This is a genomic window from Limnohabitans sp. 2KL-27, from assembly GCF_001269345.1.
GTDB lineage: Bacteria > Pseudomonadota > Gammaproteobacteria > Burkholderiales > Burkholderiaceae_C > Limnohabitans_A.
The window spans coordinates 1,620,779-1,677,219 of sequence record NZ_CXOP01000002.1; the positions used below are offsets into that span (position 1 = coordinate 1,620,779).

Genomic DNA, 56,441 nt, shown 5'->3' on the forward strand with positions numbered 1-56,441 from the left:
GCAGGGTGGCGCTGTCGGTTTTGCCGTCGCTGACCAGTTCCAAGCGCTCGTCTTTTTGGATCACGATCTGGATGACTTTGTCGGGCTGCTTGGCGGCTTTGCCCACGCTGGGCAGGTCCACCACGCTGGGCGTGATCATGGGGGCGGTCACCATGAAGATGATCAGCAGCACCAGCATCACGTCGATGAAGGGCACCATGTTGATTTCGGCGATGGTGCGGCGACCACGGCCCCGGGATGACACAGCGGGCATGGCGTTCCTTTCAGTGGCCCGAGGCCGAGCTGTTGGCCCCGCCCAGGCTGCGCTGCAGGATGTTGGAGAACTCTTCGATGAAGGTTTCCAGTTTGATGGCGATGCGGTCCACGTCGTGCGAGAAGCGGTTGTAGGCCAGCACCGCCGGGATGGCGGCAAACAGGCCAATGGCCGTGGCCACCAGGGCCTCTGCAATGCCGGGGGCCACGGTCGCCAAAGTCACCTGTTGCAAACTGGCCAAGCCGGTGAAGGCGTGCATGATGCCCCAGACCGTGCCAAACAGACCCACATAAGGGGAAATGGAGCCGACCGAGGCCAAGAAGGCCAATTGCGATTCGGCCACGTCCATCTCGCGCTGGAAACTGGCGCGCATGGCGCGGCGGGCGCCGTCCAGCAAGGTGCCCGCATCGCTGATTTGGCGCTCGCGCAGTTTTTGGTATTCGCGCATGCCGCTGGCAAAAATGCGTTCCATGGGGCCGGACAGTTTGGCGTTTTGGCTGGCAGCGTTGAACAACTCGTTCAGACTGGTGCCCGACCAAAACACGCGCTCAAATTCCTCATTGAGGTTTTTGATGCGCTTGATGGCCGTGAGCTTGCGCACGATGGCGGCCCAACTGGCCACCGAAATGCTGATCAGAATGAGCACCACCAATTGCACGACAAAACTGGCGTGCAAAAGCAGCGAGACGATGGACATGTCTTGGTTCATTTCAGGGCTTCCAGAACGGTGGCCGGAATCCGGCCCGGTTTCAAAGTGGTGCTGTCGACCCAGCCTAAGCGGATGGTGCCTTCGGCCAGTAAGCAGTCGGTTTGGCCTGGTGCGCGCAGGTAGGCGCGCTGGGCAATGGTCAGGCTGGCTTTGCCGCCGCTTTGCAGCTCGGCGGTGACGGCCAGGGTGTCATCAAGGCGGGCGGGCGAATGGTACTTGACCTCGGTTTCGCTGACGACGAACATGCCACCCGAGGCGTCGCGCAACACGTGTTGGCCAAAGCCCAGGGCGCGCAGCCATTCGGTGCGGGCACGTTCAAAAAATTTGAGGTAGTTGGCATAAAACACGATGCCGCCCGCGTCGGTGTCTTCCCAATAGATGCGGATGGGGTGTTCAAAAACGCGCTTGTCGCTCATGGCTGCAACCAGGCTTTCAGGCGGGCGATGGCCGTTTGCAGTTCGGTCATCGAGTTGGCGGTGGAAAAGCGCACAAAGCGGGCGGTCTGGTCGGTGCCAAAGTCGCGTCCGGGCGTGATGGCCACATGGGCGTGCTCCAAAGCGGCAAAGGCAAATTCCCAGCTGTCCTTCAGGCCCAATTTTTGGCAAGCCGCGGTGCAGTCGGCCCAGGCGTAGAACGCGCCGTCGGGCGCCACAGGCACCTGCAGACCCAGTTCATTCAGGGCTGGGATGAAGTAGTCGCGTCGGGCTTTGAATTCGGCACGGCGGCGCTCGTACTCGGCCAGGCTCTCGGGCTCAAAACAGGCCAGTGCTGCAAACTGGGCCACGGTGCTGGCGCAAATGAACAGGTTTTGCGCCAAGCGCTCCAGCACGGGCGTGAGCTGCTCGGGCACCACCAGCCAGCCCAAACGCCAGCCGGTCATGTTGAAGTATTTGCTGAAGCTGTTGATGCTGATGATGTCGTCGCCCATGGCGAGGGCGCTTTGGCCGAACTGCTCGTCGTGGCTCAGGCCCAGATAAATTTCGTCAATCAGGGTGATCCCGCCATGAGAGCGCACCACGTCAACAATGCGGGCCAATTCGGCCGGATCGATCGACGTGCCCGTGGGGTTGGAGGGCGAGGCCAGCAAGACACCGCGGGTGTGGGGTCCCCAGGCGGCGGCCACTTTGACGGCGCTCAATTGAAAACGCTCTTCAGCAGTGGTGGGCAGCAGGACCGCATGGCCCTCTGCCGCGCTCACAAAATGGCGGTTACAGGGGTAGCTCGGGTCGGGCATGAGAATTTCGTCACCCCGGTCAATCAGCGACAGACAGGCCAATTGCAATGCCGCTGAGGCACCCGCGGTGACCACGATGCGGCTGGCGGGCACTTGCACGCCAAAGCGCTCGGCGTACCAGTTGCTGATGGCCTGGCGCAGAACATCCAAGCCCAGCGCTGGGGTGTATTGGGTTTGGCCAGAGGCGACAACGGCTTGCGCAGCGGCTTGCACGCGGGGCGGAGCGGTGAAATCGGGCTCGCCAATGTTCAAGAAGACCACGGGCCGGTCGGTGTGTGCGACCTCGCGGGCTTTTTGTGAAGCGGCCTTGGCCACTTCCATGACCCAAAAGGGCTCTATCCGTTCGGCTCGCTCAGAAATGCGCATGGTGTCTGGGGTATCGGATTTATTTGGCCCGGCCGGATTGGCGGTCGGCTTGCACTTCGGCGCTGCGCAACTCAGGGGCCAAGCCGTTCAGCACGGCGTTCACGTATTTGTGACCGTCGGTGCCGCCAAAGTCCTTGGCCAGTTCGATGCACTCGTTGAGCACCACACGCCAAGGCACGTCCAGGCAGTGCTGCATTTCGTAGGCGCCGATCCACATGATGGCGTGCTCAACGGGGGAAATTTCGGCAAAGTTGCGGTCGAGCTTGGGGCCAATCAAGGCATCCAAGGTAGACGATTGTTCGATGCAACCGTAAAGCAGGGCATCGTAATGGGCCGAGTCGGCTTTGTGAAAGCCCGACAAGTCGCGGGTGAAGACGTCAATGTCCGAGGCTTCGTTGCGGCCCACAATGTGTTGGTAAAGCGCTTGCAGGGCAAATTCGCGCGAGCGGCTGCGGGCAGGCTTGGCCGAGGATTTTCGGGTGCCGGCGACAGGTTTTTTGCCTTCTTCCGTGATGAGCGTCGTGCTGTTTTGGTCGTTCATCAGGCGTTCTCTTCGTCGTCAAACTCTTCGGCCAAATCGGCCGACAGGTCGTCCATGATGCAGGCCATCTCCACCGCCACGCGCGCCGCATCGCGGCCTTTTTCGGTTTGGCGCGCAATGGCCTGATCGAGGTTTTCTGTGGTCAAGATGGCGTTGGCGATGGGCAGGTTGTAGTCGAGTGACACCCGGCTCACGCCCGCCCCCGACTCGTTGGCCACCAATTCAAAGTGGTAGGTCTCGCCGCGGATGATGCAACCCAGCGCGATCAAGGCGTCGTATTCGGCGCGCTCGGCCATGGCCTGCAGGGCCACCGGCACTTCCAGCGCGCCAGGCACCATGACGTGGTCAATGCTGGTCACCCCCAGGGCTTCGAGTTCTTCGATGCAGGCTTTGGCCAAGGCATTGGTGATGTCTTCGTTGAAACGGGCTTGGACGATGCCAATGTGCAGAAATTGGCCGTCGAGTTCATCGGCTTGGCCTTTTTGGGCTTCGAACATGGTTATTCCTTGGGGATGTAAGCGGTGATTTCGAGGCCATAACCGGTCATGCTGGGCATGCGCCTTGGCTTGCCCATGAGCTTCATTTTGTGCACGCCGCATTCACGCAGAATTTGTGCGCCCACGCCGTAGGTGCGCAAGTCCATCTTGCCGCGCTCAGGGGCTTGGGCCGAGCGGGCGCGCCCTTCAAATTGGGCCAGCAATTGGTCTGCAGACTCGCCGCAGTTGAGCAACACCGCCACGCCGCAGCCTTGGTCGTTGATGTAGCTCAGGCTGGCGTCCAGGCTCCAGGAGTGCATGGCGCGGTTGACTTCAAGGGCGTCGAGCACCGACAAGGGCTCGTGCACGCGCACGGCCACTTCAGAGTCTGCCGACCATTGGCCTTTGACAAGCGCCAGGTGCACGGTTTGGCTGGGTTGGTCGCGAAAGGCGTGGGCCGTGAACTCGCCGTGTGCGGTTTGCAGCGTGCGGCTGCCAATGCGCTCGACCAGCGATTCGTTGCGGCTGCGGTACTCGATCAGGTCGGCGATGGTGCCGATTTTCAAGCCGTGTTCGGCCGCGAAAATTTGCAGATCGGGCAGGCGGGCCATGGTGCCATCGTCTTTCATGATCTCGCAGATCACCGACGAGGGGCTGCAGCCGGCCATGGCGGCCAGGTCGCAACCGGCTTCGGTGTGGCCTGCGCGCATCAGCACGCCGCCGTCCACCGCTTGGAGCGGGAAGATGTGGCCCGGTTGCACCAAGTCGGTGGCTTGGCTGGCCTTGGCCACGGCCACTTGCACGGTCTTGGCGCGGTCGGCGGCCGAGATGCCGGTGGTCACGCCTTCCGCCGCCTCGATCGACACGGTGAAAGCGGTGCTGTAGACGGTGCCGTTGCGGGCGGCCATGGGCGGCAACTTGAGAAATTCGCAGCGCTCGCGGGTGAGCGTCAGGCAAATCAAGCCCCGGCCAAAGCGGGCCATGAAGTTGATGGCTTCGGGCGTGACGTGGTCAGACGCCAGCACCAGGTCGCCTTCGTTTTCGCGGTCCTCTTCGTCGACCAGGATCACAATGCGACCGGCTTTCATCTCGGCCACGATCTCTTCGACAGGCGAGATCGCCACAGGCGACAGTTTTTCGGGGGCGTTCATGCGGTGTCTTTCTGGATCAGGCCTGCGCTGAGCATGCGCTCCACGTAGCGGGCCACGGTGTCGATTTCGAGGTTGACCTGGTTGCCGGCTTTGAGGCTGCCAAGTGCGGTGTTGTCCACAGTGTGCGGAATGAGGTTGATGCTGATCTCGCAGCCATCGGCCAGATCGGCCACGCGGTTGACGGTGAGGCTGACCCCGTTGACGGTGATGGAGCCTTTGTAAGCGAGGTATTTGGCCAGCACTTGGGGCGCCAAAACGCGCAACTCCCAACTCTCGCCGATTTGTGCGAAATAGCTGATTTGGCCCACGCCATCGACGTGACCGGACACAATGTGCCCGCCCAGTCGGTCATGGGCACGCAGGGCTTTTTCGAGGTTGACGGTCCCTTGCTGGTCCAAGCCGCTGGTTTTGTCCAGCGATTCGGCCGAGATGTCGATGGTGAACTGGCGGTTCTCGGGGCTGAAGGTGGTGACGGTCATGCAAGCGCCGTTCAAGGCGATGCTGTCGCCCAGGCCCACATCGTCAAGGTACCCGGCAGGGGCCTCGATGGTGAGGCGCTTGCCATGGTGTAAAGAGCGACCCAGGTCGTGAATGGCGACGATGCGCCCCACGCCGGTGATGATTCCGGTGAACATAGCCGTGTATTTTCGCAGGTAAAGAGGGTGAATCGGATCGGTTGGCAACAAAAAAGCAAAGAGGCTTGCCGCCAGGCGGCCTTCGGGGGCTCAGGGTAAACCAAGGCACCAAGGGCCAGGGTGTTTGCCTAGAATGTTGCATTGCAGCAGATTTTTCAATTGCAGTGCCCCATCAGGAGTTTTCATTGCCGGTCAAGCCCCAAGCCAAGTCAGCCCCAAGCGCCGGCACAAAAGTGCCCGATGTTGTGCGCACCATCAAAAAGTACCCCAACCGGCGCTTGTATGACACGCAAACCTCCACCTATGTGACGCTGGCCGAGATCAAGAAGTTGGTCATGGCCGCATCGCCCATGGTGGTGCTGGACGCCAAAACCGGCGAAGACCTGACGCGCTCCATCTTGCTGCAGATCATTCTGGAAGAAGAGTCCGCAGGCGTGCCCATGTTCAGCGAGGCGGTCTTGTCCAACATCATCCGTTTTTATGGCCATGCCATGCAGGGCCACATGGGCTCCTATTTGGAGAGCCATGTTCAGTCCTTCATGGACTGGCAAAGCAAGCTGGGCGAGTCCAGTCCGGCCCTGAGCCCTGAAGTGTGGGCGCAGTTCATGCAGTGGCAAACACCTTTGATGCAAAACATGTTTTCCGGCCTGGCCAACCCCTCGCAAAGCGTCATGGCGCAAATGCAGGACCAGATGCAAAAGCAAATCCAGAAGAACACCGAACAACTCTTGGGTGTGATGGGTTTGAGGACTTGATCGGCGCTTCTTACCCTTTTGTCACAAGCCGATCGTTTTTGCGGGGACAATGCGGGGATGAGTGAAATGACCGCCACCGCCCCCTTGTCCGCAAGCCAGCCCGCCCCCAAAGTGGGTTTTGTCAGCCTGGGTTGCCCCAAGGCGCTGACCGATTCCGAACTGATCCTGACGCAACTGAGCGCCGAGGGCTACCAGACCTCCAAGACTTTTGAGGGCGCTGACCTGGTCATCGTCAACACCTGTGGCTTCATCGACGAAGCCATTCAGGAGAGTCTGGACACGATTGCCGAAGCCCTGAATGAGAACGGCAAAGTGATCGTGACCGGTTGCCTGGGAGCCAAAACAGGTGAGGGCGGCGGCAACATGGTGCGGGAAATGCACCCCAGCGTGCTGGCCGTGACCGGGCCACACGCCACGCAAGAGGTGATGGACGCGGTACACACGCATTTGCCCAAGCCTCACGACCCCTTTCTCGATCTGGTGCCTGGCGGCTTTGGCGAAGCCGGGCTCAAGCTCACGCCGCGCCACTATGCGTATTTGAAAATCAGCGAAGGCTGCAACCACCGCTGTACGTTTTGCATCATCCCCTCCATGCGAGGGGACCTGGTGTCTCGCCCGATTGGCGATGTGCTCAAAGAAGCCAAAGCCTTGTTTGAAGGCGGCGTGAAAGAGCTGCTGGTCATCAGCCAGGACACCTCGGCCTATGGCGTGGATGTGAAATACCGCACGGGCTTTTGGGACGGCAAGCCGGTCAAAACCCGGATGCTGGAATTGGTACAGACCTTGGGCGAGATGGCCCGAGCGCACGGTGCATGGGTGCGCTTGCACTATGTTTATCCTTACCCGAGTGTGGACGACATCATCCCCTTGATGGCCGAAGGACTGGTCTTGCCATATTTGGATGTGCCTTTTCAACACAGCCACCCCGATGTGCTCAAGCGCATGAAGCGGCCGGCCAGTGGCGAGAAAAACCTCGAGCGCATCCAGCGTTGGCGGGAACTCTGCCCTGAATTGGTGATCCGCAGCACCTTCATCGCGGGTTTCCCAGGGGAGACTGAGGAAGAGTTCGAGCACCTGCTGGGGTTTTTACGCGAAGCACAAATCGACCGTGCCGGTTGCTTTGCCTACAGCCCAGTCAAGGGCGCAGCAGCGAACGACTTGCCCGGCATGCTGCCCGAAGCGCTGCGCGAAGAGCGCCGTGCCCGCTTCATGGCGGTGGCAGAGGAGGTCTCGATTGCCCGTTTGCACCAACGCGTGGGCTCGACCATGCAGGTGCTGGTGGACAGCGCTCCGGCCATGGGCCGTCGCGGTGGTGTGGGCCGCAGCTTTGGCGACGCGCCCGAAATCGATGGTGTGGTGCGTTTGTTGCCACCCGAGAAGATGAGCAAAACCCTCAAGGTGGGCGAATTCACCCGCGCGCGCATCGTCAGCGTGGAAGGCCACGACCTGGTGGGGGTGCCGGTTTGAAGATGCATGGTGCGCTGCGGGCCGGCCCTTCAGCGGCCCGGATGCGGTGCGTTTTGCCCAACGTGGACGCCAAGCAGCGTGTTTCAGACAACAAAAAAGCCGCTGATCATGAATCAACGGCTTGTGCTGTAAATAACTTATCTGATTCGATAAGATTGGTGCCCAGAAGAGGACTCGAACCTCCACGATGTTACTCGCTAGTACCTGAAACTAGTGCGTCTACCAATTCCGCCATCTGGGCGCCTCAGGAATTAAAGGATTGTATATCAAAAAAGTAGCGCCACCCAGCGGCTTGCTGGAAGAAATAGAAGGCAGTGTTCAAGGGCACCGCGATGGTCACGGATTCTTGATCCGTGACAACGGCGAGTCGGACATTTACCTGTCGCCCAATGAAATGCGTGCCGTGTTGCACAAGGACCGCGTTAAGGTGCGCATCGTGCGCCAGGACCGCAAAGGCCGACCCGAGGGCCGCATTGTTGAAATCATCGAGCGTCCTGAGCAGCCCATCATTGGCCGCTTGCTGCATGAAGGCGGCTTGTGGCTGGTGGCGCCCGAGGACAAGCGCTATGGCCAGGATGTGATGATCCCCAAAGGTGCCACCAGCACCGCCAAGCCAGGCCAAGTGGTGGTGGTCGAGTTGACCGAGCCGCCCGCCTTGTTCGGACAGCCTGTGGGCCGGGTGAAAGAGGTGTTGGGCGAAATCGACGACCCGGGCATGGAGATCGAGATCGCTGTGCGCAAGTACAGCGTGCCGCACGAGTTCTCTGCCGAATGCATTGACCAAGCCAAAGGATTGCCCGACAAAGTGCTGCCCAAGGACCGCAAGGACCGGGTGGATTTGCGCGATGTGCCCTTGGTCACGATCGATGGCGAGGATGCACGTGATTTTGACGATGCCGTGTATTGCGAGCCAGCCAAGGTGGGGCGTGGCAAAGGCTGGCGTTTATTGGTCGCGATTGCCGACGTGAGCCACTATGTGCAAACGGGCAGCGCCATCGACATCGACGCCTACGACCGCGCTACCAGTGTGTATTTCCCGCGCCGCGTGATCCCCATGTTGCCGGAAAAGCTGTCCAACGGCCTGTGTTCGCTCAACCCGGATGTGGACCGTTTGTGCATGGTGTGCGACATGCTGGTCAACGCCAAGGGCGATGTGCATGCCTACCAGTTTTACCCCGCGGTGATGCACAGCCATGCTCGCTTTACTTACACCGAAGTCGCGGCCATTTTGGCCAACACCCGTGGACCGGAAGCAGCCAAACGCAAAGCGCGCGTGACCGACCTGATGAACCTGCAGGATGTGTACAAGGCTTTGCTGGCTTCGCGGGCTGTGCGGGGTGCGGTGGACTTTGAAACCACTGAAACGCAAATCGTGTGCGACGAGAGCGGCCGGATCGAAAAAATCGTTCCTCGCGTGCGCAACGAAGCGCACCGCCTCATTGAGGAAGCGATGCTGGCGGCCAACGTCTGCAGCGCCGACTTTATCCAGCAGGGCAAACACCCAGGCTTGTTCCGGGTGCACGAAGGCCCGACAGCCGAGAAAAAAGACATCCTGCGCAATTACCTCAAGGCCCTGGGTTTGGGCATGGGCATCAGCGATGAGCCGCACACCAGCGAGTTTCAGAAAATCGCGCTCGCGACCAAGGACCGCCCGGACGCCCAACAAATCCACACCATGCTGCTGCGCTCCATGCAGCAGGCCATTTACACGCCGGTCAACAGTGGGCACTTTGGTCTCGCTTACGAGGCCTATACCCACTTCACCAGCCCGATCCGGCGCTACCCGGATTTGCTGGTGCACCGGGTCATCAAGGCCATTTTGCTGGACCGCAAATACACGCTGCCAAGCTTGCCCCTGCCCGGCGAGGCGCATGCCAAGCTGAGCAAGCGGCTGGAGAAAAGCCGTGCAGCCAAGGGCGACGCGCCCGAGTCGTCTGCGCCACGGGTGCGCATGTCGGCGGCCGACCAGCGTGCCTGGGAGGCGGCAGGGCTGCATTGCAGCGCCAACGAACGCCGCGCCGATGAGGCCAGTCGGGACGTGGAAGCCTGGCTCAAGTGCAAGTACATGCGTGAGCACTTGGGTGAGGAATACAGCGGTGTGGTGTCGGCAGCCACCAGCTTTGGCATCTTCGTGACTTTGGACACTTTGTATGTCGAGGGGTTGGTCCACATCACCGAGCTGGGCGGTGAGTATTTCCGCTTTGACGAGTTGCGCCAAGAACTGCGTGGTGAGCGAACGGGCATCCGTTACGCCATTGGCAGCCGGGTCCAGGTGCAGGTCAGTCGGGTCGATCTGGATGGGCGAAAAATCGATTTCCGCTTGGTGACACCGGGCGAAGATTTGGTGCCACGTGCCATGCGTGACAAAGGCGTGTCAGCCCCTGCAGAAGGCGGGCGCGACAAGAAGCGTGGCGCGCAGGACCGCCGACAAGCCGACGCTGAGCGCAACCGCTCACCGATCCAAGCCCTCAAGGCTTCGGTGAAAAAAGCAGCCGCCAAGAAAAAAGGCCCGAGGACCACCAAGCCTCGGCGCTGAAGACCGTTCAGGCCAACCGCCTTGCCAGACGGTTGGCGGTGAGCGCCTTCTCTTGTGGCCAGTCATCGGCCACTTGTCCGTGTTGCGCCACGGCAGCGCAGGCTGCACCGAAAGCGCTCAGGCCTTGCGCCATGCGTGCCCCTACCAGTCCGGCCAGCACATCGCCCGTGCCGCCTGTGGCCAGTCTGCCGTTGCCCGAGGTGTTGATGCGCGGCGCATGTCCGGGCGCGGCAATCACGGTGCCCGAACCCTTGAGGATCACGCTGCATTGGAAGCGTTCGGCCAGCTCTTGTGCTGCTTTCAAGCGGTCGTTTTGGACCTGCGCCGTGTTGCAGTCCAGCAGTCGGGCCGCTTCCAATGGGTGGGGTGTGAGGACGGTAGTTAGCGAAGCCCCTTGCAGGTTGGCCCGCTGGCGCAGCGCGTTTTGCAATGGACGGTCTTGCGCCACAGCATTGAGGCCATCGGCGTCCAGCACCAGCTGGGCACTGCGCTGCAGCACTTCGAGCAAGACCGCTTGCACAGCGGTGCCGCCGCCGCAGCCGCACACCACATGCAGTTTTTCAAGCTCGAGCCGATTGAATTCGCGTTGCATCACATCGGGTGGCACGCTGTCGCTGGCCGGTCCGGACAGCAGGCTCAGCATGACGCGCCCAGCACCCGCGTGCAAGGCGGCTGTGGCCGCCAAAATGGCCGCGCCGCTCATGCCCATGCCGTGCGTGGCCAGGCCTTCACCGCCAACCACCGCCACATCGCCATGGCTGCCTTTGTGGCTAGCGTGGGTTTTGGGTGCCGATGCGTATGGGGCATTGAGCCAGGCCAAGGGCGCTAAGTGGTGCTGACTGGGCCGATAGCCCAGGTCTTCGAGCCAAATTTGTCCACTGGCGTCGCGCCCATGCCCCATGAGTAAACCGGCCTGCACCGAGATGAGGCTCAAAGTGTGGTGGGCCTGCACACACAAGCTGCCGCCGCTGTCGCCATCCAGCCACTGGCCCGATTGAGGGTTCAGACCGGTGGGCACGTCGATGGCCAGGACCGGGGCTGCGCAGATTTGCATGGCCTGCACGCAGGCCCGCAAATCGGCGCTCAAGGGCCGCGTGGCACCGATCCCCAAGAGGGCGTCGACGCACAGATCCTGCGCGGCCATGGCGCGCAGCCATTCGGTGGGCACGCCAGAGCGAATGCAGACGCCCGCTTGCTGCGCCCTTTGCAAGGCCGCTTGCGCATCTGCCGGGCTGCGCTCGGATGCTGCGAGGCTGACCACCACGTCTTTGCCCCATTGGTGCAGGTGCAAAGCAGCCTCCAGGCCGTCACCGCCGTTGTTACCCGGACCTGCGGCAACCCAGATGCGCTGGGCATGCGGCGCCACGGCCAGGGCCAGTTGGGCGCAGGCCAGACCCGCGCTTTGCATCAGGGGCGTGGGGCTGAGGGCCTGCAGCGCCGGCTCCAGCTGCCGGATCTGCGCAGGCCCTAGGATGGGCCAAGCGTGTGAGCGGCTGAGGATGCGCATGGGGTCAGTGCTGCTGCAGCAAGGGCTCGAGCAGCAAGGCCAGCTGCAAAATGGTGTCGTCGTGCATGGCTGCGTGCCAGGCCATCAAGCCCACGGGCAGCTCGCCAGGCGCGTGGCAGGGCAAAGAGATGCCGCAGCCGTCGAGAGTGTTGACTGCGCTGGTGTTGCGCAGCAGCAGGCCGTTGACCCGGAAAAACTCGGCATCGCGCTCGGCTCCCGGGGCCACGTCGCTGATGGTGGGGGCGGTGATGGGGGTGGTGGGCGATAGCACGGCGTCGTAACCCACCAGTGCGGCTTCCACGCGGCCAATCCAATGCCGACGTGCCTCAACCAAATCCATGTATTCGTGGGCTTTCATGCCCGAGCCGCGCATCAGCCGTTGCAGGACGCGGGGGTCATAGTGACCGCTTTCGCGCTCGATCAGCGCACGGTGCCAGGCAAAGCCCTCGGCCGGGCTGAAACCGCCGGTGCTCATCATCGGGGCCAACTCGTTCAGCTCAGGCAGGGCGAGTTCGTCGATGCGCGCCCCTGCAGCTTGCAGCGTATTCAGGCTGCGTTGAAAAGCCCGCGTCACGGTCGCGTCCATGCCGTCCTGCATCAGGTGCTTGACCACCGCCAGGCGGAAGCCGAACAGCGGTCGCAGCCCCCGTGGGACTTGTCTGGCCGACAGCACCTCGTGGGCCAAAATCGCGTCGCGCACGGTGCGCGTCATGGCGCAAACGGTGTCGAGCGTGGTGGACAGGGGCAGGGCGCCTTGTGTGGGCACCAGGCGTGCGGTGTTCTTGAAACCCACAATGCCGTTCAAAGCGGCGGGCACCCGGATGGAGCCGCCCGTGTCCGAGCCCAGACCCACGAAGGCGGCACCGGTGGCCACCGACACGGCCGCGCCCGAGCTGGAGCCGCCGGGCACATGGGGCTCACCGGGGGTGCCCACGGCTTGGTCGTGCAACCCGTCCCAGGCGGCAGGTGTGCCGTAGTGCGGGTTGGTGCCCACGCCAGAAAAGGCAAACTCGACCATGTTCGTGCGCCCAATCAGGGCCGCGCCTGCGGCCCGCAAACGCGCCACGGCCAGGCAGTCCGCTGGCGCCGGGGGCTGGTTTTTCAGGACGATCGAGCCCGCTTGGGTGATCTGCCCTTGGACATCAAAAAGGTCTTTGATGGATACCGCCAAACCAGCGAGCGGGGTTTGGACCACTTGGGGTTGGCTGGCCGTTCGCTGCACCGCCTCAGGTGAGAGTTGCATGAATGCGTGGGCGCAGGCTGGGCTTTGCGCCACGGCCAGGCAGGCTTGAGCGGCTTCGAGGGGATGGGTAGATCCAGCCCGGATGGCTTGCCGGGTGGCGATCAGGTCGGCTTTCATGGGGAAGGGACACTTTCGAGTGGGACAGGATGCTATAATCCTAAGGCTTTGCAAAGCCTGAGCGCTGTCTTTTGAGTGTCATGTTCTACATGTCGTCAAACAGTGACCCAGGTCAAGCGAAGTTCATCCGCGAATCCGTCCCGACAAGGTGTTGCGCGCAGTGTTTGAGATGCTGTGTGCGATCAGTGGATCGGATTTTAGACCCAACCTTTGGAGTATTTTTATGTCTGTCACCATGCGCGAAATGCTGGAAGCCGGTGTCCACTTCGGTCACCAAACCCGCTTCTGGAACCCCAAGATGGCCCCGTTCATCTTTGGTCACCGCAACAAAATCCACATCATCAACCTGGAAAAATCGCTGCCGATGTTCCAGGATGCGATCAAGTTCGCCAAGCAGTTGTCTGCCAACCGCGGCACCATCTTGATGGTCGGCACCAAGCGCCAAGCCCGTGAAACGGTTGCTGCAGAAGCCCAGCGCGCCGGCGTGCCTTTCGTCGACCAGCGTTGGTTGGGCGGCATGCTGACCAACTTCAAGACCGTCAAGACCTCGATCAAGCGTCTGAAGGACATGAAGGCTCAGCAAGAAGTTGGCTTGGACAGTCTGAGCAAAAAAGAACAACTGATGTTCAAGCGCGAGATGGAAAAGCTCGAGAAAGACATCGGCGGCATCCAAGACATGGCGGCCTTGCCCGATGCTATTTTTGTGATCGACGTCGGTTACCACAAAATTGCCATCTCGGAAGCCAAAAAATTGGGTATCCCATTGATTGGTGTGGTGGACTCCAACCACTCGCCCGAAGGCATCGACTACATCATTCCTGGTAACGACGACTCGGCCAAGGCCGTGGCTTTGTACGCCCGTGGCATCGCCGACGCGATCATCGAAGGCCGCGCCAATGCGGTCAACGATGTGATCAAGGCCGTCACCGAAGGCGCTGATGAATTCGTCGAAGAAGCCAACGCTTCTGCCTGAGTTCCCAAGACTCGATGAAAGGGGCTTTGTGGCCCCTTTTTTTTAATCTGACTTTTAGACTGAATACGGAGAAATCAAATGGCTGCAATTACCGCAAGCATGGTCGCTGAACTGCGCGCAAAAACCGACGCTCCCATGATGGAGTGCAAAAAAGCCTTGACCGAAGCCGAAGGCGACATGGCCAAAGCCGAAGAACTGCTTCGCGTCAAGCTGGGCACCAAGGCTGGCAAAGCCGCTTCCCGCGTGACCGCCGAAGGCGTGGTGACCAGCTTCGTGAGCGGCACCACTGGCGCCATGATCGAAGTCAACTGCGAAACCGACTTCGTGACCAAGAACGACAGCTTCCTGGCTTTGGCCAACGCCGCCGCCAAGTTGGTGGCCGAGCACAACCCCGCCGATATCGCTGCCTTGGGCGAGTTGCCTTACAGCCAGGACGGTTTTGGCCCTACTTTGGAAGAAGTGCGCAAGGGCCTGATCGGCAAGATCGGCGAGAACATGAGCTTCCGCCGCTTCAAGCGTGCTTCCGGTGGCGCCAAGATTGCCAACTACCTGCACGGCACCCGCATCGGCGTGTTGGTCGAATTTGAAGGCGATGAAATTGCTGCCAAAGACGTCGCCATGCACGTGGCCGCGATGAAGCCTGTGTCCTTGACCAGCGCCGAAGTGCCTGCCGAGTTGATTGAAAAAGAGCGCTCGGTTGCCGCGGCCAAGGCTGCCGAGTCCGGCAAGCCCGCTGACATCGTCACCAAAATGGTGGAGGGTTCGGTTCAGAAGTACCTCAAAGAGGTGTCGTTGTTCAACCAGTCTTTCGTCAAGAACGACAAGCAGACCGTCGAGCAGATGCTCAAGGCCGCAGGCACCACCGTCAAGGCATTCACCCTGTATGTGGTCGGCGAAGGCATTGAGAAAAAGGTGGACGACTTCGCCGCCGAAGTGGCCGCCCAAGTGGCTGCGGCCCAAGGCGCAGCCTGAGTTCACGCCCCAGCTGATTTGCCAACCCATTGTCCCCATTGAACCCCAAGGAGCACCTCATGTCTTCAGCCAAGCCAGCCTTTAAGCGAATTTTGCTCAAGCTGTCCGGCGAGGCCTTGATGGGGGACGATGCCTTTGGCATCAACCGTGCCACCATCGTGCGCATGGCCGAAGAGATCGCCGAGATCAACCGTCTGGGCGTTCAGGTCGCTGTGGTCATTGGTGGGGGCAACATCTTCCGCGGTGTGGCAGGGGGTGCTGTGGGCATGGACCGTGCCACGGCCGATTACATGGGCATGCTGGCCACCGTGATGAACTCCTTGGCCTTGGCCGACGCCTTGGACAAGGCCGGTCTGACGGCCCGTGTCATGTCGGCCATCGGCATCGACCAAGTGGTTGAGCCCTATGTGCGCCCCAAGGCTTTGCAATACCTCGAAGAGGGCAAGGTCGTGGTGTTTGCGGCGGGCACTGGCAATCCGTTTTTCACGACCGATACGGCGGCTGCTTTGCGCGGTGCCGAAATCGGTGCCGAGATGGTGCTCAAGGCCACCAAGGTCGATGGTGTTTACACGGCCGATCCTAAAAAAGACCCTTCTGCCACGCGTTACAGTGAAATCAGCTTCGACGAGGCCATTTCGCGCAATCTGGGCATCATGGACGCCACGGCTTTTGCCTTGTGCCGCGACCAGAAACTGCCGATCAAGGTGTTTTCGATCATCAAGAACGGTGCTTTGAAGCGCGTGGTGCTGGGTGAGGACGAAGGCACCCTGGTTTATGCTTGAGCCCGTTCTGACGAGGAGAACCCCCATGACCATTGCTGACATCAAGAAAACAACCGAAACCAAAATGGACCAGTCCATTGCGGCCTTCAAAAACAATTTGACCAAGATTCGCACAGGGCGTGCCAATCCGGCACTGCTCGACACCATCCATGTCGATTACTACGGCTCCCTGGTGCCTTTGTCGCAAGTGGCCAATGTGTCCTTGATGGATGCCCGTACCATCAGCGTTCAGCCTTGGGAAAAAGGCATGGGGGCCAAGATCGAGAAGGCCATTCGTGAAAGCGATTTGGGCCTGAACCCTGCTTCCATGGGCGATTTGATCCGCGTGCCGATGCCTCCCATGAGCGAAGAGCGCCGCAAGGAAATGACCAAGCTGGCCCGCACCGAAGGTGAAAACAGCAAGATCGCCATCCGCAATTTGCGCCGCGATGCCAATGAGTCGGTTAAAAAGCTGGTCAAGGACAAGGAAGTGTCCGAGGACGATCAAAAACGTGCCGAGGCCGATGTCCAGAAACTGACCGACAAACGCATGACCGAGATTGACCAGCTGGTGACAGCCAAAGAACAAGAAATCATGGCTGTGTGAGTTGGAGTCTGGCGCCGTGGCTTTGCACGGCCTGTAAGGCCGCCCCTTGGCGGCCTTTTTTATGGAGAATCTGTGCTCAAACAACGCATCATCACCGCCTTGGTCCTGTTGGCCTTGCTGCTGCCTGCTTTGTTTGCGGCCCATCCTTGGCCATTTATGGCGCTCACACTGCTCCTTATCACTGCAGGCGCTTGGGAGTGGGGGCGACTCAATGGCTTGACCGCTGCCCGGACTTGGTTGGGGGCCTTGCTTTGCCTGCTGGCATGCGGTGCGGCCATACAAATGGGCTGGGTTCAACGCACGCCGCCATGGGTGTGGCTGATGGCGGGTGCCCTGTGGGTCTTGCTGGGCAGTTGGATGATTCAGCGTGGGGTGCCCGGCTGGGCACGGTGGCCACGCTTTGTCCGCTGGCTGGGCGGGATCGCGCTGCTGACCCTGGCTTGGCTGGCGATGGCGCAAGCGCATCAAAGGGGCGTGAACTTTCTCTTGTCGGTTTTGGTTCTGGTCTGGGCAGCCGATGTTTTTGCTTATTTTTTCGGCAAGGCCCTCGGCGGCCGTTGGATCAAGACCAAGCTGGCCGCCAGCATCAGTCCCGGCAAGAGTTGGGAAGGAGCTTTCGGCGGCATATTCGGGGTCTTGTGTGTGGCCGGCCTCTGGGTCGAAGTGGACCGACGCTGGGCTTTGTCGGATCTGAGTTTTTATTCCTTGTTGTGGGCCCAAGGTTGGTGGGTGACTTTGCCGGCATTGTTCTTCATGTCCGCCATGAGTGTGGTGGGCGATTTGGTGGAGTCCTTGGTCAAGCGCAGTGCGGGCATGAAAGACAGTTCCGGCCTGCTGCCGGGCCACGGGGGTGTGCTGGACCGCGTGGACGCCTTGCTGCCAACACTGCCTTTGGCGATGATGCTGATTGATTGGATTTGAAATGAGAGTGGATCACATGCAAACCCTCCAGCGGATCACCATCCTGGGCTCTACAGGCTCCATTGGCAAGAGCACTTTGGATGTTTTGGCGCGACACCCGCAGCAGTTTGCGGTGTACGCCTTGACCGCATCGACCCAAGTGGATCTGATGCTGGCCCAGTGCGCGCAGTTCAAACCCGAAGTGGCGGTCATGGTCGATGAGGGCGCGGCAGGTGTTTTGGCAGACAAGCTCAAGGCCGAGGGCTTGCGCACCGAAGTGCGCTGGGGTGCTGCTGCGCTGGACGAGGTGGCCTGTGCCCCTCAAGTGGATGCCGTCATGGCCGCCATCGTGGGTGCCGCAGGCTTGTCCTCTTGTTTGGCTGCCGCACGTTCCGGCAAGAAGCTCCTATTGGCCAACAAAGAAGCCTTGGTGGTGGGCGGCGAGGTCTTTTTGTCGGCCGTTCGCGAGGGGGGGGCGGTATTGTTGCCGATTGACAGCGAGCATTCGGCGATTTTCCAGTCCTTGCCCGAGGACCCTGCCACCTGGCAGCGGCGTGTCCACAAAATCATCCTGACCGCTTCGGGTGGGCCATTTCGCGGGCGAGAGCCCGGGAGCCTGAAGGATGTCACGCCGGAGCAGGCATGCGCCCACCCCAATTGGGTGATGGGGCGCAAAATATCAGTGGATTCCGCGACCATGATGAACAAGGCCCTCGAAGTCATCGAGGCACGGTATTTGTTTGGATTGGCACCTGAGCAATTGGAGGTGGTGATTCACCCGCAAAGCGTGATCCATTCCATGGTCCAGTACAAAGACAACTCGGTGGTGGCCCAGTTGGGCACGCCCGACATGCGGGTACCCATCGCCTACGGCTTGAGCTGGCCGGAGCGCATGGTCTCAGGGGCTTCGGCGCTCGACTTCCATACTTTGGCCGCCATGACGTTTGAGTCCATGGATGGGCATGGTCATCCGGAGCGTTTTCCAGGCTTGAAGCTGGCTTGGGCCACCCTCCAGGGTGCCCCCGGCAGTTGTGCGGTGCTCAATGCCGCCAACGAAATCGCGGTGGACGCTTTCTTGAACCGTCGCATTCGATTTGATCAAATTCACCATGTGAACGAGGCGACCCTCAACGCTGTGCACAGCATTCCACCCGAGAATCTGGCGGACTTGCTGGCCATTGACCGCCAAAGTCGCGACGCTGCTCGGCAAGTGCTTGGCAAACTGGCGTGAGGGTTGCCATCCCTTGGGCGCTGGCCTCGCAAGCCGCTTAGCGGGGTGTATCATCAAAACTTCACGGTGCAGACCACTGTGACCGCGTTTTCAGGCGAAAATGCTGCGTTGTTCGCCCTTGGCGTGCAGATCTGCTTTTTTCAAATGGGTTAAGGCTCGGGTGGTCCACGCACCTCAGGCCGTTGATCTTTTTATGGTTGTTCCATGAATTTTTTTGACATTCGTTCACGCCTTCAACCTGCCGCATGGATGCTGGCCGCCAGTTTGATGGCTTGCATGCCCGCCTGGGCTGTTGACCCCTTCATCGTGAGAGACATCCGAGTGGAAGGTTTGCAGCGAATCGAATCCGGCACCGTATTTGCCTCATTGCCGCTGCGCGTGGGTGATCAATATTCGGACGAAAAAGGCGCAGCCGCCATTCGCGCCTTGTTTGCTTTGGGCTTGTTCAAGGACGTGCGCCTTGAAACCGAAGGCGATGTGCTGGTGGTGGTGGTGGAAGAGCGGCCTTCGGTGGCCACGGTCGAGTTCATCGGTCTCAAAGAGTTCGACAAGGATGTATTGCTCAAAGCCTTGAGGGAAGTCGGTCTGGCGGAAGGGCGTCCTTACGACAAAGCCCTGGCCGACAAGGCCGAGCAAGAACTCAAGCGACAGTACATCAACCGCAGTTTGTACGGTGCTGAAGTGGTCAGCACGACCACGCCCTTGGACCGCAATCGCGTGAATTTGAGTTTCACCATCACCGAAGGCGGCCCGGCAAAGATCAAGCAAATCCAGATTGTGGGCAACAAGGCATTCACCGAGTCTGACCTGCGCGACCAGTTCAATCTGGACACGGGCGGTTGGATGAGTTGGTACACCAAGTCAGACCGCTATGCACGCAACAAGCTCAACGCCGACCTGGAAGCGCTGCGTTCCTTTTATTTGGCCCGTGGTTTTCTGGAGTTCCGGATTGACTCCACCCAGGTGGCCATGTCGCCCGACAAGCAGGAAATGGCCATCACGATCAACGTGACCGAGGGGGAGCGCTTTGTCGTTTCGGGGGTGAAGCTCGAAGGCAACTACCTCGACAAGGACGATGAATTCAAGGCGCTGGTCAAGATTGGTGTGGGCAAGCCCTACAACGCCGAAACCGTTGCCGAGACTACCAAGGCCTTCACCGATTATTTTGGTAAGTTTGGGTTTGCCTTTGCCAAAGTCGAAGCCAAGCCGGAAATTGACCGCCAGAACAACCGTGTTCAGTTTGTGCTGCAGGCCGAGCCTTCACGACGGGCTTACATCAGGCGCATTTTGGTCTCTGGCAACAACCGTACTCGTGACGAAGTGATCCGCCGTGAGTTTCGCCAGTTCGAAGCGGCGTGGTACGACGGCGACAAAATTCGCCTGTCCCGCGATCGTGTTGACCGCTTGGGCTTTTTCACGGACGTGAACGTGGAAACCGTCGAAATCCCGGGCACCCCCGACCAAGTCGATTTGATGTTCACCGTGGCCGAAAAGCCAACCGGCAGCATTTCTTTGGGAGCGGGTTTTTCTTCGGCCGAAAAGGTGACCTTGAGTTTTGGTGTCCGCCAGGAAAACGCGTTCGGTTCGGGCAACTATTTGGCCGTTGAAGTCAACACCAGCAAATACAACCGCAACCTGGTTCTGAGCACGACGGATCCGTACTTCACGCAAAACGGTATTTCCCGCACGATCGATGTCTTTCAACGCACCACCCGCCCTTATTTGGGCGACATCAATTCCTACAGCCTGATCAACTCGGGCTTGGGCCTGCGTTTCGGGGTGCCTGTGACCGAGACCGACACGGTTTTTGTGGGTGCCAATGCTGAGCAGACCCAAATCAAGGCAGGAACAGGCTTGCCCGATCCGTACACGGAGTACGCGGATCAATTTGGCGCCACCAGCACCGCTATCCCGCTGACATTGGGGTGGGCCAGGGATGGGCGAGACAGCGCCTTGGTTCCGACCAAGGGCACATTCCAGCGCTTCAATGCGGATTTGAGCTTCGCAGGCGACGTGCGTTATTTCCGCAGCAACTACCAATACCAGCAGTATTTTCCGCTGAGCAAGAAATACACCTTGGCCTTGAATGCTGATTTGGGGTGGGGCCAAGGCCTGAGCGGTCAGCCATTCCCCATTTTCAAGAATTTCTTCGTGGGTGGTTTGGGCAGTGTGCGCGGCTTTGAGCAATCGACTTTGGGGCCTTCAAGAGCGACCAGCTCATCGAACTCGGCACTTGTTTATTTGGGAGGGCCGAAGAAAATCGTTTTGAATGCCGAATTCATGGTGCCCTTTCCCGGTGCGGGCAACGACAAAACCCTGCGTTTGTTTGGCTTCACAGACATCGGCCGAGCCTTTGGCGACAATGAAAAAATCTCGCTCGGTGATCTGCGTGCCTCTGCCGGTATCGGCCTGAGCTGGATCTCTCCCATGGGCCCTTTGCGCTTCTCTTATGCGATGCCCATTCGCCAAGAGACAAGCGATAAAATCCAGAAATTCCAATTCCAGATCGGAACCTCTTTCTAATGAAAACGATTCGCAAGAACCTTCTCGTCGCACTGCTGGTTGGTGCATCGGCTTTCACCGGCTGGGTGCAGGCGCAGGATTTCAAAATCGGTATCGTCAACACCGACCGAATTTTGCGTGATTCGAACGTGGCCAAGGCAGCTCAGGCCAAGTTGGAGTCTGAGTTTCTAAAGCGCGAAAAAGACCTCAATGACGCCATCAACTCTTTCAAGGCTGCGGCTGAAAAGTTCGAGCGCGATGCGCCCACCTTGTCCGAAGCCCAGCGGGTGGCCAAGCAAAAGCAGCTGATCGAGCAGGACCGTGACTTGAAGCGTCGTCAGCGTGAGTTCCAAGAGGATTTGGGTGCCCGCAAGAACGAAGAAAACCAGATGCTGTTCGAAAAAGCCGGACGTGCTGTCAAGCAAGTGGCCGAGTCCGAGAAGTACGACCTGGTTTTGCAGGACGCGGCCTACTTCAATCCCAAGCACGACATCACAGAAAAAGTCATCAAGGCCCTCAACGCCTCGGTGGGTAAATAACAGGCGCGCAGCCTGTTTGAAACCGTGTCGCTGTCTCTGGGCGCTATTGTTGAGACCTTGGGAGGGCGACTGTTGGGTCCGTCCGACATGCAAGTGTCGGGATTGGCGCCTTTGCTCAGTGCGCAGCCCGACCAGATCAGTTTCCTCAGCCAAGCCCGTTACCAAAGCCAACTGGCCAACAGCTTGGCAGGCTGCGTGATTGTGAGCCCGGCGTTAGAGGCCCAGGTGATCCAGCGCCCTGCGGCCATCGTGACCGATGACCCTTATGTGTACTTCGCCCGCTTGACCCGTTTGTGGAAGCGAGCGCTGCCCCAGCCTTCAGGACCCAGGATCCACCCGAGTGCGGTGATCGATCCCGAGGCCCATATCGCCGAGGATGCTGTGATTGGCCCTTTGTGCGTGGTTGAGCGCGGTGCCGTGGTGGGCCCCGGTACATGGCTGAAGTCCCGAGTCACAGTGGGTGAAGACTGCAAAATCGGGGCGCGCTGCCTGGTGCACTCGGGCGTGGTCATTGGCGCAGACGGTTTTGGGTTTGCCCCCCACCAGGGCCAGTGGGAAAAAATAGAGCAACTCGGTGCTGTGCGCATTGGCAACGATGTGGAAATCGGGGCCAACACCTGCATTGACCGAGGGGCCTTGGAGGACACGGTCATTGAAGAAGGCGTCAAACTCGACAACCTGATTCAGATTGGCCACAACGTGCACGTTGGCAAGCACACGGCCATGGCCGGGTGCGTTGGCGTGGCTGGCAGTGCCAAGATTGGTGCTCACTGCACTGTGGGCGGCGGCGCCGTGGTGCTGGGGCATCTGAGCCTGGCCGACCATGTGCACATTTCTGCGGCGTCGGTGGTCACGCGTTCCATCTCGCAACCCGGCCACTACACCGGGATGTTTCCGCTGGACAGCAATGCCAATTGGGAAAAAAACGCCGCCAGCCTCAAACAATTGTCCCGCTTGCGCGATCGCATCAAAGCCCTCGAGGCGGACATTCAAAACGACAAGGAAAATTGACCATGATGGACATTCACAAAATTCTCAAGCAGCTGCCGCACCGCTACCCGTTTTTGCTGGTGGACCGTGTGCTGGAGCTCGAAAAAGGCGTGCGCATCAAGGCTTTGAAGAACGTCACAATCAATGAGCCATTTTTCACAGGCCATTTCCCTCACCGTCCGGTCATGCCTGGCGTGCTGATGCTGGAGGCCTTGGCCCAAGCGGCCGCGTTGTTGTCTTTTGATACCTTGGACGCCGCGCCCGATGACAACACGGTCTATTATTTTGCGGGCATTGACGGCGCGCGTTTCAAGCGTCCGGTCGAGCCTGGCGATCAATTGACGCTGGATGTGCAGCTGGACCGCATGAAGGCTGGAATTTTCAAGTTCAAGGCCCAGGCCAAGGTGGGTGACGAGCTGGCCTGCGAAGCTGAATTGATGTGCACCATGCGCAAAATTGCCTGAGGACCTATGGCGACTATCCATTCCACCGCTTTGGTCGATCCGGCCGCCCAGCTGGACGCCTCCGTGACCGTTGGTCCTTACACCCTCATTGGCCCGAATGTGGTCATCGGTGCTGGCTCCACGGTGGGCTCGCATTGCACGATCGAGGGCCATACCACCATCGGACAGAACAACCACATCCACAGCTACACCTCCTTGGGCGCTGCGCCGCAGGACAAAAAATACGCGGGTGAACCCACCCGTTTGGTGATCGGCGACGGCAACACCATTCGGGAGTTTTGCACTTTCAATGCCGGCACCGTCAACGGCGGTGGCGTGACCCGGGTGGGTGATGACAACCTGTTCATGGCGTATGTCCATTTGGCGCACGATTGCCACATTGGCAGCCACACCATTTTTGCCAACAACTCGCAATTGGCGGGTCACGTGGTGGTGGGCGACTGGGTCATCCTCGGCGGCTTCACTGTGGTGCGCCAGTTTTTGCGGCTGGGGGCGCACAGCTTCACGGCCATGTGCACTTTGCTGTTTGCCGACCTCCCGCCCTATGTGACATGTCAGGGCCAGCCCGCTTCAGCCCGCACCGTGAACGCCGAAGGTTTGCGTCGCCGCGGTTATTCGCCGACCCAAATCGCTGCCGTGCGGGCCATGCACAAAGCCCTTTACCGCGAAAACCTCACTCTGGAAGCCTCCAAAGAACGCATCTTGCAAATCGCCAAGGATAAACCGGAGGTTCAGGCCGACGTCGACATGATGCTGGACTTTTTGGCGGGCGTTTCGCCCAAAGTGGGCATTGTGCGTTCGCGTCGTCGGTCGGTCGATTGAACAACCCAAGGGTCAGGACTTTCCTGGCCCGAGCATGAAAGGAGGGCCATGTGGCCCTGTTGCGTTGCGCCGTCATTGGCGTTGGTTATCTGGGCAAGTTTCATGCTCAAAAGTACGCCAAAATTCCCGAGTGTCAGCTCGTCGCGGTGGTAGACAGTCGGCAGGATCAGGCCGAGCTTGTCGCCGGCTCCTTGGGCTGTGCGGCGCTGACAGACTACAAGTCCTTGATCGGTCAGGTCGACGCGGTCTCCATCGTGGTGCCCACCCAAGGTCATTACGAAGTGTGTGCCGAGTTTCTGCGGGCCGGTGTGCATGTTTTGGTTGAAAAGCCCATGACCACCACCCTGGAGCAGGCCGATGCACTGATCCGCCTGGCGAAAGAAAACCAATGCGTGTTGGCGGTGGGGCATCTGGAGCGATTCAATCCGGCCGCCCTGGCGCTGGAGCCCTTGTTGTCCAACCCTCGATTCATTGACAGCTCGCGCTTGGCTCCGTTCAAGCCACGCGCCACCGATGTGAGTGTGCTGTTGGATTTGATGATCCACGATGTGGATTTGATCCTGTCGCTGGTCGACAGCGAGCTGGAAAGTGTGGAATGTTCTGGGGCGCGGGTGTTGACATCCGACATCGACATTGCCAATGCACGGATTCGCTTTGCCAACGGTTGCGTGGCCAATGTGACCGCCAGTCGCGTGAGCGCCAAGAGCGAGCGCAAAATGCGTGTCTTCCAACATCAGGCTTGCCATTCCTTGGACTTCCAGGCCCGGACCTTGACGACCTACCGCGGTGCCACCACGCCTCTGTCCGATCCCGAACAGGCCATTGAGCGGCACGAGCAGTCGTTTGGCGAGGCCGATCCTTTGTTTTCCGAAATCCTCGACTTTGTCGAGAGCATTCGGCAAGGCCGCCCACCCAAGGTGAGCGGTGAAGCTGGTCGCCGTGCGTTGGAGGCTGTTCAGCGCATCACCGAAGCCACCCGACTGATTTCCTGATTTTCCGAACATTTGAAAGGACCGCCATGCCCATCCCTATGGTCGATCTGGTCGCTCAGTACCGCGATCTCCAGCCTCAGTTGGAACCTGCATTTTTGAAAGCCTTAACGGCTGCGCAGTTCATTTTGGGCCCCAACGTTCAAGCTTTTGAAAAAGAGGCGGCGGACTACCTGGGTGTCGCCCACGCCATCACTTGTGCCAACGGCACCGATGCATTGCACTTGGCCTTGTTGGCTGCGGGCATTGGGCCTGGCGACGAAGTGATCACCACGCCTTTCACATTCATCGCCACCGCAGAGGCCATTGCATATGTGGGGGCCAAAGCCGTATTTGTGGACATCGATCCCTGCACCTTCAACATCGACGTGGCGCAGGCCCAGCGCGCCATCACCGCCAAGACCAAGGCCTTGTTGCCGGTGCATTTGTTTGGACAGCCCGCCAATTTGGCGCCTTTGATGGCCTTGGCCAAAGAACACCAGCTTCAATTGGTGGAAGACTGCGCACAATCTTTTGGTGCCGACATCGGTGGCATCCAGACTGGCGCAATGGGTGATGTGGCAGCTTTCAGCTTTTTCCCCAGTAAAAATTTAGGCTGCTTTGGTGACGGCGGTATGGTCACAACGCAGTCGGACGACATGGCGGAAACTCTGCGCATGCTTCGCAACCACGGCAGCAAGGTGCGCTATTACCACGACATCGTGGGTTACAACAGCCGACTTGATGAACTGCAGGCCGTGGTGCTGCGGGCCAAGCTGCCGTTGATTGACCATTACAACCAAGAGCGTCGCCGCGTTGCCCACCGGTACAACGCTGGCTTGTGTTTGCTGAACTTGCAAACGCCCTGCGAAGATGGCGTGGGCTTGCATGTGTTCCACCAGTACACCGTGTTGACCGATGACCGTGCGGCCATTCAACAGGCTTTGACTGAGCACAAAATCGCCAGCGCTGTTTATTACCCCGTGCCTTTGCACCAGCAAAAGGTGTTTGCCGGTATTTCTGCGGGGACCCATTTCCCAGTCACCGAGTCGGTGGCGCAGCGCTGCTTGTCGCTCCCGATCTATCCTGAGCTGAGCAACGAAGCCATCGACGAGGTGTGCGGCGTGATTCGCCAGGCTTTGAAGGCGTGATGCCAGACGCACGGCCTACAGCGACCCTGGTCACACCAGACTTGCGTGTGAGCATGGTGGCGGCCGAGCGTTCGGGCGACATGCTCGCGGCCTTGTTGTTGCAAGGCATGCAAAAAACCTGGCCTCTGTTGCGAGCTTCAGGCATTGGCGGGCCGCAGATGGATGCGACCGGTTTTGTGTCGCGCTGGTCATGTGACGAGCTGTCGGTGCGCGGTTTGGTGGAAGCACTTTGGCGTTACCGCCACATCAATGGTATCCGGCAGGCCTTGATCCAAAATTTGCTGTCCTCTCCCCCTGATCTGTTTGTGGGTGTGGATGCTTCCGATTTCAACTTGCCCGTGGAGCGCTTGCTGCGGCAAAAAGGCGTGCCCACTGTTCAGTTGGTGTGTCCCTCGATTTGGGCTTGGCGTCCGGAGCGTGTCCAAAAAATCCGTGACAGCGTGGACCATGTCCTGTGCATTTACCCTTTCGAGCCGGAATTGTTGGCCCAACATGGTATTGACGGCACGTTTGTCGGTCACCCGGTGGCCGATGTGATTGCAATGGAGCCCGACCGTTTGCATGCGCGTCAAACCTTGGGCTTGCCTGCAGAGGGCACCGTCGTGGCCTTGCTGCCGGGCAGTCGACCTTCAGAGGTGAAGGGTTTGGCCTTGCCCTTTTTGGAGGCGGCCCGGCTCATGCACACACAAAGACCCGATTTGCAGTTTGTGCTGCCGACCCACGGCCCATTGAAGGACCTGGTCGAGGCGGCCATCGCCCAGGCCGGCATGCAGGCGCATGTCCACTTGGTGATGGGCCGTTCGCACGACGTGCAGGCGGCTTGTGATGTGGCTTTGGTGGCCAGTGGCACGGCCACGCTGGAGACCGCTTTGCACAAACGCCCCATGGTCATCGCCTACAAAATGCAATGGCTTTCCTGGCAAATTGCCAACCGCCAGCGCTTGTTGCCTTGGGTGGGATTGCCCAATATTTTGTGCAACGAAGGCTTGGTGCCCGAGTTCTTGCAGGAGCAGGTGCAGCCCCAAGCATTGGCCCAAGCTGTTTTGCGTTGGCTGGACGATCCAGCAGCGGTGGCGAAAATCCAGCAGCGATTTAACGACCTGCACCTTCAACTGCGTTTGGACATGCCGACGCTGGCCAGCCATGCGATCCAAAAAGTCCTTGCTGCTTGAGCAAACAACCTTGAACTGGGAGACCCATGGCCTGGTGGCCGGGGTGGACGAGGCCGGGCGCGGACCCTTGGCGGGCCCCGTGGTGGCCGCCGCTGTGATCTTGGACGATTTGAACCCCATTCGCGGGTTGAACGATTCCAAAAAACTCACGGCCAAGCGCCGCGAGGCCTTGTTTGACGAGATCCGGGCGCGAGCCCTGTGTTTTGCGATTGCGGAGGCGAGCGTGCAGGAAATTGACCAAATCAACATCCTGCAAGCCACACTGCTGGCCATGAAACGGGCGGTAGAGGCTTTGCGTTTGCCGCCCAAGTTGGTCAGGGTCGATGGCAACCGCTTGCCCACCTTGTCCATTCGTGCCGAAGCCATCGTTCAAGGCGATGCTTTGGTGCCTGCCATCTCGGCGGCTTCCATTTTGGCCAAGGTACACCGTGACCGCTTGTGCGACGCGATGCACGAGCGGTACCCTTTGTACGGTTTTGACCAGCATAAGGGCTATGGCACAGCGCAGCATTTGGCCGCATTGCGAGCGCATGGCCCGGCCGCCTGTCACCGCATGACATTTGCCCCGGTGGCCAGGAGTGTGCGATGAAATCGATCAGCTCGCGGGACAATCCGCAGCTCAAAATTTGGCGGCGTTTGGCTCAGGACAGCACGGCTTACCGCAAGTCGGGGCAGTTCTGGTTGGAAGGCGATCACCTGTGCCGAGCTGCCTTGGAGCGTGGTGTGCATCCGCTGCAGGTGGTATTGAGCGAGTCATTTCAAGCCGAGCAGGGTGGCCAATGGCTGGGGCTGACCGATCAGGTGTTTGTGGTGCCCGATGCCTTGTTTGCCAGCCTCAGTGGCTTGGAGTCTCCGGCCCGCATGGGTTTTGTGGTGCCGTGGCAGGCTGCCCATCAGGTGCTGCCCGATGCGGCCACCGTGGTGCTGGACCGTTTGCAGGACGCGGGCAATGTCGGTGCCATCTTGCGCTGTGCGTCGGCTTTCGGTTACCGCCAGGTGCTGGCCATCAAGGGCACAGCAGCCTTGTGGTCACCGAAGGTGCTGCGAGCGGGCATGGGGGCGCATTGGGGTCTGCACCTGGTCGAAGCGCTCAGCGAGGCCGATGTGGCTGCTTTGCAGGTGCCCTTGCTCACCACCAGCTCCCACGAGGGGCCTTTTTTGCATGCCTTGTTGCAAGCGCGGGAGTTGCCCCAAATTTGTGCATGGGTCTTCGGGCACGAAGGGCAGGGGGTTAGCCCTGGCTTGATGGCCATGGCTCAGTATCCGGTTCGCATTGCCCAGCCTGGCGGTGAAGAATCCCTCAATGTGGCCACGGCAGCGGCCATTTGCCTGCACGCCAGCGCCACCGCAGGACCTTGAACCCATGGGCGCTCAGGGTCAGGGTCAGCGCGCGTGATTTGTCAGGGTTTACTAGCGGTCCTCAGCTATAATGAGAGGCTTTCCCGCATCAACCTGTACGCCACAGTCCATCCCAGGCCCAATCCTCGAACAAGCAGCCAAAAAGAGATCCCATCTCTGGTGAGTGCTGAGGCGTACCCGAACTATTCCGGAGAACCCAGTGCTTTTGTCTCTTCAGGGAACCTTCCCGCCCGCCATTTTGGCGCTTGCAGACGGCACGGTCTTTATCGGCAATTCGATCGGAGCCACCGGCTCTACCGTCGGCGAAGTGGTGTTCAACACCTCGCTCACCGGTTACCAAGAAATCCTCACCGACCCCAGTTATTGCCAGCAGATCGTCACTTTGACGTACCCGCACATCGGCAACTACGGCGTCAACGTGGAAGACATCGAATCCGACAAAGTCCATGCCGCTGGTCTGATCATCAAAGACTTGCCTTTGGTGGCGAGCAATTTCCGCTCCAGCCAAAATCTGTCGTCCTACCTTGTTGAAGCCGGCACCGTTGCCATCGCCAACATCGACACCCGCCAACTCACCCGCATCTTGCGCACCCAGGGTGCCCAAAACGGTGCCATTGTGGGTTTGGCCAAAGGCCAAGTTGTTACCCAAGCGCTCATTGACCAAGCAATTGCCGCAGCAAAGTCGGCCCCCCGCATGGCGGGCCTCGATTTGGCGCAGAAAGTCACTGTGGCCCGTCCTTACGACTGGACCCAAACCGAGTGGCAACTGGGTAATGGCTATGGCACCCTGACAAGCCCCAAGTTCCATGTGGTGGCCTATGACTTTGGCGTGAAGAAAAACATCTTGCGCATGCTGGCTGAACGCGGCTGCAAAGTCACGGTGGTCCCCGCCAAAACTTCTGCTGCGGATGTCCTCAAACACCAGCCCGATGGCATCTTTTTGTCGAACGGCCCTGGCGACCCACAGCCTTGCGACTACGCCATTGCGGCGGCAGCCGAGTTGATCGAGACGGGTATCCCCACTTTTGGAATTTGCCTGGGTCACCAGATCATGGCCCTGGCCAGCGGTGCCAAAACCTTCAAGATGAAGTTTGGCCACCATGGCGCGAACCATCCCGTGAAAGACCTCGACTCCGGTCGCGTGTCCATCACCAGCCAGAACCACGGTTTTGCGGTGGACGAAAAGTCCTTGCCCGCCAACTTGCGTGCCACGCACGTGTCCTTGTTTGACGGCACCTTGCAGGGGCTGGCCCGCACCGACAAGCCCGCGTTTTGCTTCCAGGGACACCCTGAAGCGTCGCCCGGCCCACACGACATTGCTTACCTCTTTGACCGCTTCATCAACTTGATGGAGACAAAATAATGCCTAAGCGCACCGACCTCAAAAGCATCCTCATCATTGGCGCGGGCCCGATCATCATTGGTCAGGCTTGCGAGTTCGACTACTCTGGCGTGCAGGCTTGCAAAGCCTTGCGCGAAGAGGGCTACAAAGTCATCCTGATCAACAGCAACCCTGCCACGATCATGACCGACCCGGCCACGGCCGATGTGACCTACATTGAGCCCATCACCTGGCAGACGGTCGAGAAGATCATCGCCAAGGAGCGCCCCGATGCCATCTTGCCCACCATGGGCGGACAGACCGCACTCAATTGCGCTTTGGACCTCTGGCACAACGGTGTGCTCGAAAAATACAAGGTGGAACTGATTGGCGCGACACCCGAAGCCATCGACAAAGCCGAAGACCGTCTGAAGTTCAAGGACGCCATGACCAAGATCGGCCTGGGTTCGGCCCGCTCGGGCATTGCCCACAGCATGGAAGAAGCCTGGGACGTGCAAAAGACCCTGGGTTTTCCCACCGTCATTCGCCCCAGCTTCACCTTGGGCGGTACAGGCGGCGGCATTGCCTACAACCCCGAAGAATTTGAAGTCATTTGCAAGCGCGGTTTGGAGGCTTCTCCCACCACCGAGCTGTTGATTGAAGAATCCTTGCTCGGCTGGAAAGAGTACGAGATGGAAGTGGTGCGCGACAAAGCGGACAACTGCATCATCGTGTGCTCCATCGAAAACTTGGACCCCATGGGCGTGCACACGGGCGACTCGATCACCGTGGCTCCAGCCCAGACCTTGACCGACAAGGAATACCAGATCTTACGCAATGCCTCTTTGGCCGTCTTGCGTGAAATCGGTGTCGATACCGGTGGATCGAACGTGCAGTTCTCCATCAACCCCAAAGACGGCCGCATGGTCGTGATCGAGATGAACCCCCGCGTCTCGCGCTCGTCGGCCTTGGCTTCCAAAGCCACAGGTTTCCCGATCGCCAAGGTGGCCGCCAAGTTGGCTGTGGGTTACACGCTCGATGAGTTGCGCAACGACATCACGGGCGGCGCTACGCCTGCCTCCTTCGAGCCATCGATCGACTACGTGGTCACCAAGATCCCGCGTTTTGCGTTCGAGAAATTCCCGACAGCCGACAGCCGTTTGACCACCCAGATGAAGTCGGTGGGCGAGGTGATGGCCATGGGCCGCACCTTCCAGGAATCCTTCCAGAAAGCCCTGCGCGGCTTGGAAGTGGGCGTGGACGGCATGAACGAAAAAACCCAAGACCGCGAAGTGCTGGAAAAAGAGCTGGGCGAGCCCGGCCCTGAGCGCATCTGGTATGTGGGCGATGCCTTTGCCATGGGCCTGAGAGTGGACGAGGTGTTCGCCTTGACCAAAATCGACCCTTGGTTCTTGGTGCAGATCGAAGAAATCGTCAAGATCGAGCTGGAACTGGAAACCACCACGCTGGAAGCCATCACGGCCGAAGAGTTGCGCGCGCTCAAGAAAAAGGGCTTCTCTGACCGCCGCTTGGCCAAGCTGCTCAAGACCACCGAGCATGTGGTGCGTGCCCGTCGTCATGCCCTGAACATCCGCCCCGTCTACAAGCGCGTGGACACTTGCGCGGCCGAGTTCTCGACCGACACCGCCTACATGTACTCGTGCTACGAAGGGAATGGCGACGCCTTTGGCGTGGGAGCCGGCGAGTGCGAAGCCGAACCCACCAACAACAAAAAGATCATGGTGCTGGGCGGTGGTCCGAACCGCATTGGCCAAGGTATTGAGTTCGATTACTGCTGCGTGCATGCGGCACTTGCCATGCGCGAGGATGGTTATGAAACCATCATGGTCAACTGCAACCCCGAGACCGTGTCGACCGATTACGACACTTCGGACCGTTTGTACTTTGAGCCGGTAACCCTTGAGGACGTGCTCGAAATCGTGGACAAAGAAAAGCCGACGGGCGTCATCGTGCAATACGGCGGTCAAACGCCTTTGAAATTGGCGCTGGACCTGGAAGCTGCGGGCGTGCCCATCATCGGCACCAGCCCCGACATGATCGACGCGGCCGAAGACCGCGAGCGTTTCCAGAAGCTGCTGCAAAATTTGGGTCTGCGGCAGCCACCGAACGCCACGGCGCGCACCGAGTCCGAAGCCTTGGAAAAAGCCGCCGCCTTGGGTTACCCCTTGGTGGTGCGCCCCAGTTATGTGCTGGGTGGCCGCGCCATGGAAATCGTGCACGAGCAACGCGACCTGGAGCGCTACATGCGTGAAGCGGTCAAGGTGTCGCACGACTCGCCTGTGCTGTTGGACCGCTTCTTGAACGATGCGATCGAATGCGATGTGGATTGCCTGCGTGACCCCGAAGGCAAGACCTTCATCGGTGGCGTGATGGAGCACATCGAGCAAGCTGGCGTGCACAGCGGCGACTCGGCTTGCTCGCTGCCACCCTACTCTTTGTCGCCTGCGACCGTGGGCGAACTCAAGCGCCAATCGGCCGCGATGGCGGGTGCTTTGAATGTGGTCGGCTTGATGAACGTGCAGTTCGCCATCCAGCATGTGGATGGCCAAGACGTGATCTACGTGCTGGAAGTCAACCCCCGCGCTTCACGCACCGTGCCTTATGTCTCCAAAGCCACGGGCATCCAGTTGGCCAAGGTGGCGGCGCGTTGCATGGCGGGCCAGACTCTGGCGTCGCAAGGCATCACCCATGAGGTCACGCCCCCTTATTTCAGCGTGAAAGAAGCCGTCTTCCCCTTTGTGAAGTTCCCCGGTGTGGACACCATCCTCGGCCCCGAGATGAAATCCACGGGCGAAGTCATGGGCGTTGGCAAGACCTTTGGCGAGGCTTTTGTGAAGAGCCAAATGGGCGCGGGCACCAAGCTGCCACGTCCCACCAAAGCCGATGGCACGTCTGCGGACAAGGTATTCATCTCGGTGAAAAACAACGACAAGGCGCGTGCCATCGAAGTGGCTCGCCAGTTGGTGGCCCAAGGCTTTGAGCTGGTGGCGACCAAGGGGACAGCTGTTGCGATCCAGGCCGCAGGCGTGGCCTGTGCCACGGTGAACAAAGTGACCGAAGGCCGCCCGCACATCGTGGACATGATCAAGAACAACGAAGTGGTGCTGGTCATCAACACGGTCGAAGAGCGCCGCAATGCGATCGCCGATTCGCGCCACATCCGCACCTCGGCCTTGCTCAACCGCGTCACCACCTTCACAACCATCGCAGGCGCAGAAGCGGCTGTGGAAGGCATGAAGTACATGGACCAGCTGGACGTGATTTCCATTCAGGAAATGCACGCGCAACTGGCGGCCTGAACCCTGGCCTGTAGCTCTGTGCCCCTGTCAGGGTGCAGGGCATAATGCTGTCAATGACCGCCGAGTTTCAAAACTCGGCGGTTTGCTTTTGGAGAACAGAACATGTCAACCATCCCGATCACCAAACGTGGTGCTGAAAAACTCAAGGACGAGTTGCACCGCCTCAAAACGGTGGACCGCCCCGGCGTGATCCAGGCCATTGCTGAAGCGCGTGCCCAAGGCGACCTGAGTGAGAACGCCGAATACGATGCGGCCAAAGACCGTCAGGGCTTCATTGAAGGCCGGATTCAGGAAATCGAAGGCAAACTCTCCGCCGCGCAGATCATCGACCCGGTATCGGTGGATGCGGGCGGGCGTGTGGTGTTTGGCACCACCGTCGAGTTGGAAGACGAGAGTTCGGGTGAGGCTGTGACCTACCAGATCGTGGGCGAGGACGAGGCCGATTTGAAACTGGGCCTGATCAACATCAGCAGCCCGATTGCACGCGCCTTGATCGGCAAGGAAGAGGGCGATGTGGCCGAAGTTCAGGCACCAGGTGGCGTGCGCCGCTACGAGATCGTGGGCGTGTCTTACGTTTGAGTCTAAACAAAGGCCGCTGTTGGGCGGCCTTTGTGGGTGTTGTCAGCCCGATGCGGGCGGTTCGCTGTCAGTCGTGGCGACCTTTTTTGACCGATTTTTGCTTGGGCTTGGCCCGCTTGATCTGTCCGCCTGCGGCCAGGCGCTGGTTGCCCAGCACACGAACGGTTTTGACTTCTGGTCGTTGGCCGCCGCGTGAGCTGTATTTGAGGATCTTGAAGTCGCGTGGTCCGGCTTTGCGGTCTTCGTCGTGTTCTTTGACTTTTTCAGGCTGTGGCCGCCAAAGGATCAGCAGTTTGCCAATGTGCTGAATGGGCGCGGCGCTGAGTTGATCGGCCAATTGGGTGAACATGGCTTCACGTGCGGCACGGTCATCGCCCAGGACGCGGATCTTGATCAGGCCGTGGGCGTTCAGGGCCGCTTCGGTTTCCTTGATGACGGCTGGGGTCAGACCATCACCGCCGATCATGACGACCGGGTCGAGGTGGTGGGCATCGGCGCGAAAAACTTTGCGCTCGGCAGGTGTGAGTTGTATTTGGGGCATCCCCGTATTATCCCCGCAAGGACGCAAAAGAATGAAAGTCAAAACCAAAAGTAAAAAGGTCAACAAAGCGTGGTTGAACGACCATGTGAATGACACCTATGTGAAGCTGGCCCTCAAAGAGGGTTACCGGGCGCGGGCAGCTTACAAACTCAAGGAAATCGACGAAACACTCGGCTTGATTCACCCTGGCGATCTGGTGGTGGACCTGGGCTCGGCCCCGGGGGCTTGGAGCCAGTACCTGCGCCGACGTTTGTCACCGGATGGCGCGGCGGTGGGCGAGCTCAATGGCTGCATCATCGCTCTGGACATCTTGCCCATGGCCCCGGTGGAGGGGGTGCAGTTCATTCAGGGAGATTTTCGTGAAAACGAGGTGGCGACCCTGCTTGAGGTCGCATTGCAAGGGCGGCAGGCCGACGTGGTGGTGTCCGACATGGCCCCCAATCTGTCGGGCATCGAGTCGTCGGATGCGGCGCGGATCATGCACCTGATCGAGTTGGCCGTGGAATTTGCCCAAAATCACATGAAGCCGCAGGGCGCTTTGGTGGTCAAGGTCTTTCACGGCAGCGGTTACAGCCAAATCGTCAAGATGTTCAAGGAGACTTTCAAGGTGGTCAAGCCGATCAAGCCCAAATCCTCCCGGGACAAATCTTCGGAGACTTTTTTGGTGGGCATGGGCCTGATTCACGGGGCTTGATGCCTTAATTCCCAGCTTTTAGAGGGCCAAAACCCCCTGAATCTCTTGTTTGGGCTTCTGGCAGGCCTAGAATGGTGACAGTCATTTATTTCGATTGGAGTCTCTCTTGAATAACCCTTGGTTTTCCAAAATTGCCGTCTGGATGGTGATTGCCATGGTGCTGTTCACCTTGTTCAAGCAATTTGACAACCGTGGTGTCGCTGGTGCGAATGCCATTGGCTATTCAGATTTCCTCGAAGAGGTTCGCGGTAACCGGATCAAGAGCGCCACCATTTCCGAGAGCCCTGGTGGCACAGAGATTGTTGCCATCACCAACGACGACCGCCGCATCAAAACGACGGCCACTTACCTGGACCGTGGTCTGGTGGGCGACCTGATCAACAGTGGCGTGAAGTTCGACGTCAAGCCCCGTGAGGAGGGTTCCTTGCTCATGACCTTGCTGGTCAGCTGGGGTCCGATGCTGCTCCTGATTGGCGTGTGGGTGTATTTCATGCGCCAGATGCAAGGCGGCGGCAAGGGTGGAGCGTTCAGTTTTGGCAAGTCCAAGGCCCGCATGATGGACGAAAACAACAACAACACCACTTTTGCGGATGTGGCCGGTTGTGACGAAGCCAAAGAAGAAGTCAAAGAGGTGGTGGATTTCCTGAAGGATCCTCAACGCTTTCAGAAATTGGGCGGTCGCATTCCCCGCGGTTTGCTGTTGGTGGGGCCCCCCGGAACCGGTAAGACCCTGCTGGCCAAAAGCATCGCCGGTGAAGCCAAAGTGCCATTTTTCAGCATCTCGGGTTCTGATTTTGTTGAAATGTTTGTGGGTGTGGGTGCATCCCGCGTTCGCGACATGTTTGAAAACGCCAAAAAGAACGCACCTTGCATCATTTTCATTGACGAAATCGATGCGGTCGGCCGCCAGCGTGGCGCAGGCCTGGGCGGCGGCAACGACGAACGCGAGCAAACCCTCAACCAGATGCTCGTCGAGATGGATGGCTTTGAAACCAATCTGGGGGTGATCGTTGTGGCGGCCACCAACCGGCCAGACATTCTGGACGCAGCCTTGCTGCGCCCCGGCCGTTTTGACCGTCAGGTTTATGTGACCTTGCCCGACATCCGGGGTCGCGAGCAAATCCTGAACGTGCACATGCGCAAAGTCCCGATCGGACAGGACGTGAATGCGGCCGTGATCGCACGTGGTACGCCCGGCATGAGCGGCGCCGATCTGGCCAACCTGTGCAACGAAGCGGCCTTGATGGCGGCACGTCGCAACGCCCGCGTGGTGGAGATGGTCGACTTTGAAAAGGCCAAAGACAAGATCCTGATGGGCCCCGAGCGCAAGAGCATGGTCATGCCCGAGGAAGAGCGCCGCAACACGGCCTACCACGAAGCAGGGCACGCCCTCATCGGCAATTTGCTGCCCAAGTGCGATCCTGTGCACAAGGTCACCATCATTCCCCGTGGCCGCGCCTTGGGCGTGACCATGAGCTTGCCCGAGAAGGACCGCTACAGCTACGACAAGGAGTTCATGCTCAACCAGATCAGCATGCTGTTTGGTGGGCGCATTGCCGAGGAAGTGTTCATGCACCAGATGACCACGGGCGCGAGCAACGACTTCGAGCGTGCCACCTCCATTGCCCGTGACATGGTCATGCGTTACGGCATGACCGATGCCCTGGGTCCGATGGTGTATGCCGAAAACGAAGGCGAAGTGTTTCTGGGCCGCTCGGTCACCAAGACCACCAACATGAGCGAGTCCACCATGCAAAAGGTGGATCTCGAGGTGCGCCGCATCATCGACGAGCAGTACAGCTTGGCACGCCGTTTGATTGAGGAACACAGCGCCCAGATGCACGCCATGGCCAAGGCCTTGCTCGAGTGGGAAACCATCGACAAAGACCAGATCGCTGACATCATGGCGGGCCGTGATCCTTTGCCTCCCAAGGACTGGACACCCCGCACGCCGCCATCGGGTGGCGGCAACGGCGGCGGGACCCCCGCGGTTCAGCCAGAGCCAGCCACCACGGCGGCTTGATTCTTCAAGATCCGCCATCAAGAGCGGGGCCTTCGGGCCCCGTTTTTCATGGAATCACCTTGATGGACGCTTCCAACGCCCCCCCCATGACAGCCATGCGCTGGCAAACCACCCGCTTTGATCTCGAGCTGTCGCAGCCTCAGGTCATGGGCATTGTCAACCTCACGCCCGACTCTTTCTCGGACGGTGGACAAAATGCCGACCTGGCCCAAGCCTTGCGCCATGCCGAGCAACTGTTGAGCCACGGCGCTGACATATTGGACATCGGTGCCGAGTCCACCCGTCCGGGCGCTGCGGTGGTGCCTTGGGCGCAGGAATTGGCGCGCCTTGAACCTTTTTTGCGTGAGGTTGTACGCTGGCAGGTTCCCATTTCTGTGGACACCAGCAAACCCCAAGTGATGCAGGCGGTGCTCGATTGGGGCGTCGACATCATCAACGACATCTGGGCTTTGCGACAGCCGGGTGCCGAGCAGGTGGTGGTGGCACACCCGAGCTGCGGCGTGTGTTTGATGCACATGCACCGAGACCCCCAAACCATGCAAATTGAACCGATGACGGGCGATGCGCCGAAACAGGTCGAAATTTTTTTGCAAGAACGTGTGGCCACTCTTTTGCATGCAGGAGTGTCCGCGTCCAGACTGGTGCTCGACCCCGGCATCGGCTTTGGCAAAACGGTGGCGCAAAATTTCCAACTGCTGGCCAGGCAGGCGGATTTGTTGCGCTTGGGACGACCTGTGTTGGCGGGGTGGTCCAGGAAATCGGCTTTGGGTGCGGCGCTGACCCAAGATGGGCAAGTGCCGCAACCGGCCCAAAGGCAGGTGGCCAGTGTGGCTGCAGCTTTGCTCGCGGTGGAGCGGGGCGCCTCTGTGGTTCGGGTGCACGATGTCAAGGAAACGGCGGACGCTCTCAAGATCTGGCGTGCCATGCGCCAGAGCGGTACTGCGTCTTGACGCACGGAAAACGATGGCTCGTCAGTTTTCGGACGTGATGCGCCAGCTAAAATTCTTTTATTCATAAAAACAATCAGGATGTCACACATGGCACGTCAATATTTCGGGACGGACGGCATTCGCGGCACGGTGGGACACCGCCCCATCACGCCCGATTTCATTTTGCGATTGGCGCATGCCGTGGGCCGTGTCTTGAAGTCTCAGGAAGCGCACCCCACGGTGCTGATTGGCAAAGACACGCGGATTTCTGGCTACATGCTGGAAAGCGCCCTGGAGTCGGGCTTCAACTCGGCGGGGGTGGATGTGGTTTTGCTGGGACCTGTGCCCACGCCTGCGGTTGCCTATTTGACCCGTGCACAGCGCGCCTCTTTGGGGGTGGTGATCAGTGCCAGCCACAACCCGTTTGCGGACAACGGGATCAAGTTTTTCAGTGCCCAAGGCCAGAAATTGTCTGACAGCTGGGAAGAAACGGTGGAGGCCACCTTGCTCGAAGACCCGGTTTGGGTGGATTCAGCCGCTTTGGGCAAAACCCGGCGTCTGGACGATGCCGCAGGTCGCTACATCGAGTTTTGCAAGAGTACTTTTTCGAACGATTTGACGCTCAAGGGGCTGAAAATCGTGGTGGACGCGGCCCACGGAGCCGCCTACCAAATCGCGCCCAAAGTGTTCCATGAACTGGGCGCCGAAGTGATCGCCATCGGCTGTTCGCCCGACGGGCTGAACATCAACAAAGGTGTGGGCGCGACCCACCCTCAGGCCTTGGTGCAGGCGGTCAAGGACCACCGGGCGCACTACGGGATTGCGCTCGATGGCGATGCCGACCGCCTTCAATTCGTGGATGCGAGCGGTCGACTCTTCAACGGGGATGAGCTCTTGTATTTGATGGTTGTGGACCGGCTGGCCCGGGACGAAGCCGTGCCGGGTGCGGTGGGCACCCTGATGACCAACCTGGCGGTGGAAGTGGCCCTCCAACAGCGTGGCGTGCAATTTGTGCGCGCCAAGGTGGGGGATCGGTATGTGCTGGAGGTCTTGCACGAGAAGGGCTGGCTGTTGGGCGGCGAGGGTTCCGGCCATTTGCTGGCCTTGGACAAGCACACCACCGGGGACGGTTTGGTGAGCGCTTTGCAGGTGCTGCAAGCTTGCATGGGCAGCGGCCAGACCATGGCCCAATTGCTGGAAGGCATCACATTGTTTCCGCAGACACTGATCAATGTGCGTTTGAAGCCTGGTTTTGACTGGGAAGGCCATCAGCCTTTGTGGGACGCCACACGCGAGGCAGAGGCGCAATTGGGCGAGTCGGGGCGGGTCTTGATCCGTGCCAGCGGGACAGAGCCCTTGGTGCGCGTCATGGTCGAGGCGCGGGATGCCGATCAGGCCAGACAATGCGCCGAACGCATCGCCGCCACCCTGGCTTGAAGCGCGCACTCAGTAAATCAACCGCTCCGGCTTGATTTCCTGCAAGATGGTAGTAGCAATCTCTTCGATCGACTTGGTCGTGGTGGACAGCCAACGGATGCCTGAGCGGCGCATCATGGCCTCGCCTTCTGAGACTTCCATGCGGCAGTTCTCCAAGCTCGCGTAGCGTGAATTGGGTCTGCGTTCGGCGCGGATCTCAGCCAAGCGGTCCGGGTGGATGCTCAGGCCGAAGATTTTTTGGCGGTGCGGCACCAAGGCTGGGGGCAGTTGCCTGCGGTCAAAATCTTCCGGAATCAGGGGGTAATTGGCCGCTTTGAGACCGTGCTGCATGGCCAGGTACAAGCTGGTGGGGGTTTTGCCACTGCGGCTCACACCCACCAAAATCACATCGGCCGATTCCAAATCCCGGTTGGACTGGCCATCGTCGTGGGCCAAGGAAAAGTTGATGGCCTCGATCCGGTCGTGGTATTCCTGGCTTTTGCTGACATCTGAAAAGCGGCCCACCCGGTGGTGTGACTTGATGCCCAGTTCGGTTTCGAGCGGATTGACAAAGGTGCCGAACATGTCCAGCAGCATGCCTTGGCAGTGTTCCTGCAGCACCTTGAGCACATCCATGTTGACCAAGGTGGTGAACACAATGGGCTTGTTGCCTTCGGTCTCAGCGGTGTGGTTGATTTGCCGCACCGCTTGGTGCGCTTTGTCGATGGTGTCGGTAAAGGGCAGTCGCACATGCCGCGTTTTCATGTCGAACTGGGCCAAGATGGCGTTGCCAAAAGTCTCGGCGGTGATGCCGGTGCCGTCAGACACGAAAAAAACAGTGCGTTTTGACATGCTTGCAAAGATTTCAAATGCCGAGGTCAACAAGACCCCTAAAATCAGTCGATTATCTACCACGGTCGGCTCGGGGTTCCATTCGAAGAACAAGCAAAACCCCGAACAGCGCCTGGAAGCCCGGTTTTAACTTTGGAGCTTTAGTATGTCTGATCTGTTCAGTGAGACCGCCCTGGTCGTTCCCTTTGAGTTGTTGCGCATGACCGATGTCGAGTCGGTCGGTGGCAAAAACGCCAGTTTGGGGGAGATGATTTCCCAGTTGCCTTCGGGGGTGCGCGTGCCCACGGGCTTTGCCACCACCGCCCATGCCTTCCGCCAGTTTTTGGCTTTTGGTGGCTTGACCGAGCGCATCAACGCCCGCTTGGATGCCTTGGATACCGACGATGTGCGAGCCTTGGCGGCTGCAGGCGCCGAAATCCGTGCCATGGTCGAAGCCCAACCTTTTCCAGCCGATCTGGCGCAAGCCATTCGCGAAGCGTTTGTACGCCTGCAAGGCAGCAATCCTGAGGCTTCATTTGCGGTGCGCTCTTCAGCCACGGCCGAAGACTTGCCCGACGCCTCCTTTGCAGGCCAGCAGGAAACTTTCCTGAATGTGGTCGGCATCGAGGACGTGCTGCACAAGATGAAAGAGGTGTTTGCGTCCCTGTACAACGACCGCGCCATCAGCTACCGCGTGCACAAGGGCTTTGCCCATGCTGACGTGGCCTTGTCGGCCGGCGTGCAGCGCATGGTGCGATCGGACTTGGGCGCTGCGGGTGTCATGTTCACCATTGACACCGAGTCTGGCTTTGAAGATGTGGTGTTCATCACCTCCAGCTACGGATTGGGTGAGACGGTGGTGCAAGGTGCGGTGAATCCGGACGAGTTCTACGTGCACAAACCCATGCTGGCCGCGGGCAAGCGCAGCGTGATCCGCCGAAACCTGGGCTCCAAGCTCATCGAGATGGTGTTTGCCACCCCTGAAGAAAAGGCCGCATCGGGCAAGCTGGTCAAAACCACCGATGTGCCCACCGAACTGCGCAACCGTTACAGCCTGACCGACGATGAGGTCGAGCAATTGGCCCGTTATGCGGTGGTGATCGAGCAGCATTACGGTCGCCCCATGGACATCGAGTGGGGCAAAGATGGCACCGACGGATTGCTCTACATCCTGCAAGCGCGCCCCGAGACGGTGAAAAGCCAGGCCAAAGGCACGCCCGAGTTGCGTTACAAGCTCAAGGGCAAAAGTGCCATCTTGGCCGAGGGTCGGGCCATTGGCCAAAAGATCGGTACAGGACCCGTGCGCTTGGTGCACAACATCAGCGAGATGGACAAGGTCCAACCCGGCGATGTGCTGGTGACCGACATGACCGACCCCAACTGGGAGCCCGTGATGAAACGCGCCAGCGCCATCGTCACCAACCGGGGCGGACGCACTTGCCACGCCGCCATCATTGCCCGTGAGCTGGGCATCCCGGCGGTGGTGGGTTGCGGCAATGCCACCGAGCAACTGAGCGAAGGCACTTTGGTCACCGTCAGCTGCGCCGAGGGGGATACCGGTCACATTTACGATGGCTTGCTGGAAACCGAAATCAGCGAAATCCAACGCGGCGTTCTGCCCGAAATCAAGACCAAGATCATGATGAACGTGGGCAACCCCCAGCTGGCCTTTGATTTTGCCCAACTGCCCAATGCCGGCGTGGGCCTGGCGCGGTTGGAGTTCATCATCAACAACAACATTGGTGTGCACCCCAAGGCCATCTTGGATTACCCCGCCATCGATGCCGATTTGAAAAAAGCCGTCGAATCGGTGGCCCGTGGTCACGCTTCCCCGCGCGCTTTTTATGTGGACAAAGTGACCGAAGGCGTGGCCAGCATCGCCGCCGCTTTCTGGCCCAAGCCAGTGATCGTGCGTTTGTCGGATTTCAAGAGCAACGAGTACCGCAAACTCATTGGCGGCAGCCGCTACGAGCCGGAAGAAGAAAACCCGATGCTCGGCTTTCGCGGTGCTGCACGTTACATCAGCCGGGATTTTGGCGAAGCCTTTGCCATGGAATGCGAGGCCCTCAAGCGGGTGCGCGGCGAAATGGGCCTGACCAATGTGCAGATCATGGTGCCCTTTGTGCGCACCTTGGGCCAAGCCGAAAAAGTCACGCAGCTGCTGGCCAGTCAAGGCTTGCGTCGTGGCGAAGATGGCCTCAAGGTCATCATGATGTGCGAAGTGCCCAGCAACGCCATCCTGGCCGAGCAATTTTTGGCGTTCTTTGATGGCTTCTCCATCGGCTCGAACGACCTGACCCAGTTGACTTTGGGGCTGGACCGTGACTCGGGTATGGAGTTGCTGGCCGCTGATTTTGACGAACGCGATCCGGCGGTCACAGCCTTGATCTCGCAGGCCATCCAAGCCTGTTTGGCACAGGGCAAGTACATCGGTATTTGTGGCCAAGGCCCCTCCGACCATCCGGACTTCGCGCATTGGCTCATGGACCAGGGCATCAGCTCGATTTCCTTGAATCCGGACACCGTCATCGAGACCTGGACCCAGCTGGGTCGTTGATGCCGGCGCTTCAGACTGTGAGATGAAACCCGCCATGGCAGACCGTTCCACTGCCGCCTACCACTGGCGGCTTCATCGCAATGTGCTGGTTTATGTCGCCATTCTGGGCGCCCTGATTGGCGCCATGGCCTGGGCTGAACAATGGGGCTTGTCGCGCAACCTGATTGGCCCCATCTTTTTGTTCACCACGGTGATGATGTATGCCTTGATTGGCATTTCGAGCCGGACCACCGACGAAGATGAGTATTACGTGGCCGGGCGGCGCATCCCTGCGATGTACAACGGCATGGCCACAGCGGCGGACTGGATGAGCGCGGCTTCTTTCATCAGCCTGGCAGGAGCGCTTTACCTGCAGGGTTTTTCTGGCAGTGGCCAACAGCCCGGTGGTCTGGCCTACGTGTTGGGTTGGACGGGCGGTTTTTGTCTGGTGGCCTTGCTGATCGCGCCACAGTTGCGGGCGATGGAGCTCTACACCTTGCCTGATTATTTCCACCACCGCTATGGAGGGCGATGGCCGCGCATCATTGCCGCACTCGCTTCTGTGCTTTGCTCTTTCACTTACGTGGTGGCCCAGATCTACGGCATCGGGCTGATCGCTTCACGCCTGACGGGTGTTCAGTTCGAAATTGGCATTTTGCTCGGGCTGGGCGGCGTCTTGCTGTGTTCTTTTCTGGGGGGCATGCGTGCCATCACCTGGACCCAGGTGGCCCAGTACATCATGTTGTTGCTGGCGTTCATGATCCCTGTGTCCTGGCTGGCCTACAAGCAACTCGGAAGCCCTTTGGCCCCTTTGGTGTACGGGCAGCAGTTGGCACAGATCGAGGCCATTGAGAAAAAGTTGATCAACGACCCTGGTGAAATCGAAGTGCGCGAGGAGTTTGCTCGTCGCGCCCAGGTTTACGAGGCCCGTTTGCAACATGTTGAAAGTGCCCTGTTGGCGCTGCGCCAGGAGCTGGAAGACAAAATCCGGGTGCTGAAGGACCAATCGGCCGATTACACGGCCATCACACACGCCAGGCGCGAGTTGTTGGCGGTGCCTCGTGATGCCGCCTCTGCCCGTGAGCAATGGACCCGTGCCATGCATGAAAACCGCGAACGGGCCAAGCCGTTGGGGGGTATGCCTGCACACACGCAGGCTTTTGCAGGCAACCCCCAAGGCAGTCCCCAAGAGGTCCAAGTATTTGAGGCGTCGCGTCTCAATTTCATGGCCTTGGTGTTTTGCCTGATGGTGGGCACGGCGGGCTTGCCGCATTTGCTGACCCGTTTTTACACCGTCCCTTCGGTGGCACAGGCGCGCAGTTCGGTAGCCTGGTCGCTCTTTTTCATTGGCTTGCTGTATTGGAGCGTGCCGGCCTTGGCGGTGCTGGTGAAGTTTGAGGTCATGAACAACTTGGTGGGCAGCAGTTTTGAAGATTTGCCCAGCTGGATGGCCCAATGGGCACGTCTGGATTCTGCGCTGCTGGAGTTCTCCGATGTCAACGGTGACCGCGTGCTGCAATTGGGGGAGCTCAAGTTGGGGGCCGACATGGTCATGCTGGCCACACCCGAGATGGGCGGTATGCCCTTTGTGGTGTCGGGTTTGGTGGCCGCTGGGGGTTTGGCCGCGGCCTTGTCGACGGCCGATGGCTTGCTTTTGACCATCAGCAATGCCCTGGTGCACGACATCGGGCCCGGGCGGGAACGCAAGCCCAAATCAGCCGAAGGGCGTGTCATCCTGTCCAAGTTCGCCCTTTTGGCGGTCGCCATGCTGGCGGCTGTGGTGGCTGCTTTCAAGCCGGCCGAAATCCTAGCCTTGGTCTCGACCTCTTTTTCGCTGGCAGCGGCCGCGTTTTTCCCGGGCATGGTTCTGGGCATGATTTGGCCCAAAGTCCATCGACCCGCTGCGGTGGCTGGCATGTTGGCAGGTTTGGGGGTGACGCTGTATTACATGGTGGTCAATGCGCCTGGGTTTCGACACTTTTGGGGTTTGGAGCCCAGTGCTGGCTTGTGGTTTGGCATTCAGCCGCTGTCTGCGGGCGTTTTTGGTGTTCCCACAGGCTTTGGGGTGATGGTTTTGTTGACTTTGTTGCTGCCTGAGCGCTGGGCCAAGCCCCGCAATCCCTTGGAACCCCCTTCGGGAGACGCCTCGCGTGGCTATCCCGGGCTTTGATTTCAAGCTATAATCGCAGGCTTCGCCTTGCCGCACCCCGACAGACGCTGGGGGCGGCTTTTCCAACCTTTTGGGTTAACCGCAAGGAGTCTCAATGCGTCATTACGAAATCATTTTGCTGATCCATCCCGATCAGTCCGAACAAGTTCCAGCCATGCTGGAGCGTTACAAAGGCATGATCACTGCCGGCGGTGGCAGCATCCACCGTGTTGAAGACTGGGGCCGCCGTCAACTGGCATACCAGATCAACAAGCTGGGCAAAGCCCACTACCTGTGCGTGAACATCGAAGCCGACCAAGCGGTCATGGCTGAACTCGAGCACGCCTTCAAGTTCAACGACGCCGTGTTGCGTCACTTGACGGTGCTGAAGAAAAAAGCCGAGACAGGCCCTTCGTCCATGATGAAGACCGTCGAGCGCGAAGAAGCCCGCAAGTCCCAACAAGCCGAATTCGCCGCTTGACACGTGCCTGTTGAGGAGTGAACCGTACCGAACTGACCGCCTGTATTGCCGAGCAAGCCGCTTTGCGATACACCCCCGCCGGTTTGCCCGCTCTGGATTTGATTCTCGAGCATGCCTCTGAACTACAAGAGGCCGGGCAAATGCGCAAAGTCCAGTTGAAGCTTCGTGCCTTGGCCTTCGGGTCTCAGGCTGAAACCCTGGTCAAGCAAGCGGTAGGCAGTGTTTGGACGTTTCGGGGCTTTTTGGCCACCCCTCGACAAGGCAAAAGTGTCGTGTTGCACATTCAAGAGTTTCAGCAAGATTAATTTCAGGAGGCCCCATGGCCACGTTCAAAAAATTCAACAAAGACAAGCGCCCCAAGCGCAACACCCAGTCACTGCTGTTCAAGCGCAAGCGCTTTTGCCGCTTCACCGTGACTGGTGTCGAAGAAATCGACTACAAAGATGTGGACACCCTGCGTGACTTCATCGCCGAAAACGGCAAGATCATTCCCGCACGCTTGACGGGCACCCGTGCCATCTTCCAGCGCCAGCTCAACACCGCCATCAAGCGCGCACGCTTTTTGGCCATGTTGCCCTACACCGATCAGCACAAAGTCTAAGGAGTCCAACCATGCAAATCATCCTGCTCGAAAAGGTTGTGAACCTGGGTAATCTGGGCGATATCGTCAAAGTCAAAGACGGCTACGCTCGCAACTTCCTGATCCCACAAGGTCGCGCTCGCCGCGCCACCGAGACCAACAAGGCCGAGTTCGAAGCTCGCCGCGTTGAGTTGGAGAAAGCGGCTGCTGCCAAACTGGCCCAAGCCCAAGCCGAAGGCGAGAAATTGTCTGGCCTGGTGGTCAAGTTGTCGCAAAAAGCCGGCGTCGATGGCCGTTTGTTTGGTTCTGTGACCAACCACGACATCGCCGAAGAGCTGAACAAACAAGGCTACAAGCTGGTGAAGTCGCAGATCCGCATGCCGCATGGCCCCATCAAAACCGTGAGCGAATCCACCGTGGCGGTGGCTTTGCACACCGACGTGGTGGTGGACCTGACCGTGACCGTGTTGGGCGAAACAGCCTGAACGTCGTCAGACCCTCTGCGAAAAACCGCCGTGTGTCACACGGCGGTTTTTTTTCGTCTGTGATCAGCGGCGACGGCTGGAACCCAGCAATCCGCCGAGCACGCCGCGCACGATTTCCCGCCCGATGGCCGAGCCCACGGTGCGCACGGCACTTTTGACCACCAACTGGGCCACGCCATCGCGTTGCCCACCGCGAGGGCCGCTGCTGCCAAAGAGCATGTCAGACAGGCCGCCCATCAAGCCGCCGCTGGCAGGCTCGTTCCCAGCCGGTGTCTGTCCCGACAGAGGGGGCGTTGCGCTGGCTTGGGCGGATGCCGTGCCCTGGCCCTTGATGCGTTCATAAGCCGACTCGCGGTCCAGGGCTTGCTCGTACACCCCGGCCACCAAGGAGCCTTCTATGAGCGTTTGGCGCTGGGCGGGTGTGATGGGGCCCAGTTGGCTGCCTGGGGGCAGCACAAACACCCGCTCGGTCTCGCAGGGGCGGCCTTTGGCGTCCAAAAAGCTCACCAAAGCCTCGCCCACGGCCAACTCGGTGATGGCCGCTTCGATGTCCAAGCCTGCCTTGGGGCGCATGGTTTGCGCGGTCGATTTCACGGCTTTTTGATCGCGCGGTGTGTAGGCGCGAAGGGCGTGCTGCACCCGGTTGCCCAGCTGGCCCAGCACACTGTCGGGAATGTCCAGCGGGTTTTGCGTGACGAAGTACACCCCTACGCCTTTGGAGCGCACCAAGCGCACCACCAGCTCGATGCGCTCGATGAGTGCCGCGGGCGCATCCTTGAACAGCAAGTGCGCCTCGTCGAAAAAGAAGACCAGCTTGGGTTTTTCCGGGTCGCCGATTTCGGGCAACACCTCGAACAATTCAGACAGCAGCCACAGCAAGAAAGTGGCGTACAGGCGCGGCGAATTCATGAGCTTGTCGGCCGCCAGGATGTTCACCACCCCCAGGCCTTGCGCGTCGGTCTGCATGAAGTCTTCGATGTTGAGCATGGGCTCGCCAAAGAACCGGTCGCCGCCCTGTGTCTCGATCTGCACCAAGCCGCGCTGGATGGCCCCGATGCTGGCCGCGCTGATGTTGCCGTACTCGGTGGTGAACTGTTTGGCGTTGTCGCCCACGTACTGCAGCATGGCCCGCAGGTCTTTCATGTCCAGCAGCAGCAAGCCGTTGTCGTCGGCGATCTTGAACACCAGGTTGAGTACCCCAGCTTGGGTGTCGTTCAGACCCAGCATGCGCGTGAGCAGCAAAGGACCCATGTCAGAGATGGTGGCGCGCACCGGGTGGCCTTGCTCGCCAAACACGTCCCACACGGTGGTGGGGCAGGCCAGTGACTCGGGCAGTGCCAGTCCGCGGTCTTTCAACACGGCGGCCAGTTTGTCGCCGATCTTGCCTGCTTGACTGACCCCGGTCAGGTCGCCTTTGACGTCGGCCATGAAGACCGGCACCCCCATGCGCGAAAAGTTTTCGGCCAAGGTTTGCAAGGTCACGGTTTTCCCGGTGCCGGTGGCGCCGGTGATCAGGCCGTGGCGGTTGGCGAGACCTGGCAGCAGGTGGCACTGCGCTTGATCGTTTTGAGCAATCAACATCGGATCAGCCATCGAAAATTCCCTCCCCGGAGTGAAAAGTAAAATTCAGCCTCTAGGTTAAATCAACATTCAAGGAATTCCCGATGGCTGGCCACAGTAAATGGGCAAATATTCAGCACCGCAAGGGCAGACAAGACGAGAAAAGGCAACGCATTTGGACCCGGGTGGTCCGTGAAATCATGGTCGCTGCCCGCACGGGTGGAGGTGATGTCAGCGCCAATCCCCGTTTGCGCCTGGCCATCGAAAAGGCCAAAGCAGCCAACATGCCAGCCGACACCATCAAGCGCAATGTGGACAAAGCCACGGGCAACCTGGAAGGCGTGAGCTACGAGGAGATCCGCTACGAAGGCTACGGCATTGGCGGCGCGGCCATCATTGTGGACACCATGACGGACAACCGGGTGCGCACTGTGGCCGAAATGCGCCACGCACTGAGCAAGCATGGCGGCAATCTCGGCACCGAGGGCTCGGTGGCGTTTCAGTTCAAACACTGTGGACAACTGATTTTTGCGCCGGGCACTTCGGAAGACCGGGTCATGGAAGTGGCGCTGGAAGCCGGCGCCCAAGATGTGCTCACCGACGAAGAAGGGGCGATCGAGGTCCTGTCCACCCCGGCCGATTTTGAAGCGGTCAAAAATGCGCTGGAGGCGGCCGGACTGGTGGCCGAAATGGCCGAAGTCACCTGGCGAGCTGAAAATTCTGTGTCTTTGTCCGGTGACGAAGCGGCCAAAATGCAAAAATTATTGGATATATTGGAAGACTTGGACGATGTGCAGAACGTTTTCCACAATGCCGAATTTGAAGCGTAAGGAAGTTGGATGAAAGTATTGGTAGTCGGCAATGGTGGCCGTGAGCACGCCATGGCGTGGAAACTGGCGCAGTCGCCCAAAGTGCAGCTGGTCTATGTGGCACCCGGCAACGGCGGCACGGCCAAAGACAAAAACCTTGTGAATGTACCGATCACCGATGGGGCGCAATTGCGCCAGTGGGCCCTGGACAACGCCATCGGCCTGACCTTGGTCGGTCCCGAAGCGCCCTTGGCTGCGGGCATCGTGGACGACTTTCGGGCGCACGGGCTGCGCATTTTTGGCCCCACGCAGGCGGCCGCTCAATTGGAAAGCTCCAAGGCCTTTTCCAAGGCCTTCATGCAACGCCATGGTATCCCTACGGCCGAGTTTGAAACCTTCACCGATGCGGCGCTGGCCCATGCCTATGTGGACCGCCAAGGCGCACCCATTGTGGTCAAGGCCGACGGTTTGGCGGCGGGCAAAGGGGTGGTGGTGGCCATGACGTTGGCCGAGGCCCACGAGGCGATCGACTTCATGCTCTTGGACAACGCCCTGGGCGTGGCCCACAACGCGGGGGGGGCACGCGTGGTGATTGAGGAATTTTTGCAAGGCGAAGAAGCCAGCTTCATGGTGCTGTGCGATGGCCAAAACGTGGCGGCCCTGGCCACCAGCCAAGACCACAAACGCCTGCAAGACGGTGACGAAGGCCCCAACACGGGCGGCATGGGCGCGTACTCGCCTGCGCCCGTGGTGACGGCCGAAGTGCACGCCCGCGCCATGCGCGAGGTCATCTTGCCCACCATACGGGGCATGGACAAAGACGGCATCAACTACACCGGTTTTCTGTATGCCGGCCTGATGATCGATCCGCAAGGCCGCATCAAAACCCTGGAATTCAACTGCCGAATGGGTGACCCCGAGACCCAGCCCATCTTGATGCGTCTGAAGTCGGACTTTCTGGAAGTGCTCTTGGCCGCGACCTCGGAAGGCCTGGACCAGTTGGACATGGAATGGGATCGCCGTGTGGCTTTGGGCGTGATCATGGCGGCGCATGGTTACCCGATGAACCCGCGCAAGGGTGATGCCATCACGGGCCTGCCCCAGGACCAAGACGATGCCATGGTGTTCCATGCGGGCACCACCGAAAAAGACGGTCAAATCCTGACTTCGGGCGGGCGTGTGCTGTGCGTCACGGCGCTCGCCGATTCGGTCAAGCAAGCGCAGCAAAAAGCCTACCAAACCGCCGGCCCGATTGCCTTTGATGGCATGCAGATGCGCCAGGACATTGGTTACCGCGCCATCAAAAACTGAAGCACCGAAACCGCATGAGCCCCTTGACGCGCCATCCTGTGACCTTCAAGGGCTCCCGTCTGGCCCGTTGGATTTTGAAAATGCTGGGGTGGCGCGTGGACTTTGAGGGTTTTCCCGCCAAACAGGGGGTGGCCATTGTGTACCCGCACACCAGCAACTGGGATTTTCCCATCGGCATGCTCGCCAAATGGTCTCTGGGCATTCCGGCGCACTTCTGGGGCAAAGACGCCTTGTTCAAGTTCCCGGTGATCGGTGCCTGGATGCGCTGGGTGGGCGGCATCCCGATTGACCGCAGTTCATCTCGCGGGGTGGTCGGGCAGATGGTGCATGTGTTCGAGCAACACAAGCAAAACGACCAGTTGCTCTGGCTCGGCCTGGCTCCTGAGGGCACGCGCAGCCTCACCCCGGGCTGGCGCAGCGGTTTTTACCAGCTGACCTTGGGTGCGCAAGTGCCCTTGGCGCTCGTCAAACTCGACTGGGGTCAGCGCCGCTTCAGTGTGGTCGATTTCTACGATCTGACTGGGCAAGTCGAACGCGATTACGCCCACATGGCCCAGGTCTTTGAGGGCGTCAAAGGCTTCCATGAACACCAGATGGGCCCCATACTCCCCTGGAGTCCGGGCCAAGCGGTTAAATCTCCCCGCCCTAAACCCTGACTATTTTCTGAACCTTTTTAACGTCCAAATCCAACATGAGCTCCAGTTTTGAACTCGGCACCGTCAAAAACTACCTTGTCGGCTTGCAGTCCCGCATCACGGGGGCCTTGACCGACTTGGACGGCACCCCTTTCCTGACCGATGTCTGGCAAAAAGACCCTGGCGAAACACTCCAGGGCAATGGCATCACCCAGATTCTGGAAGGGGGGCCTATTTTTGAGCGGGCCGGTTGTGGTTTTTCGCATGTCACGGGGCCGAAGTTGCCGCCCTCTGCCACCCAGCACCGTCCCGAGTTGGCCGGCTCGGCCTTTGAGGCGATGGGGGTGTCTTTGGTCTTTCACCCGCGCAACCCCTATGCGCCCACGGTGCACATGAACGTGCGCATGATCGCCGCTAAGCCCGAGGGCAGAGTGCCCGTGGCCTGGTTTGGTGGCGGCATGGACCTGACACCTTATTACGGCTTTGACGAAGACGCGGTGCATTTTCATCAGACATGCAAGGACGCCCTGAGACCGTTTGGCGAGGCTTTGCACCCCCGATTCAAAACCTGGTGCGATGACTATTTTTGCAACAAACACCGCCATGAGCAGCGTGGTGTGGGTGGCATTTTCTTTGATGACTTTTCCGAGCTGGGCATGGACCAGAGTTTTGCCATGCTGCAAAGCGTGGGCGATGCCTTGCTGACGGCCTACATGCCCATCGTGCTGCGCCGCAAGGACATGCCCTATGGTGAGCGTGAGCGAGACTTTCAGCTCTACCGCCGTGGCCGTTATGTCGAGTTCAACCTGGTCTGGGACCGGGGCACGCATTTTGGTCTGCAGTCTGGTGGCCGTACCGAGTCGATCCTGCTGTCCATGCCGCCCGAGGTGCGCTGGTCATACCAGCGTCAGGACGAGGCCGGCTCGCCTGAGGCGCGCTTGCTCAGCCACTTTCTGGTGCCCAAGGATTGGGTTTGAGCCTGTCGCCTGCCACGCAAAACGCTCAGGCCGGTGTGCAGCGTCTGGGCGTTTTTGGCGGTGCCTTTGACCCGCCGCACCTGGCCCATGTGGCCTTGGTCGAAGCGGCCATGGCCCAGTTGCAACTCGATCTGGTGCGTGTGCTGCCAACGGGCCAAGCCTGGCACAAACCGCGCAAGCTGAGCGATGCGGTGCACCGACTGGCCATGACGCGTCTGGCTTTTGCGCATGTGCCCCAAGCGGTGGTGGACGAGCGGGAAATCCTCCGTGCAGGCCCCAGCTACACGGTGGACACCTTGCACGAGTTGCAGCACGAACACCCCCATGCCCAGTTGTATTTGCTCATCGGAGACGACCAGCGGCGTTCTTTGCCTTCCTGGCACCAGATCGGTGAAATTGGCCGCATCGCTATAATCTGTGCCGCAGGTCGCGATATGGCTGTGCATGCCTGGAGCGACACGTCAGGTGCGCCAGATTCACCCTTTTCCATGTCGGACACGCTGCCAGCGCGCATTCGGTCCCTCGACATGCCGCTGATGCCTCACAGTGCCACGGACATCCGTGTGCTGGCGGCCACAGAGCAGACCCTGACGGGCTGGGTCCCCCCCGCTGTTGAGCGCTATATTCACGAACACCACCTTTACAGGCCCCATTGATGACCGAAAACGCCGCCAAAAAAGACATCCAGAAACTCCAGCGGGCCATTGTGGACGCACTGGAAGACGTCAAGGCTCAAGAGATCCAGGTGTTTGACACCGAACACCTGTCTTCGCTGTTTGAGCGGGTCATCATCGCCTCGGGCACGTCGAACCGACAGACCAAGGCGCTGGCCGCGAGCGTGCGCGACAAAGTTCGCACAGCCGGTTTTGGCAAGCCCCGCATTGAAGGCGAAGACAATGGCGAATGGATAATTGTCGATTGCGGCCCGGCGGTGGTCCACGTCATGCAGCCGACCATTCGCACTTACTACAACCTGGAAGAAATCTGGGGTGGCACCCCTGTGCGTTTGAAGTTCGGTGCGCCCAAACCCGCCGCGACGGCCGAAGTCAAAGGCCATATCCGGAATTCTGTGGCGAAAAAAGCCACAGGCAAAGCATCGGCCAAATCCACCGCGGCCAAAACGCCTGTTGCCAAGAAGACTGCCGCTGCACCCGCCAGCCAATCCGCGGCCAAGGCCAAACCCGCTTTGAAGGCGCCTGCCAGGGCGGCCAAACCCGCGGCCAAGGCGCCCGCAAAAACTGCAGCCAAGTCGGCCCCGAAAGCCAGCAGCCCCAGCAGCAAGCCCACGGTGAAGACGGTGGGCAAGCCCACGGCCAAGCCTGCCGCCAAAGCAGCGGCCAAGTCGGCTGCCAAACCAGCAGCCAAAAAGGCCCCGGCGCGCAAGGCTGTGCAAGCGGCCAGCCGCCGCAAAGCCGATTGATCCTGCATGAAGCTGCTGATCGTTGCGGTCGGCCTGCGCGTGCCTGACTGGGCCCAAACGGCCTGGGATGACTACGCCAAACGTTTTCCGCCTGAGCTCAAGGTCGAGCTCAAGGCCGTGAAAACCGAGCCTCGGGGCTCCAAAACCCTGCCCAGTCTTTACGCTGCCGAGCGCCAGCGGATCGAAGCGGCAGTTCCGCGTGGCACCCGTATCGTGGTGCTCGACGAGCGCGGCACCCACCTGACCACGCAGGCACTGGCCGCGCGCTTGACCAGCTGGCAACTCAGTGGTGACGATGTGGCCTTGGTCATTGGCGGACCCGATGGGCTGGAGCCTGAGTTCCGGCAAGCCGCTCACGAGCGCATCCGTTTGTCTGACCTGACCTTGCCCCACGCCATGGCCCGGGTGCTCTTGATCGAGCAGCTCTACCGCGCCTGGTCCATCAACGCCAACCACCCCTACCACCGCGAATGAGCGACTTCATCTACCTCGCCTCCCAAAGCCCCCGACGCAGTCAGCTGCTCGACCAAATTGGTCTGGCCCACAAGCTGCTGTTGGCCGGACCCGATGAAGACGCCGAGTCTTTGGAAGAAGTGCGTGGTGCGGAAGCGCCTGGGCGTTATGTGGCGCGCGTCACGGGGCTCAAACTCGACGCCGCTGTGCAGCGCTTGAAACGTCAGGGCTTGCCTGCTGCGCCCGTGCTCTGCGCCGACACCACGGTGTGCCTAGGCCGTGATATTTTGGGGAAACCCGCGGACGAGGCCGATGCGGTGCGCATGCTCCAGCGTCTTGCAGGCCAAAACCACCGAGTTTTGACGGCCGTGGCGGTGCAAATGGGAACGAAGCGGATGTCGGCGGTGTCCGAGTCCTGGGTGCGCTTTGCGCCCATGACCACCGCACAGATTCGAGCCTATGTGGCCACCGGCGAGCCCATGGGCAAAGCCGGTGCTTACGGTGTGCAGGGCAAGGCGGCTGCCCATATTGAACAGATCCGCGGCAGTTATTCAGGCATCATGGGTTTGCCGCTGTTCGAGACCGCCGCTTTGCTGCGATCCTTGGGCGTGCGCTTTTGAGTCTTCCCAGTCGGGTGTTTGGGCTTGCTGCCCACGTTGACTGCGCTGCCACCTTTACCGAGTTTTTTTCATTTTTCCCCATCTGATGCCCTCCATGCAACAAGATATTTTGGTCAATTGGTCGCCCCAGGAAACCCGGGTCGCGGTGGTGGAGTTTGGTGCGGTGCAGGAGCTGCATGTTGAGCGAACGCTCGAGCGTGGCCTGGTCGGTAATGTGTACTTGGGTAAAGTGGCCCGCGTCTTGCCCGGCATGCAATCGGCCTTCATCGACATTGGCCTGGACAAAGCGGCTTTTTTGCACGTGGCCGATGTGTGGCAAAAGCACGCCGAAGGCGAGGCTGCAGCAGCGCGCACAGGTCAGCCCTTGGTGCCGATCGAAAAGCAGGTGTTCGAGGGCCGTGCCATCATGGTCCAAGTCATCAAGGACCCCATGGGCACCAAGGGCGCTCGCTTGTCCACCCAGATCAGCATCGCGGGCCGCCACCTGGTGTTCTTGCCTCAAGACGACCACATTGGCGTCTCTCAAAAAATCCCGGTTGACCAACGTGAGGCGTTGCGCCAAAGGCTGCAAGCCCTGGTGGGGCCGGCCGGAGGGGGCTTCATTTTGCGCACCAATGCGGAAGATTCCAGCGACGAAGAGTTGCAGGACGACATCGCTTACCTGCGCAAGACATGGGCCCGCATCAAGGAGGCCTCGCTGCGCCTGCCAGCGGCCTCCTTGCTGCACCAGGACCTGACGCTCTTGCAACGGGTTCTGCGCGATTTGGTGGGCGAGGCCACGCAAAGCATCCGCATTGACTCGCAGGAGCAGTTTGCCAAGCTTCAGGCCTTTGGCCAGGAGTTCATGCCCAAAGCGGCCGAACGCTTGCAGCATTACAAGGGTGAGCGGCCGATTTTTGACCTGTATGCGATTGACGAAGAAATTGCCAAGGCGCTGGGCCGCCGGGTAGAGCTGAAATCCGGCGGTTACCTGATCATTGACCAGACCGAGGCGTTGACCACGGTGGACGTGAACACCGGGGGCTATGTCGGGGCGCGCAATTTCGAGGACACGATTTTCAAAACCAACCTGGAGGCGGCACAGGCCATGGCGCGGCAACTGCGCCTGCGCAACCTGGGCGGCATCATCATTGCCGATTTCATCGACATGGCCCGTCCCGAGCACCAGCAAGCCGTGTTGACCGAGTTTCTCAAACAGCTCTCGCGTGACCGTGTCAAAACCATGGCGGGAGGCTTTTCGTCTTTGGGTTTGCTGGAGATGACCCGCAAACGCAGCCGCGAGTCATTGGCCCACATGCTCTGCGAGCCCTGCCCAAGTTGCCAGGGCAAGGGCATTGTCAAGACGCCGCGTTCGGTGGTCTACGACATCTTGCGCGAGATCCTGCGCGAAGCGCGTCAGTTCAACCCGCGCGAGTTCCGCATCGTGGCCACCTCGGCGGTCATTGATTTGCTGCTGGACGAAGAAAGCCAGCATCTGGCGGGTTTGTCGGACTTTATTGCCAAGCCGATTTCGCTGCAGGTCGAGTCATCCATGGGGCCGGAGCAGTACGACATCGTCCTGCTTTGAGCCGCTTCAGCTGGAAGGGCGGGTCTCGGCAGGTGCTTCACTGGCCCATTCACCCCGGTGGTGCAGGCGGGTGTAAGCGCCGCCCCGTGCCAGCAATTCGGCGGGGCCGCCTTGTTCCACAATCTGGCCGTGCTCCATCACGATGACCCGGTCGGCATGCTCGATGGTGGACAGGCGGTGTGCCACGATCAAGGTGGTGCGGCCATGCATGAGTTTTTGCAGCGCGTCCTGCACCAGGCGCTCAGACTCGTTGTCCAGTGCCGAAGTGGCTTCATCCAGGATCAGGATCGGCGCGTCCTTGTACAAGGCGCGGGCAATCGCCAATCGCTGGCGCTGGCCGCCCGAGAGTTGGTTGGCGTTGTGGCCCAGCAGCGTGTCCATGCCTTGCGGCATTTGCGACACATGGCCCCACAGATTGGCTGCTTCCAGGCTGGCCTGAATGCGCTGCGGGTCGGCGTCGTGCCCCAGGCAGACATTGGCCGCCACGGTGTCGTTGAGCATGACCACATCCTGACTGACCATAGCGATCTGACGGCGCAAACTGTCCAGAGTCCACTCCTGGATGGGTACGCCATCGATGAGGACCACGCCAGCGCTGGGTTGCAAAAATCGGGGCAGCAACTGGATCAAGGTGGTTTTGCCTGCACCCGATGTGCCCACCAAGGCCACGGTTTCCCCTGGCTGGACCGTCAGATCAATGTCCGACAGGGCCGCTTGCCCTTCGGGCGTGAACTGCAAATGGACATGGCGCCACTCGATGCTCCCCCCGGCTCGGGCGCTGCTGTAGGCGCCTTGGGTTTCTT

The 56,441-nt window shown here is 59.7% G+C and carries 55 protein-coding genes and 1 tRNA gene (2 of these 56 running past the window's edge); 41 read left to right on the forward strand and 15 right to left on the reverse strand.

The features are described 5' to 3' along the window. The 8 genes in view from LHAB_RS10635 to LHAB_RS10670 are tightly spaced (at most 19 nt apart) and all read right to left on the reverse strand, a layout consistent with a single transcriptional unit that may run on beyond the window. Positions 1-253, reverse strand: partial view of a biopolymer transporter ExbD gene (locus LHAB_RS10635; protein ID WP_090046131.1) — the 5' portion only. It extends 167 nt beyond the left edge of the window; 253 of the gene's 420 nt are visible here — the first part of the coding sequence; it begins with the start codon at positions 251-253; the stop codon falls past the left edge of the window. Positions 254-263: 10 nt separating this feature from the next. Then, entirely contained in the window at positions 264-962 is a 699-nt protein-coding gene (gene tolQ / locus LHAB_RS10640) for a protein TolQ (RefSeq protein WP_090046134.1), read from the reverse strand. Next, positions 959-1,378, reverse strand: a complete 420-nt coding sequence (locus LHAB_RS10645) for a YbgC/FadM family acyl-CoA thioesterase (protein ID WP_090046136.1) — start codon at positions 1,376-1,378, stop codon at positions 959-961. Before LHAB_RS10645 ends, tolQ begins: the two co-directional genes overlap by 4 nt. Then, positions 1,375-2,562, reverse strand: a complete 1,188-nt coding sequence (locus LHAB_RS10650) for a pyridoxal phosphate-dependent aminotransferase (RefSeq protein ID WP_090046138.1) — start codon at positions 2,560-2,562, stop codon at positions 1,375-1,377. Before LHAB_RS10650 ends, LHAB_RS10645 begins: the two co-directional genes overlap by 4 nt. Positions 2,563-2,581: 19 nt before the next feature. Then, positions 2,582-3,103 (reverse strand): transcription antitermination factor NusB, encoded by a 522-nt coding sequence (gene nusB / locus LHAB_RS10655; protein WP_090046141.1) that lies wholly within the window; start codon positions 3,101-3,103, stop codon positions 2,582-2,584. Next, complete coding sequence (gene ribH, locus LHAB_RS10660; RefSeq protein WP_090046143.1) at positions 3,103-3,600, reverse strand: 6,7-dimethyl-8-ribityllumazine synthase; 498 nt, start codon at positions 3,598-3,600, stop codon at positions 3,103-3,105. Before ribH ends, nusB begins: the two co-directional genes overlap by 1 nt. Positions 3,601-3,602: 2 nt before the next feature. Then, a complete protein-coding gene (ribBA, locus tag LHAB_RS10665) occupies positions 3,603-4,730 on the reverse strand; it encodes a bifunctional 3,4-dihydroxy-2-butanone-4-phosphate synthase/GTP cyclohydrolase II (RefSeq protein ID WP_090046145.1) in 1,128 nt (375 codons plus the stop codon). Continuing rightward, positions 4,727-5,365: a riboflavin synthase gene (locus LHAB_RS10670; protein ID WP_090046147.1), complete on the reverse strand. Its 639-nt coding sequence runs from the start codon at positions 5,363-5,365 to the stop codon at positions 4,727-4,729. The genes ribBA and LHAB_RS10670 overlap by 4 nt, the downstream gene beginning before the upstream one ends. A gap of 185 nt (positions 5,366-5,550) precedes the next feature. Between LHAB_RS10670 and phaR the strand changes: the two genes are divergently transcribed. Next, on the forward strand, positions 5,551-6,120 hold the full coding sequence (phaR, locus tag LHAB_RS10675) for a polyhydroxyalkanoate synthesis repressor PhaR (protein WP_369814115.1): 570 nt from the start codon (positions 5,551-5,553) through the stop codon (positions 6,118-6,120). A 57-nt stretch (positions 6,121-6,177) separates the two neighbouring features. Continuing rightward, a complete protein-coding gene (gene rimO, locus LHAB_RS10680) occupies positions 6,178-7,587 on the forward strand; it encodes a 30S ribosomal protein S12 methylthiotransferase RimO (RefSeq protein ID WP_090046149.1) in 1,410 nt (469 codons plus the stop codon). A 156-nt stretch (positions 7,588-7,743) separates the two neighbouring features. On the opposite strand, the gene LHAB_RS10685 is transcribed toward rimO, so the two are convergent. Then, positions 7,744-7,828: transfer RNA gene (locus LHAB_RS10685), tRNA-Leu, on the reverse strand. A gap of 18 nt (positions 7,829-7,846) precedes the next feature. Between LHAB_RS10685 and rnr the strand changes: the two genes are divergently transcribed. Next, a complete protein-coding gene (gene rnr / locus LHAB_RS10690) occupies positions 7,847-10,123 on the forward strand; it encodes a ribonuclease R (RefSeq protein WP_090046152.1) in 2,277 nt (758 codons plus the stop codon). Between the two features lie 7 nt (positions 10,124-10,130). Here rnr and LHAB_RS10695 read toward each other — a convergent pair whose 3' ends face one another. Together LHAB_RS10695 and LHAB_RS10700 are read right to left on the reverse strand one after the other, a co-directional pair. Beyond that, entirely contained in the window at positions 10,131-11,630 is a 1,500-nt protein-coding gene (locus tag LHAB_RS10695) for an NAD(P)H-hydrate dehydratase (protein WP_090046155.1), read from the reverse strand. A 4-nt stretch (positions 11,631-11,634) separates the two neighbouring features. After that, positions 11,635-12,990 carry an amidase gene (locus tag LHAB_RS10700; RefSeq protein WP_090046157.1) on the reverse strand — a complete coding sequence of 452 codons (1,356 nt, stop codon included), beginning with the start codon at positions 12,988-12,990 and terminating at the stop codon, positions 11,635-11,637. 223 nt (positions 12,991-13,213) lie between these two features. Here LHAB_RS10700 and rpsB point away from each other — a divergent pair, with 223 nt between their 5' ends. The 19 genes from rpsB to greA all read left to right on the forward strand — a co-directional run bounded on the left by rpsB (position 13,214) and on the right by greA (position 33,621). Next, positions 13,214-13,963 carry a 30S ribosomal protein S2 gene (gene rpsB / locus LHAB_RS10705; RefSeq protein ID WP_090046160.1) on the forward strand — a complete coding sequence of 250 codons (750 nt, stop codon included), beginning with the start codon at positions 13,214-13,216 and terminating at the stop codon, positions 13,961-13,963. Positions 13,964-14,041: 78 nt separating this feature from the next. Beyond that, the gene (tsf, locus tag LHAB_RS10710) at positions 14,042-14,935 is read left to right on the forward strand and encodes a translation elongation factor Ts (protein ID WP_090046162.1); all 894 of its coding nucleotides are present in this window, start codon (positions 14,042-14,044) and stop codon (positions 14,933-14,935) included. 59 nt (positions 14,936-14,994) lie between these two features. After that, positions 14,995-15,717, forward strand: coding sequence for a UMP kinase (pyrH, locus tag LHAB_RS10715; RefSeq protein WP_090046164.1), 723 nt, complete (start codon positions 14,995-14,997; stop codon positions 15,715-15,717). A 25-nt stretch (positions 15,718-15,742) separates the two neighbouring features. Then, on the forward strand, positions 15,743-16,303 hold the full coding sequence (gene frr, locus LHAB_RS10720) for a ribosome recycling factor (RefSeq protein WP_090046167.1): 561 nt from the start codon (positions 15,743-15,745) through the stop codon (positions 16,301-16,303). 72 nt (positions 16,304-16,375) lie between these two features. Beyond that, positions 16,376-17,224 carry a phosphatidate cytidylyltransferase gene (locus tag LHAB_RS10725; RefSeq protein ID WP_090046169.1) on the forward strand — a complete coding sequence of 283 codons (849 nt, stop codon included), beginning with the start codon at positions 16,376-16,378 and terminating at the stop codon, positions 17,222-17,224. 16 nt (positions 17,225-17,240) lie between these two features. After that, positions 17,241-18,434, forward strand: a complete 1,194-nt coding sequence (ispC, locus tag LHAB_RS10730; protein WP_090046171.1) for a 1-deoxy-D-xylulose-5-phosphate reductoisomerase — start codon at positions 17,241-17,243, stop codon at positions 18,432-18,434. Between the two features lie 204 nt (positions 18,435-18,638). Further along, positions 18,639-20,957, forward strand: a complete 2,319-nt coding sequence (gene bamA, locus LHAB_RS10735) for an outer membrane protein assembly factor BamA (RefSeq protein WP_090046174.1) — start codon at positions 18,639-18,641, stop codon at positions 20,955-20,957. Next, complete coding sequence (locus LHAB_RS10740) at positions 20,957-21,475, forward strand: OmpH/Skp family outer membrane protein (RefSeq protein WP_090046177.1); 519 nt, start codon at positions 20,957-20,959, stop codon at positions 21,473-21,475. The genes bamA and LHAB_RS10740 overlap by 1 nt, the downstream gene beginning before the upstream one ends. A gap of 24 nt (positions 21,476-21,499) precedes the next feature. Further along, entirely contained in the window at positions 21,500-22,486 is a 987-nt protein-coding gene (lpxD, locus tag LHAB_RS10745) for a UDP-3-O-(3-hydroxymyristoyl)glucosamine N-acyltransferase (RefSeq protein ID WP_090046179.1), read from the forward strand. Positions 22,487-22,488: 2 nt separating this feature from the next. After that, on the forward strand, positions 22,489-22,929 hold the full coding sequence (gene fabZ / locus LHAB_RS10750) for a 3-hydroxyacyl-ACP dehydratase FabZ (RefSeq protein WP_090046181.1): 441 nt from the start codon (positions 22,489-22,491) through the stop codon (positions 22,927-22,929). Positions 22,930-22,935: 6 nt separating this feature from the next. After that, on the forward strand, positions 22,936-23,751 hold the full coding sequence (lpxA, locus tag LHAB_RS10755) for an acyl-ACP--UDP-N-acetylglucosamine O-acyltransferase (RefSeq protein ID WP_090046183.1): 816 nt from the start codon (positions 22,936-22,938) through the stop codon (positions 23,749-23,751). 50 nt (positions 23,752-23,801) lie between these two features. After that, the gene (locus tag LHAB_RS10760) at positions 23,802-24,743 is read left to right on the forward strand and encodes a Gfo/Idh/MocA family protein (protein ID WP_090046185.1); all 942 of its coding nucleotides are present in this window, start codon (positions 23,802-23,804) and stop codon (positions 24,741-24,743) included. A gap of 26 nt (positions 24,744-24,769) precedes the next feature. Further along, positions 24,770-25,870, forward strand: a complete 1,101-nt coding sequence (locus LHAB_RS10765) for a DegT/DnrJ/EryC1/StrS family aminotransferase (protein WP_090046189.1) — start codon at positions 24,770-24,772, stop codon at positions 25,868-25,870. Next, positions 25,870-27,042, forward strand: a complete 1,173-nt coding sequence (lpxB, locus tag LHAB_RS10770) for a lipid-A-disaccharide synthase (RefSeq protein WP_090046192.1) — start codon at positions 25,870-25,872, stop codon at positions 27,040-27,042. The genes LHAB_RS10765 and lpxB overlap by 1 nt, the downstream gene beginning before the upstream one ends. Then, positions 27,014-27,631 carry a ribonuclease HII gene (gene rnhB, locus LHAB_RS10775; protein WP_090046194.1) on the forward strand — a complete coding sequence of 206 codons (618 nt, stop codon included), beginning with the start codon at positions 27,014-27,016 and terminating at the stop codon, positions 27,629-27,631. Before lpxB ends, rnhB begins: the two co-directional genes overlap by 29 nt. After that, positions 27,628-28,401: a TrmH family RNA methyltransferase gene (locus tag LHAB_RS10780; RefSeq protein ID WP_090046197.1), complete on the forward strand. Its 774-nt coding sequence runs from the start codon at positions 27,628-27,630 to the stop codon at positions 28,399-28,401. Before rnhB ends, LHAB_RS10780 begins: the two co-directional genes overlap by 4 nt. A gap of 199 nt (positions 28,402-28,600) precedes the next feature. Further along, positions 28,601-29,764, forward strand: coding sequence for a glutamine-hydrolyzing carbamoyl-phosphate synthase small subunit (gene carA / locus LHAB_RS10785; RefSeq protein WP_194943161.1), 1,164 nt, complete (start codon positions 28,601-28,603; stop codon positions 29,762-29,764). Then, a complete protein-coding gene (carB, locus tag LHAB_RS10790; protein ID WP_090046199.1) occupies positions 29,764-33,042 on the forward strand; it encodes a carbamoyl-phosphate synthase large subunit in 3,279 nt (1,092 codons plus the stop codon). The genes carA and carB overlap by 1 nt, the downstream gene beginning before the upstream one ends. A 102-nt stretch (positions 33,043-33,144) precedes the next feature. Continuing rightward, complete coding sequence (greA, locus tag LHAB_RS10795; protein WP_090046202.1) at positions 33,145-33,621, forward strand: transcription elongation factor GreA; 477 nt, start codon at positions 33,145-33,147, stop codon at positions 33,619-33,621. Between the two features lie 67 nt (positions 33,622-33,688). Here the strand turns inward: greA and LHAB_RS10800 are convergent, their stop codons facing one another. After that, positions 33,689-34,162: a YhbY family RNA-binding protein gene (locus tag LHAB_RS10800; RefSeq protein WP_090046203.1), complete on the reverse strand. Its 474-nt coding sequence runs from the start codon at positions 34,160-34,162 to the stop codon at positions 33,689-33,691. A gap of 31 nt (positions 34,163-34,193) precedes the next feature. Here LHAB_RS10800 and LHAB_RS10805 point away from each other — a divergent pair, with 31 nt between their 5' ends. The 4 genes from LHAB_RS10805 to glmM all read left to right on the forward strand — a co-directional run bounded on the left by LHAB_RS10805 (position 34,194) and on the right by glmM (position 39,245). Further along, complete coding sequence (locus LHAB_RS10805; protein WP_090046206.1) at positions 34,194-34,856, forward strand: RlmE family RNA methyltransferase; 663 nt, start codon at positions 34,194-34,196, stop codon at positions 34,854-34,856. A gap of 106 nt (positions 34,857-34,962) precedes the next feature. Next, entirely contained in the window at positions 34,963-36,879 is a 1,917-nt protein-coding gene (ftsH, locus tag LHAB_RS10810; protein WP_090046208.1) for an ATP-dependent zinc metalloprotease FtsH, read from the forward strand. A gap of 95 nt (positions 36,880-36,974) precedes the next feature. Beyond that, positions 36,975-37,829 (forward strand): dihydropteroate synthase, encoded by an 855-nt coding sequence (folP, locus tag LHAB_RS10815; protein ID WP_090047906.1) that lies wholly within the window; start codon positions 36,975-36,977, stop codon positions 37,827-37,829. A gap of 87 nt (positions 37,830-37,916) precedes the next feature. After that, complete coding sequence (gene glmM, locus LHAB_RS10820; RefSeq protein ID WP_090046211.1) at positions 37,917-39,245, forward strand: phosphoglucosamine mutase; 1,329 nt, start codon at positions 37,917-37,919, stop codon at positions 39,243-39,245. A gap of 9 nt (positions 39,246-39,254) precedes the next feature. Here the strand turns inward: glmM and LHAB_RS10825 are convergent, their stop codons facing one another. Then, positions 39,255-40,076, reverse strand: coding sequence for a posphoenolpyruvate synthetase regulatory kinase/phosphorylase PpsR (locus tag LHAB_RS10825; protein ID WP_090046214.1), 822 nt, complete (start codon positions 40,074-40,076; stop codon positions 39,255-39,257). 145 nt (positions 40,077-40,221) lie between these two features. Here LHAB_RS10825 and ppsA point away from each other — a divergent pair, with 145 nt between their 5' ends. The 6 genes from ppsA (at position 40,222) to rplI (ending at position 46,286) form a co-directional block, all read left to right on the forward strand. Then, positions 40,222-42,612 carry a phosphoenolpyruvate synthase gene (ppsA, locus tag LHAB_RS10830; RefSeq protein ID WP_090046216.1) on the forward strand — a complete coding sequence of 797 codons (2,391 nt, stop codon included), beginning with the start codon at positions 40,222-40,224 and terminating at the stop codon, positions 42,610-42,612. Between the two features lie 34 nt (positions 42,613-42,646). Then, positions 42,647-44,761 (forward strand): VC_2705 family sodium/solute symporter, encoded by a 2,115-nt coding sequence (locus LHAB_RS10835; RefSeq protein ID WP_090047907.1) that lies wholly within the window; start codon positions 42,647-42,649, stop codon positions 44,759-44,761. A 94-nt stretch (positions 44,762-44,855) separates the two neighbouring features. After that, entirely contained in the window at positions 44,856-45,221 is a 366-nt protein-coding gene (gene rpsF / locus LHAB_RS10840; RefSeq protein WP_062404990.1) for a 30S ribosomal protein S6, read from the forward strand. Positions 45,222-45,238: 17 nt separating this feature from the next. Further along, positions 45,239-45,526: a primosomal replication protein N gene (gene priB / locus LHAB_RS10845; protein ID WP_090046219.1), complete on the forward strand. Its 288-nt coding sequence runs from the start codon at positions 45,239-45,241 to the stop codon at positions 45,524-45,526. Between the two features lie 14 nt (positions 45,527-45,540). After that, positions 45,541-45,822, forward strand: coding sequence for a 30S ribosomal protein S18 (gene rpsR, locus LHAB_RS10850; protein WP_019427495.1), 282 nt, complete (start codon positions 45,541-45,543; stop codon positions 45,820-45,822). A gap of 11 nt (positions 45,823-45,833) precedes the next feature. After that, complete coding sequence (gene rplI / locus LHAB_RS10855; protein ID WP_090046222.1) at positions 45,834-46,286, forward strand: 50S ribosomal protein L9; 453 nt, start codon at positions 45,834-45,836, stop codon at positions 46,284-46,286. 63 nt (positions 46,287-46,349) lie between these two features. Here rplI and LHAB_RS10860 read toward each other — a convergent pair whose 3' ends face one another. Next, positions 46,350-47,879 carry a helicase HerA-like C-terminal domain-containing protein gene (locus LHAB_RS10860; RefSeq protein ID WP_090046225.1) on the reverse strand — a complete coding sequence of 510 codons (1,530 nt, stop codon included), beginning with the start codon at positions 47,877-47,879 and terminating at the stop codon, positions 46,350-46,352. A gap of 71 nt (positions 47,880-47,950) precedes the next feature. Between LHAB_RS10860 and LHAB_RS10865 the strand changes: the two genes are divergently transcribed. The 9 genes from LHAB_RS10865 (at position 47,951) to rng (ending at position 55,638) form a co-directional block, all read left to right on the forward strand. Then, on the forward strand, positions 47,951-48,676 hold the full coding sequence (locus LHAB_RS10865) for a YebC/PmpR family DNA-binding transcriptional regulator (RefSeq protein ID WP_090046227.1): 726 nt from the start codon (positions 47,951-47,953) through the stop codon (positions 48,674-48,676). A gap of 9 nt (positions 48,677-48,685) precedes the next feature. Next, positions 48,686-49,966, forward strand: a complete 1,281-nt coding sequence (gene purD / locus LHAB_RS10870; RefSeq protein ID WP_090046231.1) for a phosphoribosylamine--glycine ligase — start codon at positions 48,686-48,688, stop codon at positions 49,964-49,966. Positions 49,967-49,980: 14 nt separating this feature from the next. Beyond that, positions 49,981-50,622: a 1-acyl-sn-glycerol-3-phosphate acyltransferase gene (locus tag LHAB_RS10875; RefSeq protein ID WP_090046233.1), complete on the forward strand. Its 642-nt coding sequence runs from the start codon at positions 49,981-49,983 to the stop codon at positions 50,620-50,622. Between the two features lie 35 nt (positions 50,623-50,657). Next, positions 50,658-51,578, forward strand: a complete 921-nt coding sequence (hemF, locus tag LHAB_RS10880) for an oxygen-dependent coproporphyrinogen oxidase (protein ID WP_090046235.1) — start codon at positions 50,658-50,660, stop codon at positions 51,576-51,578. Then, positions 51,575-52,234 carry a nicotinate (nicotinamide) nucleotide adenylyltransferase gene (gene nadD / locus LHAB_RS10885; RefSeq protein ID WP_228763412.1) on the forward strand — a complete coding sequence of 220 codons (660 nt, stop codon included), beginning with the start codon at positions 51,575-51,577 and terminating at the stop codon, positions 52,232-52,234. The genes hemF and nadD overlap by 4 nt, the downstream gene beginning before the upstream one ends. Continuing rightward, positions 52,234-52,998 carry a ribosome silencing factor gene (gene rsfS, locus LHAB_RS10890; RefSeq protein ID WP_090046237.1) on the forward strand — a complete coding sequence of 255 codons (765 nt, stop codon included), beginning with the start codon at positions 52,234-52,236 and terminating at the stop codon, positions 52,996-52,998. The genes nadD and rsfS overlap by 1 nt, the downstream gene beginning before the upstream one ends. 6 nt (positions 52,999-53,004) lie before the next feature. Beyond that, positions 53,005-53,472, forward strand: a complete 468-nt coding sequence (gene rlmH / locus LHAB_RS10895; RefSeq protein ID WP_090046239.1) for a 23S rRNA (pseudouridine(1915)-N(3))-methyltransferase RlmH — start codon at positions 53,005-53,007, stop codon at positions 53,470-53,472. Next, complete coding sequence (locus tag LHAB_RS10900) at positions 53,469-54,071, forward strand: Maf family protein (RefSeq protein WP_090046242.1); 603 nt, start codon at positions 53,469-53,471, stop codon at positions 54,069-54,071. The genes rlmH and LHAB_RS10900 overlap by 4 nt, the downstream gene beginning before the upstream one ends. A gap of 94 nt (positions 54,072-54,165) precedes the next feature. After that, entirely contained in the window at positions 54,166-55,638 is a 1,473-nt protein-coding gene (gene rng / locus LHAB_RS10905; protein WP_090047909.1) for a ribonuclease G, read from the forward strand. Between the two features lie 6 nt (positions 55,639-55,644). Here rng and msbA read toward each other — a convergent pair whose 3' ends face one another. Beyond that, positions 55,645-56,441 carry the 3' end of a lipid A export permease/ATP-binding protein MsbA gene (gene msbA, locus LHAB_RS10910; RefSeq protein ID WP_090046244.1) on the reverse strand. Its footprint extends 997 nt past the window's final position, so the window shows 797 of its 1,794 coding nt (coding positions 998-1,794); the start codon falls outside the window, past its right edge; it ends in the stop codon at positions 55,645-55,647.

Coding starts and splice junctions, on each gene's coding strand:
- LHAB_RS10900 (WP_090046242.1), top strand. CDS start 53,469: ATGAGCGACTTCATCTACCTCGCCTCCCAAAGCCCCCGACGCAGTCAG.
- LHAB_RS10875 (WP_090046233.1), top strand. CDS start 49,981: ATGAGCCCCTTGACGCGCCATCCTGTGACCTTCAAGGGCTCCCGTCTG.
- LHAB_RS10740 (WP_090046177.1), top strand. CDS start 20,957: ATGAAAACGATTCGCAAGAACCTTCTCGTCGCACTGCTGGTTGGTGCA.
- rpsB (WP_090046160.1), top strand. CDS start 13,214: ATGTCTGTCACCATGCGCGAAATGCTGGAAGCCGGTGTCCACTTCGGT.
- tolQ (WP_090046134.1), bottom strand. CDS start 962: ATGAACCAAGACATGTCCATCGTCTCGCTGCTTTTGCACGCCAGTTTT.
- LHAB_RS10805 (WP_090046206.1), top strand. CDS start 34,194: ATGAAAGTCAAAACCAAAAGTAAAAAGGTCAACAAAGCGTGGTTGAAC.
- LHAB_RS10780 (WP_090046197.1), top strand. CDS start 27,628: ATGAAATCGATCAGCTCGCGGGACAATCCGCAGCTCAAAATTTGGCGG.
- LHAB_RS10860 (WP_090046225.1), bottom strand. CDS start 47,879: ATGGCTGATCCGATGTTGATTGCTCAAAACGATCAAGCGCAGTGCCAC.
- folP (WP_090047906.1), top strand. CDS start 36,975: ATGCGCTGGCAAACCACCCGCTTTGATCTCGAGCTGTCGCAGCCTCAG.
- rsfS (WP_090046237.1), top strand. CDS start 52,234: ATGACCGAAAACGCCGCCAAAAAAGACATCCAGAAACTCCAGCGGGCC.
- LHAB_RS10865 (WP_090046227.1), top strand. CDS start 47,951: ATGGCTGGCCACAGTAAATGGGCAAATATTCAGCACCGCAAGGGCAGA.
- rpsF (WP_062404990.1), top strand. CDS start 44,856: ATGCGTCATTACGAAATCATTTTGCTGATCCATCCCGATCAGTCCGAA.
- bamA (WP_090046174.1), top strand. CDS start 18,639: ATGAATTTTTTTGACATTCGTTCACGCCTTCAACCTGCCGCATGGATG.
- LHAB_RS10670 (WP_090046147.1), bottom strand. CDS start 5,365: ATGTTCACCGGAATCATCACCGGCGTGGGGCGCATCGTCGCCATTCAC.
- tsf (WP_090046162.1), top strand. CDS start 14,042: ATGGCTGCAATTACCGCAAGCATGGTCGCTGAACTGCGCGCAAAAACC.
- ppsA (WP_090046216.1), top strand. CDS start 40,222: ATGTCTGATCTGTTCAGTGAGACCGCCCTGGTCGTTCCCTTTGAGTTG.
- rpsR (WP_019427495.1), top strand. CDS start 45,541: ATGGCCACGTTCAAAAAATTCAACAAAGACAAGCGCCCCAAGCGCAAC.
- hemF (WP_090046235.1), top strand. CDS start 50,658: ATGAGCTCCAGTTTTGAACTCGGCACCGTCAAAAACTACCTTGTCGGC.
- LHAB_RS10700 (WP_090046157.1), bottom strand. CDS start 12,990: ATGAAAGCCGACCTGATCGCCACCCGGCAAGCCATCCGGGCTGGATCT.
- LHAB_RS10825 (WP_090046214.1), bottom strand. CDS start 40,076: ATGTCAAAACGCACTGTTTTTTTCGTGTCTGACGGCACCGGCATCACC.
- rnhB (WP_090046194.1), top strand. CDS start 27,014: ATGCGATCCAAAAAGTCCTTGCTGCTTGAGCAAACAACCTTGAACTGG.
- LHAB_RS10650 (WP_090046138.1), bottom strand. CDS start 2,562: ATGCGCATTTCTGAGCGAGCCGAACGGATAGAGCCCTTTTGGGTCATG.
- lpxA (WP_090046183.1), top strand. CDS start 22,936: ATGGCGACTATCCATTCCACCGCTTTGGTCGATCCGGCCGCCCAGCTG.
- rimO (WP_090046149.1), top strand. CDS start 6,178: ATGAGTGAAATGACCGCCACCGCCCCCTTGTCCGCAAGCCAGCCCGCC.
- rng (WP_090047909.1), top strand. CDS start 54,166: ATGCAACAAGATATTTTGGTCAATTGGTCGCCCCAGGAAACCCGGGTC.
- rplI (WP_090046222.1), top strand. CDS start 45,834: ATGCAAATCATCCTGCTCGAAAAGGTTGTGAACCTGGGTAATCTGGGC.
- LHAB_RS10765 (WP_090046189.1), top strand. CDS start 24,770: ATGCCCATCCCTATGGTCGATCTGGTCGCTCAGTACCGCGATCTCCAG.
- frr (WP_090046167.1), top strand. CDS start 15,743: ATGACCATTGCTGACATCAAGAAAACAACCGAAACCAAAATGGACCAG.
- pyrH (WP_090046164.1), top strand. CDS start 14,995: ATGTCTTCAGCCAAGCCAGCCTTTAAGCGAATTTTGCTCAAGCTGTCC.
- lpxB (WP_090046192.1), top strand. CDS start 25,870: ATGCCAGACGCACGGCCTACAGCGACCCTGGTCACACCAGACTTGCGT.
- purD (WP_090046231.1), top strand. CDS start 48,686: ATGAAAGTATTGGTAGTCGGCAATGGTGGCCGTGAGCACGCCATGGCG.
- rlmH (WP_090046239.1), top strand. CDS start 53,005: ATGAAGCTGCTGATCGTTGCGGTCGGCCTGCGCGTGCCTGACTGGGCC.
- fabZ (WP_090046181.1), top strand. CDS start 22,489: ATGATGGACATTCACAAAATTCTCAAGCAGCTGCCGCACCGCTACCCG.
- LHAB_RS10835 (WP_090047907.1), top strand. CDS start 42,647: ATGGCAGACCGTTCCACTGCCGCCTACCACTGGCGGCTTCATCGCAAT.
- carB (WP_090046199.1), top strand. CDS start 29,764: ATGCCTAAGCGCACCGACCTCAAAAGCATCCTCATCATTGGCGCGGGC.
- ribH (WP_090046143.1), bottom strand. CDS start 3,600: ATGTTCGAAGCCCAAAAAGGCCAAGCCGATGAACTCGACGGCCAATTT.
- LHAB_RS10645 (WP_090046136.1), bottom strand. CDS start 1,378: ATGAGCGACAAGCGCGTTTTTGAACACCCCATCCGCATCTATTGGGAA.
- ribBA (WP_090046145.1), bottom strand. CDS start 4,730: ATGAACGCCCCCGAAAAACTGTCGCCTGTGGCGATCTCGCCTGTCGAA.
- LHAB_RS10695 (WP_090046155.1), bottom strand. CDS start 11,630: ATGCGCATCCTCAGCCGCTCACACGCTTGGCCCATCCTAGGGCCTGCG.
- LHAB_RS10800 (WP_090046203.1), bottom strand. CDS start 34,162: ATGCCCCAAATACAACTCACACCTGCCGAGCGCAAAGTTTTTCGCGCC.
- ispC (WP_090046171.1), top strand. CDS start 17,241: ATGCAAACCCTCCAGCGGATCACCATCCTGGGCTCTACAGGCTCCATT.
- greA (WP_090046202.1), top strand. CDS start 33,145: ATGTCAACCATCCCGATCACCAAACGTGGTGCTGAAAAACTCAAGGAC.
- glmM (WP_090046211.1), top strand. CDS start 37,917: ATGGCACGTCAATATTTCGGGACGGACGGCATTCGCGGCACGGTGGGA.
- nusB (WP_090046141.1), bottom strand. CDS start 3,103: ATGAACGACCAAAACAGCACGACGCTCATCACGGAAGAAGGCAAAAAA.